This window comes from Ferrimonas marina, from assembly GCF_900129905.1.
Taxonomy (GTDB): domain Bacteria; phylum Pseudomonadota; class Gammaproteobacteria; order Enterobacterales; family Shewanellaceae; genus Ferrimonas; species Ferrimonas marina.
In genome coordinates this window covers 1-53,026 of the sequence record NZ_FQXG01000014.1, presented here as the reverse complement: position 1 = coordinate 53,026, position 53,026 = coordinate 1, and the positions used below count along the sequence as shown (strand labels likewise).

General features: G+C 62.1%; 53 protein-coding genes and 1 rRNA gene. 35 read left to right on the top strand and 19 right to left on the bottom strand.

All coding sequences use genetic code 11. The annotated features are described in order from the left end of the window. The 3 genes from rrf to BUC04_RS22795 form a co-directional block, all read left to right on the top strand. Positions 1-104, top strand: a 5S ribosomal RNA gene (gene rrf, locus BUC04_RS22805); the annotation flags it as partial. Between the two features lie 458 nt (positions 105-562). Continuing rightward, a complete protein-coding gene (locus tag BUC04_RS22800; RefSeq protein WP_067665558.1) occupies positions 563-1,522 on the top strand; it encodes a phosphotransferase in 960 nt (319 codons plus the stop codon). Positions 1,523-1,665: 143 nt separating this feature from the next. Beyond that, a complete protein-coding gene (locus tag BUC04_RS22795) occupies positions 1,666-3,015 on the top strand; it encodes a DUF3943 domain-containing protein (RefSeq protein ID WP_067665555.1) in 1,350 nt (449 codons plus the stop codon). Between the two features lie 13 nt (positions 3,016-3,028). Here BUC04_RS22795 and BUC04_RS22790 read toward each other — a convergent pair whose 3' ends face one another. Next, positions 3,029-4,006 carry a lipid A deacylase LpxR family protein gene (locus BUC04_RS22790; protein WP_073326177.1) on the bottom strand — a complete coding sequence of 326 codons (978 nt, stop codon included), beginning with the start codon at positions 4,004-4,006 and terminating at the stop codon, positions 3,029-3,031. A 175-nt stretch (positions 4,007-4,181) separates the two neighbouring features. On the opposite strand from BUC04_RS22790, the gene BUC04_RS22785 reads away from it, so the two are divergent. The 3 genes from BUC04_RS22785 to BUC04_RS22775 all read left to right on the top strand — a co-directional run bounded on the left by BUC04_RS22785 (position 4,182) and on the right by BUC04_RS22775 (position 7,136). After that, the gene (locus BUC04_RS22785; RefSeq protein WP_067665549.1) at positions 4,182-5,201 is read left to right on the top strand and encodes an AraC family transcriptional regulator; all 1,020 of its coding nucleotides are present in this window, start codon (positions 4,182-4,184) and stop codon (positions 5,199-5,201) included. A gap of 193 nt (positions 5,202-5,394) precedes the next feature. Beyond that, entirely contained in the window at positions 5,395-6,144 is a 750-nt protein-coding gene (locus BUC04_RS22780) for an electron transfer flavoprotein subunit beta/FixA family protein (protein ID WP_067665567.1), read from the top strand. Between the two features lie 62 nt (positions 6,145-6,206). Continuing rightward, on the top strand, positions 6,207-7,136 hold the full coding sequence (locus tag BUC04_RS22775; RefSeq protein ID WP_067665546.1) for an electron transfer flavoprotein subunit alpha/FixB family protein: 930 nt from the start codon (positions 6,207-6,209) through the stop codon (positions 7,134-7,136). 59 nt (positions 7,137-7,195) lie between these two features. On the opposite strand, the gene BUC04_RS22770 is transcribed toward BUC04_RS22775, so the two are convergent. Then, the gene (locus BUC04_RS22770; protein WP_067665543.1) at positions 7,196-8,002 is read right to left on the bottom strand and encodes an oxalate:formate antiporter; all 807 of its coding nucleotides are present in this window, start codon (positions 8,000-8,002) and stop codon (positions 7,196-7,198) included. Positions 8,003-8,303: 301 nt separating this feature from the next. Here BUC04_RS22770 and BUC04_RS22765 point away from each other — a divergent pair, with 301 nt between their 5' ends. From BUC04_RS22765 to BUC04_RS22750, 4 genes are all read left to right on the top strand, one after another. Further along, positions 8,304-8,894, top strand: coding sequence for a hypothetical protein (locus tag BUC04_RS22765; protein ID WP_067665540.1), 591 nt, complete (start codon positions 8,304-8,306; stop codon positions 8,892-8,894). Positions 8,895-9,157: 263 nt separating this feature from the next. After that, positions 9,158-9,772 carry an HD domain-containing protein gene (locus BUC04_RS22760; RefSeq protein ID WP_067665564.1) on the top strand — a complete coding sequence of 205 codons (615 nt, stop codon included), beginning with the start codon at positions 9,158-9,160 and terminating at the stop codon, positions 9,770-9,772. Then, the gene (locus BUC04_RS22755; RefSeq protein WP_067665537.1) at positions 9,765-10,481 is read left to right on the top strand and encodes a class I SAM-dependent methyltransferase; all 717 of its coding nucleotides are present in this window, start codon (positions 9,765-9,767) and stop codon (positions 10,479-10,481) included. Before BUC04_RS22760 ends, BUC04_RS22755 begins: the two co-directional genes overlap by 8 nt. A 102-nt stretch (positions 10,482-10,583) precedes the next feature. Next, positions 10,584-11,186 carry a TatD family nuclease-associated radical SAM protein gene (locus tag BUC04_RS22750; protein WP_067665534.1) on the top strand — a complete coding sequence of 201 codons (603 nt, stop codon included), beginning with the start codon at positions 10,584-10,586 and terminating at the stop codon, positions 11,184-11,186. A gap of 79 nt (positions 11,187-11,265) precedes the next feature. Here BUC04_RS22750 and BUC04_RS22745 read toward each other — a convergent pair whose 3' ends face one another. From BUC04_RS22745 to BUC04_RS22735, 4 genes are all read right to left on the bottom strand, one after another. After that, the gene (locus tag BUC04_RS22745; protein WP_067665531.1) at positions 11,266-12,645 is read right to left on the bottom strand and encodes a YjiH family protein; all 1,380 of its coding nucleotides are present in this window, start codon (positions 12,643-12,645) and stop codon (positions 11,266-11,268) included. A 166-nt stretch (positions 12,646-12,811) separates the two neighbouring features. Next, positions 12,812-13,720, bottom strand: a complete 909-nt coding sequence (locus BUC04_RS22740; protein ID WP_067665528.1) for a M14 family metallopeptidase — start codon at positions 13,718-13,720, stop codon at positions 12,812-12,814. Positions 13,721-14,351: 631 nt separating this feature from the next. Continuing rightward, positions 14,352-14,540 carry a hypothetical protein gene (locus BUC04_RS23810; RefSeq protein WP_143165849.1) on the bottom strand — a complete coding sequence of 63 codons (189 nt, stop codon included), beginning with the start codon at positions 14,538-14,540 and terminating at the stop codon, positions 14,352-14,354. Between the two features lie 133 nt (positions 14,541-14,673). Beyond that, positions 14,674-15,417 carry an O-methyltransferase gene (locus tag BUC04_RS22735; protein WP_067665525.1) on the bottom strand — a complete coding sequence of 248 codons (744 nt, stop codon included), beginning with the start codon at positions 15,415-15,417 and terminating at the stop codon, positions 14,674-14,676. Between the two features lie 176 nt (positions 15,418-15,593). On the opposite strand from BUC04_RS22735, the gene BUC04_RS22730 reads away from it, so the two are divergent. The 10 genes from BUC04_RS22730 to BUC04_RS22685 all read left to right on the top strand — a co-directional run bounded on the left by BUC04_RS22730 (position 15,594) and on the right by BUC04_RS22685 (position 27,028). Further along, positions 15,594-16,625 (top strand): TRM11 family SAM-dependent methyltransferase, encoded by a 1,032-nt coding sequence (locus BUC04_RS22730; RefSeq protein WP_067665524.1) that lies wholly within the window; start codon positions 15,594-15,596, stop codon positions 16,623-16,625. 46 nt (positions 16,626-16,671) lie between these two features. Then, positions 16,672-17,043: a hypothetical protein gene (locus BUC04_RS22725; protein ID WP_067665521.1), complete on the top strand. Its 372-nt coding sequence runs from the start codon at positions 16,672-16,674 to the stop codon at positions 17,041-17,043. Positions 17,044-17,171: 128 nt separating this feature from the next. Further along, positions 17,172-17,747 (top strand): VC2662 family protein, encoded by a 576-nt coding sequence (locus BUC04_RS22720; protein ID WP_200804716.1) that lies wholly within the window; start codon positions 17,172-17,174, stop codon positions 17,745-17,747. Between the two features lie 103 nt (positions 17,748-17,850). Beyond that, positions 17,851-18,429 carry an anthranilate synthase component II gene (locus BUC04_RS22715; RefSeq protein ID WP_067665516.1) on the top strand — a complete coding sequence of 193 codons (579 nt, stop codon included), beginning with the start codon at positions 17,851-17,853 and terminating at the stop codon, positions 18,427-18,429. A gap of 135 nt (positions 18,430-18,564) precedes the next feature. After that, complete coding sequence (locus BUC04_RS22710; protein ID WP_067665513.1) at positions 18,565-21,003, top strand: S9 family peptidase; 2,439 nt, start codon at positions 18,565-18,567, stop codon at positions 21,001-21,003. Positions 21,004-21,083: 80 nt separating this feature from the next. Next, a complete protein-coding gene (locus BUC04_RS22705) occupies positions 21,084-22,151 on the top strand; it encodes a hypothetical protein (protein WP_073326175.1) in 1,068 nt (355 codons plus the stop codon). Positions 22,152-22,483: 332 nt separating this feature from the next. Then, entirely contained in the window at positions 22,484-23,695 is a 1,212-nt protein-coding gene (locus tag BUC04_RS22700) for an aspartate aminotransferase family protein (RefSeq protein ID WP_067665507.1), read from the top strand. Positions 23,696-23,704: 9 nt separating this feature from the next. Further along, positions 23,705-24,718, top strand: coding sequence for an arginine N-succinyltransferase (gene astA / locus BUC04_RS22695; RefSeq protein WP_067665504.1), 1,014 nt, complete (start codon positions 23,705-23,707; stop codon positions 24,716-24,718). Positions 24,719-24,767: 49 nt separating this feature from the next. Further along, complete coding sequence (astD, locus tag BUC04_RS22690; protein ID WP_067665501.1) at positions 24,768-26,228, top strand: succinylglutamate-semialdehyde dehydrogenase; 1,461 nt, start codon at positions 24,768-24,770, stop codon at positions 26,226-26,228. 2 nt (positions 26,229-26,230) lie between these two features. After that, complete coding sequence (locus BUC04_RS22685; RefSeq protein WP_067665498.1) at positions 26,231-27,028, top strand: DUF1338 domain-containing protein; 798 nt, start codon at positions 26,231-26,233, stop codon at positions 27,026-27,028. Positions 27,029-27,470: 442 nt separating this feature from the next. Here the strand turns inward: BUC04_RS22685 and crp are convergent, their stop codons facing one another. From crp to BUC04_RS22660, 5 genes are all read right to left on the bottom strand, one after another. Beyond that, on the bottom strand, positions 27,471-28,106 hold the full coding sequence (gene crp / locus BUC04_RS22680; protein ID WP_067665495.1) for a cAMP-activated global transcriptional regulator CRP: 636 nt from the start codon (positions 28,104-28,106) through the stop codon (positions 27,471-27,473). 175 nt (positions 28,107-28,281) lie between these two features. Next, positions 28,282-29,190 carry a phosphoribulokinase gene (locus BUC04_RS22675; protein ID WP_067665492.1) on the bottom strand — a complete coding sequence of 303 codons (909 nt, stop codon included), beginning with the start codon at positions 29,188-29,190 and terminating at the stop codon, positions 28,282-28,284. A 59-nt stretch (positions 29,191-29,249) separates the two neighbouring features. Beyond that, on the bottom strand, positions 29,250-29,501 hold the full coding sequence (locus tag BUC04_RS22670; RefSeq protein ID WP_067665489.1) for a YheU family protein: 252 nt from the start codon (positions 29,499-29,501) through the stop codon (positions 29,250-29,252). A gap of 47 nt (positions 29,502-29,548) precedes the next feature. Then, positions 29,549-30,502 (bottom strand): DUF3187 family protein, encoded by a 954-nt coding sequence (locus BUC04_RS22665; RefSeq protein WP_082766811.1) that lies wholly within the window; start codon positions 30,500-30,502, stop codon positions 29,549-29,551. Between the two features lie 45 nt (positions 30,503-30,547). Further along, entirely contained in the window at positions 30,548-31,510 is a 963-nt protein-coding gene (locus BUC04_RS22660) for a hydrolase (protein WP_067665483.1), read from the bottom strand. Between the two features lie 70 nt (positions 31,511-31,580). Here BUC04_RS22660 and BUC04_RS22655 point away from each other — a divergent pair, with 70 nt between their 5' ends. Both BUC04_RS22655 and BUC04_RS22650 read left to right on the top strand, forming a co-directional pair. Next, positions 31,581-32,093 (top strand): twin-arginine translocation signal domain-containing protein, encoded by a 513-nt coding sequence (locus tag BUC04_RS22655; RefSeq protein ID WP_067665480.1) that lies wholly within the window; start codon positions 31,581-31,583, stop codon positions 32,091-32,093. 11 nt (positions 32,094-32,104) lie between these two features. Then, on the top strand, positions 32,105-33,691 hold the full coding sequence (locus BUC04_RS22650; protein ID WP_234977484.1) for a GMC family oxidoreductase: 1,587 nt from the start codon (positions 32,105-32,107) through the stop codon (positions 33,689-33,691). A gap of 17 nt (positions 33,692-33,708) precedes the next feature. Here the strand turns inward: BUC04_RS22650 and BUC04_RS22645 are convergent, their stop codons facing one another. Both BUC04_RS22645 and BUC04_RS22640 read right to left on the bottom strand, forming a co-directional pair. Then, positions 33,709-34,185, bottom strand: a complete 477-nt coding sequence (locus BUC04_RS22645) for a TIGR02444 family protein (protein WP_067665473.1) — start codon at positions 34,183-34,185, stop codon at positions 33,709-33,711. Then, positions 34,185-36,083, bottom strand: a complete 1,899-nt coding sequence (locus tag BUC04_RS22640) for an ATP-binding cassette domain-containing protein (protein ID WP_067665470.1) — start codon at positions 36,081-36,083, stop codon at positions 34,185-34,187. The genes BUC04_RS22645 and BUC04_RS22640 overlap by 1 nt, the downstream gene beginning before the upstream one ends. Positions 36,084-36,167: 84 nt before the next feature. Here BUC04_RS22640 and BUC04_RS22635 point away from each other — a divergent pair, with 84 nt between their 5' ends. Beyond that, the gene (locus tag BUC04_RS22635) at positions 36,168-36,365 is read left to right on the top strand and encodes a YheV family putative zinc ribbon protein (protein WP_067665467.1); all 198 of its coding nucleotides are present in this window, start codon (positions 36,168-36,170) and stop codon (positions 36,363-36,365) included. 219 nt (positions 36,366-36,584) lie between these two features. On the opposite strand, the gene lpoB is transcribed toward BUC04_RS22635, so the two are convergent. From lpoB to BUC04_RS22615, 4 genes are read right to left on the bottom strand one after another with little or no spacing between them, the layout of a single operon-like run. Further along, positions 36,585-37,178, bottom strand: coding sequence for a penicillin-binding protein activator LpoB (gene lpoB, locus BUC04_RS22630; protein ID WP_067665464.1), 594 nt, complete (start codon positions 37,176-37,178; stop codon positions 36,585-36,587). 22 nt (positions 37,179-37,200) lie between these two features. Beyond that, complete coding sequence (locus BUC04_RS22625; RefSeq protein ID WP_067665461.1) at positions 37,201-38,544, bottom strand: COG3014 family protein; 1,344 nt, start codon at positions 38,542-38,544, stop codon at positions 37,201-37,203. Continuing rightward, positions 38,529-39,050: a peptide deformylase gene (gene def, locus BUC04_RS22620; protein ID WP_143165848.1), complete on the bottom strand. Its 522-nt coding sequence runs from the start codon at positions 39,048-39,050 to the stop codon at positions 38,529-38,531. Before def ends, BUC04_RS22625 begins: the two co-directional genes overlap by 16 nt. Positions 39,051-39,064: 14 nt before the next feature. Then, a complete protein-coding gene (locus BUC04_RS22615; RefSeq protein ID WP_067665458.1) occupies positions 39,065-39,277 on the bottom strand; it encodes a SlyX family protein in 213 nt (70 codons plus the stop codon). Between the two features lie 159 nt (positions 39,278-39,436). Between BUC04_RS22615 and BUC04_RS22610 the strand changes: the two genes are divergently transcribed. From BUC04_RS22610 to BUC04_RS22575, 8 genes are all read left to right on the top strand, one after another. Then, complete coding sequence (locus BUC04_RS22610) at positions 39,437-39,802, top strand: YacL family protein (protein WP_067665456.1); 366 nt, start codon at positions 39,437-39,439, stop codon at positions 39,800-39,802. Positions 39,803-39,949: 147 nt separating this feature from the next. Further along, positions 39,950-41,338 (top strand): ammonia-forming cytochrome c nitrite reductase, encoded by a 1,389-nt coding sequence (nrfA, locus tag BUC04_RS22605; RefSeq protein ID WP_067665454.1) that lies wholly within the window; start codon positions 39,950-39,952, stop codon positions 41,336-41,338. A gap of 320 nt (positions 41,339-41,658) precedes the next feature. Continuing rightward, a complete protein-coding gene (locus BUC04_RS22600) occupies positions 41,659-41,997 on the top strand; it encodes a P-II family nitrogen regulator (protein WP_067665451.1) in 339 nt (112 codons plus the stop codon). 10 nt (positions 41,998-42,007) lie between these two features. Continuing rightward, a complete protein-coding gene (locus BUC04_RS22595; protein WP_067665448.1) occupies positions 42,008-43,261 on the top strand; it encodes an ammonium transporter in 1,254 nt (417 codons plus the stop codon). Between the two features lie 139 nt (positions 43,262-43,400). Then, positions 43,401-44,399 (top strand): Fe(3+) ABC transporter substrate-binding protein, encoded by a 999-nt coding sequence (locus tag BUC04_RS22590; RefSeq protein WP_067665445.1) that lies wholly within the window; start codon positions 43,401-43,403, stop codon positions 44,397-44,399. Further along, positions 44,396-46,027 carry an ABC transporter permease gene (locus BUC04_RS22585; RefSeq protein WP_067665442.1) on the top strand — a complete coding sequence of 544 codons (1,632 nt, stop codon included), beginning with the start codon at positions 44,396-44,398 and terminating at the stop codon, positions 46,025-46,027. The genes BUC04_RS22590 and BUC04_RS22585 overlap by 4 nt, the downstream gene beginning before the upstream one ends. Then, on the top strand, positions 46,024-47,064 hold the full coding sequence (locus BUC04_RS22580) for an ABC transporter ATP-binding protein (protein ID WP_067665439.1): 1,041 nt from the start codon (positions 46,024-46,026) through the stop codon (positions 47,062-47,064). The genes BUC04_RS22585 and BUC04_RS22580 overlap by 4 nt, the downstream gene beginning before the upstream one ends. Before the next feature lie 125 nt (positions 47,065-47,189). Beyond that, the gene (locus BUC04_RS22575; RefSeq protein ID WP_067665436.1) at positions 47,190-48,110 is read left to right on the top strand and encodes a Dyp-type peroxidase; all 921 of its coding nucleotides are present in this window, start codon (positions 47,190-47,192) and stop codon (positions 48,108-48,110) included. 55 nt (positions 48,111-48,165) lie between these two features. On the opposite strand, the gene argR is transcribed toward BUC04_RS22575, so the two are convergent. After that, on the bottom strand, positions 48,166-48,636 hold the full coding sequence (gene argR, locus BUC04_RS22570) for a transcriptional regulator ArgR (protein WP_067665433.1): 471 nt from the start codon (positions 48,634-48,636) through the stop codon (positions 48,166-48,168). 249 nt (positions 48,637-48,885) lie between these two features. Here argR and mdh point away from each other — a divergent pair, with 249 nt between their 5' ends. Continuing rightward, positions 48,886-49,824, top strand: a complete 939-nt coding sequence (mdh, locus tag BUC04_RS22565) for a malate dehydrogenase (RefSeq protein ID WP_067665430.1) — start codon at positions 48,886-48,888, stop codon at positions 49,822-49,824. Between the two features lie 60 nt (positions 49,825-49,884). Here the strand turns inward: mdh and ispB are convergent, their stop codons facing one another. Continuing rightward, positions 49,885-50,853 (bottom strand): octaprenyl diphosphate synthase, encoded by a 969-nt coding sequence (ispB, locus tag BUC04_RS22560; RefSeq protein WP_067665427.1) that lies wholly within the window; start codon positions 50,851-50,853, stop codon positions 49,885-49,887. Positions 50,854-51,122: 269 nt separating this feature from the next. On the opposite strand from ispB, the gene rplU reads away from it, so the two are divergent. The 3 genes from rplU (at position 51,123) to cgtA (ending at position 52,967) form a co-directional block, all read left to right on the top strand. Next, entirely contained in the window at positions 51,123-51,434 is a 312-nt protein-coding gene (gene rplU, locus BUC04_RS22555) for a 50S ribosomal protein L21 (RefSeq protein WP_067665424.1), read from the top strand. A gap of 17 nt (positions 51,435-51,451) precedes the next feature. Next, positions 51,452-51,709, top strand: a complete 258-nt coding sequence (gene rpmA / locus BUC04_RS22550) for a 50S ribosomal protein L27 (protein ID WP_067665421.1) — start codon at positions 51,452-51,454, stop codon at positions 51,707-51,709. A gap of 91 nt (positions 51,710-51,800) precedes the next feature. Next, a complete protein-coding gene (gene cgtA / locus BUC04_RS22545) occupies positions 51,801-52,967 on the top strand; it encodes an Obg family GTPase CgtA (RefSeq protein WP_073326171.1) in 1,167 nt (388 codons plus the stop codon). The last annotated feature ends 59 nt before the right edge of the window (positions 52,968-53,026 follow it).

Sequence of the window (53,026 nt, the reverse complement as noted above, 5' to 3'; positions counted from 1 at the left end):
TAGCGTTGCGGTCCCACCTGATCCCATGCCGAACTCAGAAGTGAAACGCAACCGCGCCGATGGTAGTGTGGGAGTTCCCATGTGAGAGTAGGTCATTGCCAGACACTTATTTAGATTAAGGCCCTGTCTTCGGACAGGGCCTTTTTCGTATCCAGCATTCGGCGGCAGAGCACATCCATGTGGGATCCCTCCTGTCGCCTTTTCATTCGGCCATCCATGGCCTCCTTCAAAGTCCGGCTGCGACTCCTGTCTCTGCGTTCGAGCGCTGCGTCGCTACGCAACGATCACTCTCACCCTGCCTCCATCTCACCGAACTGCGTTGCTGCGCAACGGTCCACTTCGCCCGCGTGAGCATCTCTTTGAAAGAACGGTCGTTGCCCGCCGTTCCTTGCCATCCATGGCAGCACGGCATTCAGGCATAGATTCAGATTAAGCCCCTGTCTTCGGACAGGGGCTTTTTCGTATGCTCTTTGCCAAGCCTCTTGGCACTATTGTTCTCTAAGCCCCTTGGCGGTTCGCAGTCATTCGCTACAATGCGGGCAGTTTTGTTGGAGGGTTTTCTGTGTCTTTGTCCCCTACGATCGCCCGCCTTTGTGGCGCCTCTGATGCCGAATTTGTTGCTCAATTGCAGTCCCTTTGGAGTGGCTATGGTGCTATCGAGCGCTGGGCCTTGGACGGCGGCACCCGCTCCGTGATCGTCAAACGCATTGCTCCGCCAGACGCAGTGGCGCACCCCAGGGGCTGGCATAGCTCTTTGTCCCATCGGCGCAAGCTTAAGAGTTACCAGGTTGAGTCTCATTGGTATCAGCACCAGGCCCGGAACCTGGCTGACGACACCAAGGTGCCTCGTTGCCTGGGCATCGATCATGCCGAGGGGCAAACCCTGCTGCTGCTGGAGGACCTGGATGCGTTGGGTTTTGATCTGCGGGTGAGTGAGCCTAGTTCGGCGCAAATGGCGTTGTGCATTCAATGGTTGGCCCGGTTTCACGCCCGCTTCCTTGGCCAGGCCAGTGAGGCGTTATGGGATAAGGGCACCTATTGGCACTTGGACACCCGACCCGAAGAGTGGGCGGTGATGACGGACAGCAGGCTGCAGGCTGCGGCAGCAAGCATCGATAACGCACTGCACGGAGCACAATATCGGACCCTGGTGCACGGCGATGCCAAGCTGGCCAACTTTTGCTTTGGTAAGCAGGCCGTGGCGGCGGTGGATTTCCAATACGTGGGGGGTGGAGTCGGGGTGCAGGATCTGGCCTACTTTCTGGGGAGCGTGCTGGATGAGGCGGCGCTGCTCGAACAGGGTAGCAACTGGTTGACGCACTATTTCCAGGCCCTTGGTCAGGCCCTGCTTGAACACGGCTTTAGCGAGGCTCAATGCCAGAGCGTTGAGGCCGAGTGGCGCCGACTGTATCCAGTGGCTGTGGCTGACTTTGCCCGCTTCCTCAATGGCTGGGCACCGGATCACTGGAAGGTGAATCGCTACACTGAGGGAATGACCTCGAAAGCCCTGTCCCTGCTTTAGCCCTTGTCCGAGATCACGCCGGTTGCGAGTTAAAGGCGACTTATTCCATAAAATTAAAGAATTTTCAGAACTTTGTGCGTATGATTGCTCACCTTATGACAGGGACACAATGCCAACGAGCCGAGTCAATTGAGAACACCGCGATGACACGACGTACTTTTCAGGGGCTGAGCCTCGTCATTTTGTTGATGCTGGGGCCCTGGGTCCAGGCGGAAGAGGAATCCATCTACCGCCCCGCCATCACCAATACCAGCTGGGAGCAGATAGACCGGGAAGCCTCTATCTACGACAGCCCCTACAAGGTGTCGCTGTTTTCCGCTGAACATGGTGAAGATAAGGAACGGATGTGGTCGCAGACCAAATCCATAGCCGGCTACGGCCTGGGCGTGGCCGGTTTCCTGGCGTTGCTGCCCAGCGACTTCACTAATTGGGACAAGGAAGACGCTCAGCTGGCCAGCAAATGGTGGAACAACGTCACCGGCGGTCCGGTATGGGATCGGGATGTTTGGTACATCAACTACATCGGTCACCCCTATTTCGGCGGGGTGTACTACCAGGTTGCACGTAAGTCGGGCTACCGCCAGTGGGATGCCTTCATGTACTCCTTCCTGATGTCCACCTTCTACTGGGAATACGGTATCGAGGCCTTTGCCGAGGTGCCGTCTATCCAGGACCTGGTGGTAACGCCGGTACTGGGTTGGGTCTACGGTGAATGGGCCTTCCATAAGGAGCGGGAGATCCTGGAGCGCGGTGGTACCGTGATGGGCTCTGAGATGCTGGGCAGCACCAGCCTGTTCTTCCTCGACCCGGTCGATTCTCTCGGCCGTGGGGTGAATCGCCTGTTCGGTAAGGATGTGATCAAGGCAGGTACCGGCTACGTCGGCATGAGCGCGGTGGAGATGCACGATGGTCGGGTGGATGAGCAGGTGCAACTGACCTTTCAGTACTCTATTGGTGCCGGTGAGGCCAGCCCGGGGATCAGCCGTCATCGCCCGGACTACCGCAGCTACAGCAGCAGTGGCGATCCGGTGGACTTCGGCATGGTGGGGATGACCATCGGCATGGACTACCTCAGCACCGATGATTACTGGGGCGTGGACAACGGTTGGGCCCCCTCCATCAGTCTGGGCATCTACTTTACCCGCAGTTTCTCTGCTCGCCTGAGCTACAACCGGGCCCGCTTCAACGACGTTGAGACCGGCAAAGAGGTCACCCTGGAGACCTATACCCTGGATGGTCAGTACTACTTCAACGCCCAGGAGAAACTGCGCCCTTACCTGACCGCGGGCTTTGGCGAGACCATGCGTGAGCAAAGCCTGGACGATAAAGCGTTCCAGGTGCATGGTGGCCTGGGCTTACATTACCGTCTAAACGCCAACTGGGCGCTGCAGGCGGATTGGCGTCACTACCACAGCACCCGATTGAACAGTCATGATGACCAACTGGGCGCCCGCCTGGTGTACCGCTTCGGCAAAGGGGAGCGGGCGTTGTAAAGCCTGCTCCGGCTTAACGGAATCGCCAGAACAGGTTGACCGAGGCGTAGCCATCAAACTGGTGGCGCGCCTCCTCATAGGCGTGGGTATGCCCCTCGAAGCTGAGGCTGGCGCCCCAGCGTGAACGGTAATAGACGTAGCCCAACACCAGGCTGGCCTGCCAGGGGGTGATCTCGGTGTCCGGCACCTCCTCCGGGCGATCGCCCTCGATGGTGATGTCGTTAAAGCGGTAACGCCCTTCCAGGCCAATAAAGCCGAACTGCCCCGCGCCGTTGTTCAACAGGCGTGTATCCACCAGGTTGCCCTGTACAAAGCCGGCACTGCCCAGGCTGGAGGCCAGGCCCTCACCCCAGCGAACCACCCCGCCTAAGGCCAGCTCAGACTGGAAATTACCGGCACGAACCCGGTAGCTCAGCGCACTGTCCTGCTCGCCCCCCAAGCCGACGTCGCGGCGCTGGATCAGTCGATCCCCCAGGTAGTCGAGGTTGGCGATCCACTGGTCCTCAATCTGCGAATCCCAGCCCATGGGCTCGTCCGAGCCAATCAGCAGATGAACAAACTTCTGACCCTCTTCCGCCATCGCCCGGGGGCCGACGGTCCCCAGCATCAGATCGAAGCGGTCGGCCCGATCCGGGGCGCTGCGCTGCAACCCCCACTGGGTAAACAGCAGCCCCGCATAGGGGCGCTCGCCCTCCGGCGGCAGCGGTGCTTCGATATCCTCCGGGGTCCAAATCTGCTGGCCCAGCGCCACCGACCACCCCAGCTGTTGCCGGTCATGGCCCGGCAGCCAGTGACTCAGCCGCTGCAATGCATCCGGAGCTTGAGCCACGGCTTGATTGCCGGCGTGGTATTGCAGGAACAGGCCACTGGAGTAGTCACGATCGCTGCCGATGGCACCGTCGTTATCGATGGTCAAAGTGAGGCTACCAGCGATTGCAGGAAGGGGGCAAAGCAGTGCCAGGGAGAGAAATGCAGTCGAAGAAGGTTTCATAACAAGCCATTTTTTGCAGCCAATTTAGCACTTTGTTGTGGGCTGGGCGAGTCTGGGTTACGACATTCGAACCTGATGGTGGGCATCGCTGCCCCTCCCGATCGGATCGCTTCTATGGCAGCATGGGGGAGCTAGGGCGATCAGGGAGTTTGGCGTGAGGCAGGAAACGGTTTCCATGGATTACATCGAGTTGTTGCTAAGCCATGCCCGGCAGCAGGGCTACGATGTGCCGGCCCTATTAAGCTCATGTAGCATCACACCGGCACAGCTGACGGAGCAATCGGCGCTGCCGGTGAAGCAGTTTGCCGCCCTATATCAGCGTCTGATAGGGCTGGCCCAGGACGACTCCTTTGGCATGCTCTACGGTGGCAAGATGCCCAACGGCTCCTTCCGGATGATGTGCTACTGCATCGAGCACTGCAGCACCTTGGGTCAGGCATTGCAGCGCTGTAGCGAGTTTTACGAGGTCTGCAAGGGCCCCAATATCAAACCCACCGTGAGCCTTCATCAGGGCCGGGCGCTGTTTCATTTTGCCTCGCTGGACTCCCAGCCGCAGGAGGTCGCAGACCAGCTGGTCAGCAACCACTCCCCAACCCTGATCCGCACTACCTTCTCCATCTGGCATCGCTTTATCAGCTGGATGATTGGCACCCGGCTGCCGTTGCTGGGGGCCGAGTTCAGCTTTGCCGAGCAGCCCCATGGCCAGGACTTTGAGCTGCTGTTCCAGTGCCCCATTGACTATCGGCGCCCTCAGAATCGGTTGATGTTTGACGCCAGCTGGCTGGATAAGCCGCTGGTGCAAACCGGCGATGATTGGCGGGGTTTTCTCAAAACCGCCCCTTACCAGCTGATGGTGATGGTCAATGGCGACAGCTCCCTCAGTGCCCGGATCCGGGCGTTGCTGGGGCGGGATTTCAGCCGCCCCCTGCCCAGTGCCGAGCGGGTGGCTCAGCAACTGGGGTTGTCAGTGCGTACCCTGCGTCGACAGCTGGCGCTGGAAGGCACCAGCTACACCCAGCTGAAGAATCAGTGTCGCAAGGAAGCGGCGCTGGACTACCTAAGCTGTCCGGAACTGTCTATTCAGGATGTCGCCCACCTGGTGGGGTTTGATGATCCCAGCCCCTTTATTCGTGCCTTTCGTCAGTGGAGTGGCCAAACCCCTGGAGACTACCGGGCCAGCCTGCTCAATGCTTAGCCCGAAAGTGGGTGTTTACATTTCGCGCTGACAGACCTCGTTTCCCACTCCCAATCACTGCGGGTGTAAAGCTTTCTGGCCGATCTTGTCTATTGTTTTGGCCCATCTGGTCATTGGCAAGGGTGTGCGCCGGATCACAGAATGGGGCTTCGTTCCTGCGCCATGGATGCGCGTCGACATTTGGGTGGAAGAGATGAAAGTACTGGTCGCGGTGAAACGCGTAATCGACTACAACGTTCGGGTTCGGGTCAAGGCCGACAACTCCGACGTGGATCTGGCTAATACCAAGATGGCCATCAACCCCTTCTGTGAGATCGCGGTGGAAGAGGCGGTCCGACTCAAGGAGAAAGGGGTAGCGGAGGAGATCGTGGTGGTCTCCATCGGTGACAAGGCCTGCCAGGAACAACTGCGCACCGCCCTGGCCCTGGGTGCCGATCGTGCCATCCAGGTTGATGTGGCTGACGCCATGGACCCCCTCAGCATCGCCAAGCTGCTCAGTGCCGTGGTGGCGAAGGAGCAACCGGACCTGGTGCTGCTGGGCAAGCAGGCGATCGACTCCGACAACAACCAGACCGGCCAGATGGTGGCGGCCCTGAGCAAGCTGCCCCAGGCCACCTTTGCCTCTGAGCTGATCATCGCTGATGGCAAGGCCACCGTTACCCGTGAAGTGGATGGCGGTTTGCAGACCCTGGAGCTGAGTCTGCCGGCGGTGGTGACCACGGATCTGCGCCTCAATGAGCCGCGCTACGCCTCCCTGCCCAACATCATGAAGGCCAAGCGCAAGCCGCTGGAGGTGCTCAGCGCCGATGATCTGGGTGTGAGCATCAGCCAGAAGCTTAAGACCGTGCGGGTGGACAACCCGCCGAGCCGCACCGCGGGCGTCAAGGTCAGCACCGTGGCGGAGCTGGTGGACAAGCTGAAGAACGAAGCCAAGGTCCTGTAACGGACAAAGACAGGACCACCATCGCGATCAAGCCGAGCGATGGTGCCAATAAGGATAGGTTTATGAGTATCTTAGTAATTGCAGAACACGATAATCACGAGTTGAAGCCGGTCACCCTGAATACCCTGGCAGCGGCCGAGGCGCTGGGGGACGAGGTCACCTTGCTGGTGGCGGGCCAGGGCTGTCAGGCGGTGGCCGAGGCCGCCAGTCATATCCCCGCGGTCACCAAGGTACTGCTGGCCGACAGTGCCGATTACCAGCATCAACTGGCCGAGAGCCTGGCGGATCTGGTGGTGCAGATCGGCGCCCAGTTTGGTCATATCCTGTTTGCTGCCACCACCACCGGCAAGAACGTCGCCCCCCGGGTGGCTGCCCTGCTGGATGTGAACCAGATCTCTGACATCGTGGCGGTGGAGGGGAGTGATACCTTCCGTCGTCCCATCTACGCCGGCAACGCCATTGCCACGGTACAGTCGGAGGATGCCATCAAGGTGATCACCGTCCGGGGTACCGGCTTTGATGCCGTGGCTGCCCAGGGCGGCAGCGCGCCGGTGGAGGCCCTGTCGGCTGGACCGGGCTTTGAGCTCAGCCGTCATGTGGAAGACAAGCTGGCCGAGTCGGATCGACCGGATCTGACCGCCGCATCCGTGGTGATCTCCGGTGGCCGTGGCATGGGCAATGGCGATAACTTCCAGCTGCTCGATGCCATCGCCGACAAGCTGGGGGCCGCGGTGGGCGCCTCCCGCGCCGCGGTGGACGCGGGCTTTGTTCCCAACGACATGCAGGTGGGTCAGACCGGCAAGATCGTGGCACCGCAGCTCTATATCGCGGTGGGGATCTCCGGTGCCATCCAGCACCTGGCGGGGATGAAGGACTCCAAGGTGATCGTGGCGATCAACAAGGATGAGGACGCGCCGATCTTCCAGGTGGCGGACTACGGCCTGGTGGGAGACCTGTTCGAGGCCCTGCCGCAGCTGGAAGCCGAGCTGTAACAGAACAGCGAAACAAAAAACGGCCTCCTCGGAGGCCGTTTTTGTTGGTAAGCGCCGAGCTAGTGCTGATGTGCCGCCAGGTAGGCCATGGCGGCGCTTTGGGCCTGCTCGCGCACCTGTACCGACGCCGGGCGCAACTGCAGATACAAACCGGCGGTGGCTGCGGTTGCCTGCCACAGGCTGTCGGCGTCGTACTGGGCAACGGTGGCCTGCAGCTGCTGGGCAAAGGCGGGCAGCAGGCGCTCCAGCTTACGCACCCCGGCAGGGGGATGGCCGGCCTGGGCCAGGGCCAGCGGGCCCAACACCTGCAAACGCAGGAAGCTGAGGAAATCCAGCGCCTCGAACAGCTCGCCCCGGGCGATCTTGCCGGCACCGTAGTGCAGCCAGATCCAGAAGCGATCCTCGATCCATTGGGGATCCGGTTGAGGGTAGCGGCCCTCGCCCTGGCTTAACGCCTGGGCCAGGCGCTCATCCCGGGCCCACAGGATGGTGGGGTCATCCACCCGAACCTGGGCATCGGCCACCCGAACGAACTTGAAATCCACGTGCAGCAAGCTGCCGCTGCCATCGTCGTACAGCGCGATCAGCAAGCGGGGCTCGCCCACGTGCTCTCCGGTAAAGCTGGAGAGCAGCTGCTGCTGGGGCAGCCACTGTTGGATCCGCTGCTGGCGCTGGGGCATCAGTCGATCGAACGCCTCGGGCTCAACCGCGACCACCAGATCCAGATCGCTGTAGGCGTCCATGCTGTTGTCACTGAAGGAGCCCGCCGCGGCCAGGCCGACGATGTCGTTGTCCAGGGTCAGCTGGGTAAGCAGTTGCTGCAGAAAGGTGCGGTGCGGGGCTGGCAGGGTCGTGGGGAAATGCATGATTGTAACCTTTGGTTAGTTTCACCCGAAGGTGTCTGCAGTGCCATCACTCAGCATTGCAGCGTATCCTGCCAAACCAGCGAAAACCACTCGTTAGTGCCTCATTTGGCGTGATGTCGCACTGATCAAACGCCAAGATCTGCTGGTGAATCCGGCTCTGGCCGTGGCCTGTGGATTGACCTGCGCCGGTCATCGAACAAACCCCTGCCACTGCGCGAGTCGGCAGCAGGATCTCGGCTTTGCCCAGTTTGCGCGGCTTGGGCCCGGCTGCCTATAGTGGCTGGCTCAAAAGGAGAGATTGATGAAAAAGCAGTACGTTCTCGCCGCATTAGCGGCTTCCTGGCTGGCCCCGGCCAGTGCCGCCTTCACCACCACCGTGCCGGAGCAGGTGGCGTTCTTTGACAATATCCGCTCCCACTGCGGCAAGGCCTTCGAAGGCCAGGTGGTGTCCGGTGCCCGCGAAGGGGATGGCTTCAGCGATCAGCGCCTGGTGATGCACGTCAGGGTGTGCGAAGAGCACCGTTTGGAGATCCCGTTCCACGTGGGTGACAACGCCTCACGTACCTGGATCCTGACCCAGACCGGGGCGGGGATCCTGCTCAAGCATGATCACCGCATGAAAGACGGCTCCGACGATGAGTCCACCATGTACGGTGGCCACACCGAGGAGCGCGGCTACGCCAACTACCAGGCGTTCCCGGCGGACGATTACTCCAAGGATCTGTTCACCCGGCTGGGCTTCCCCCAGTCCAACGGCAACACCTGGCACATGCAGATCTACCCGGAGAAGTTCGTCTATCACCTGACCCGCGACGGCCGCGACTTCAAGGTGGACTTCGACCTGACCAAGCCGGTGGCCTTGCCGGTCACCCCTTGGGGCTACGAGGACTGATTCTGCCCGTTTTTCGAGCGGATCTCTTACGCCCAGGGCGGCCCTCGTCGCCTTGTTGAGCCCAGTCCCCCCCGATACCTTAGATAGCGGGTACAACGGCCCCATGGACGACCTAGCAACACGGAGGTTGCCTCCACTTCCGATGTGGCCAGCCCGCCTGCCCCTATGGACTTGATCCCTGCCCGGCTTACGCCGGGCTTCTTTTTGCCTGGCGTACAGCGATTGCGAGTACACTAAGCGGCATTGAGCTGTCTGAGGTGATCATGTCCCAACCCCTTCACGCCATCCAGCAGGTGCTGGACTTCATCGTTGAGATTGAAAAGCTCAAGGATGTTCACCGCAAAACCCGCCCAGTCGGGCTGGAGCGCTTCGAAAACTCCGCCGAGCACAGCTGGCACGTCTGCCTGTCGGCGCTGATGCTGCACCCCTACGCCGATAAGCCGGTCAACATCGACCGGGTGATCAAGATGCTGCTGATCCACGACCTGGGCGAGATCGACGCCGGCGACACCATCATCTACGCCAGCGAAACGCCGGAGAACAAACAGGCCGAGGAGCAGGGGGTGAAGCGATTGCTGGCGCTGCTGCCCAGCTCAGTGGCTGAAGGCTACCTGGCGTTGTGGCAGGAGTTTGAGGCCGGCGACAGCGACGATGCCCGCTTTGCCCGGGCGATTGACCGGGTCCCCCCGCTGCTGCACAACCTCAATGGCGACGGCCACAGCTGGCGCAAGCACGATGTCTCCAAGGAGATGGTGCTCAGGGTCAACAGCCGCATCGGCGAGGGGGTGCCGGCGTTGTGGCAGCTGCTGCAACGCCAGCTGGATCAGGCGGAGCAGGATGGCCTGCTGCGCAGCGAGCAAAGCAGATCCCATGAGTGAGCTGTACGGTAAGCACGCCCGGGCCTACGCCGAGGCGATCAAGGACAACGACTATAACGCCGAGTTCGAGCGCCCCACCACCCTGGCGATGCTCGATCAGGCCTTGCCGGATCTGCGCGGCAAGCGGGTGCTGGACCTGGGCTGTGGCCCAGGGGAGTACGTGGCTGAGCTGCTTAAGCGAGGCGCCCATGTCACCGCGGTAGATCGCTCTGCTGAGATGGTGGCGCTGGTGGGTAAGCGCTTTGGTCCGTGCCCGGATCTGCACTGCTATGCCCAGGATCTGAGCCAGGGGCTGCCCGGTGAAGCCGATGAGCAGTATGATCTGGTGCTCTGTCCCCTGATGGTGCATTATCTGGCGGATCAGCACCCCTTCTTCGCCGAGTGTGCCCGGGTGCTCAAATCCCAGGGCCAGCTGCTGTTCTCCACCCACAACCCGGTGGCGGATGCCGCGCTGTCCCCTACTGGCAACTACTACGCCCGTGAAGCGTTGACCGACACCTGGCACACCGTCGGGGCGCCGGTGGAGGTGGTTTTCTACCGACGCTCACTGTCGGAGCAGATCAGCGCAGTGACCGACAACGGCCTGGTGATCACCCAACTGCAGGAGGGCACGGCCAGTGAACGGCTGCGCCAGCGTAATCCCGAGGTGTACCAGCGCCTCACCACCCAGCCCAATTTCCTGTTTGTGCTGGCTCAGCGCCTGGGCTGACGGGACCGGGGCGTGAGCCAGCGCAGGTTTTGCTGGCCACACGCTGCCCCGAGCGCTCGCCAGCCGTTAGGCTGGGGCTCTTCCGGTTAACAGGTTCCTGCCATGAGCAACGCCACCCTGGTCTACGACATCCGCAACAGCCGCTACCTCAACATCACCGGGCGCTGTACCCTGCGCTGCCGCTTCTGCCCTAAGCAAAACGGCTCGACCCAGGTGCACCAGTATCAACTGGGGCTGGACAGTCAGCCGAGCGCCGAGGCGCTGTTGCCGCTGCTCGGTGAGGTAAGCCAGTTCGACGAGTACGTGTTTTGTGGCTATGGTGAGCCGACCCTGAACCTGGAGACCCTGCTGAGTGTGGCCAAGGCGATCAAAGCCCGGGGCGGTCGGGTGCGGGTCAATACCGATGGGCTGGGCAGCCTGTTTCACCGCCGCAATATCCTGCCGCAGCTGGCCAGCTGCGTGGACGCCCTCTCCATCTCCCTCAACACCCAGGATGAGGTTACCTATCAGCGCCATTGCGCCCCCAAGCTGAAGGGGTCGTACGATGCCGTGCGCGAATTTATCCGCCAGGCACCCAACTACATCGACTCGGTGGAGGTCTCCGCCATCGACGGGTTGGAGGGGGTGGACATGGCCGCCTGTCAGGCCATTGTTGAGGCAGCGGGGGCCCGCTTTAAGCCGCGCCAGCTCGATATCGTCGGCTAAGCCCGATCCAAAGCACCCTCCATACGAAAACGCCGCCCCGTCCTGATAGGACGGGGCGGCGTTGTTTATCCGCTGGGGATCAGAAGATCCAGTGGGCCACCAGGACGATGATCGGCAGGGTCACCAGGGTCCGCAGCAGGAACAGCGCCGCCAGTTCCAGGAAGTTCAGTGGCAGCTTGCTGCTGAGGATCACGGAGCCGGTCTCGGACATGAAGATCAGCTGGGTCACAGACAGCGCCGCGATGATAAAGCGGGTCATGTCGCTCTCCAGGCCAGTCACCAGGATGGAGGGGACGTACATGTCGGTGAAGCCGACCATCACCGCTTGAGCAGCTTCAGCGGCCTGAGGTACGGCCAGCCACTCCAGCAGCGGCACAAAGGGGGCACCCAGCCAGGCAAACAGCGGGGTGGCTTCGGCGATTACCAGGCCAACGGTACCGATGGCCATGACCACCGGCAGTACGCCGATCACCATGTCCAGGGCATTGCCCACACCCTGCTTGGCCACGCTGCCCAGGCTCTGCACTTTGCTGGCCCGCTGCAGGGCCAGCTGGTAGCCGTACTTGGCGGTGGACATGCCGGCCGGCACCAGCTCGTCATCCCGGTTCGGGGTGCTGCCGTCGATGTAGACGTCCTTCTTGTAGGACAGCGGCGGCAGGTACTGGATCACCATGGCGGCGACCACACCGGCCAGACAGATGGTGCCGTAGAAGGGCACGAAGTAGTTCTCCAGGCCCACCTGGGTCAGTACCACCAGGGAGAAGGAGATCCCCACGGTGGAGAACATGGTGGCCACCACGGCCGCCTCCCGTTGGGTGTACTTCTTCTCTTCATACTGCTTGCTGGTGAGGATCACGCCCACGGTACCGTCGCCGAGCCAGGAGGAGAGGCAGTCGATGGCGGAGCGACCCGGCAGCCGGAACAGCGGCCGCATCACCTTGCTCAGCAGGGTACCGAGCAGCTCCAGCAGGCCGAAGCTGAGCAGCAGCGGCAGCAGCAGGCCGGCAAAGAAGAAGGTAACGAACAGCGAGGGCAGCAGATCGTTCAGCACCAGGCCGCCGGTATCGGCACTCCACAGGATCTCCGGACCCCACTGGTTCAGGGTCATCAGGGTGAACACCGCGCCGAGCAGCCGCACTGCCAGCCAGGCGGGGCTGACACAGAACAGCCGGGTCAGCAGCGGACTGTTAGTGACCAAGCCGGGCTTGGCCAGGCTGGCCACCAGGGAGGCCAGGGCGGTAAAGCTGATCACGCCGGTTACCAGGGGCAGGATGGCGTCGCCCAGCAGCCCTTTCAGGCCCTTGGCCATCAGAGCCAGCGGGAAGGTGACGCTGCCGTCCACGCTCAGCGGGGCCAGGAAGAACAGCAGGCCCAGCAGGGAGGGGATCAGGAACATCATCAGGTTCCGGGTGTTATTGAGCTTTTCGCTCTCGCCTGTGTTTAGGACATGCTCAGTCATCGTACTACTCTCTCGATGAATAATTATTGAATTAATACAGCATAACTATGCTTTGGGGGCATAGTAACAGGCATCAATGAATAAGCAAGCTTTAAAAGTGAATAAAAAACCATTCGGTGGAGAGTAGGGGGAGGTGGCGCCCGCCCCACTGGGGCGGGCGAGGGGATCAGCCCTGATTGAGCAGGTGATCCAGCGCCCCACAGATGGCGGCAACCTGGGCGGCATTGCACTGCTCAGGGGTGGCCTTGGGGCTGTCCGGATAGACCTCGGTGGTGGTGACGAAGCGGGCTTGGGTCATGCCGCCACACAGGCCAAGGCTGCGTTTGGGGTAATGGATCACCCCAGGTTGCTGGACCGGCGCACCGATGATCTCGCCATTGGCGTCGGCCGGCGCGATGTGGGTGACCTTGGCCACGGCTTCAATGATGGCCTGCTGGAATGCCGGCTGCGGGTTGTCGCTGTCGGCCACGGTATAGAAGCCATCGGGGATGTGCTCCTGGCCAAAGCGCTTACCGTCCCGGGCGGCCAGGGCCGGACGAAACTCGTCCCGGTCGGAGTCGGTGGTCTCATGCAGGTCCAGGTGGGCGTCAAACTCAAGCCCCAGGCTATGGACAAAAGCCATGGCTGCCGCCGCCTCCTCCGATGGGCTGTCGTTGACGAAGGAGCGGTTGGGATCGACGCAGTGCGGATTCCATCGGTTGATGGTCTCGTAGCCCCAGGGGCTGATGCAGGGCAGCAGCACAAAGTCGAACTGCTCGGCGTAACGGCCGGCATGATCGGCGGCGAAGGCCAGCGCTCCCTGTACCCCGCTGGTCTCGTAGCCGTGGACGCCACCGGTGATCAGGATCTTGGGACGACCGGGGTGCCAGGTGGGGCTGGTGAGGGCGATCAGTGGATAACGGTTGGGGTCGACCGACAGCGCGCCGTATTGGTGGCGCTGAAACTGATCGCTGAGCGAGGCCAGTCGGTCCAGCACCTGTTCCTGGTAGCTGCGCTGAATGCGGGCCTGGGCGCGCCATTGGGTCCGCTCTCGCTCGCCCCAAGGCTGGCCTGGGGTTCCGATGGGGTAACTCATGCAGGATCCTTTTGATGGGTAAAACACGCAGGTTAGGGCCAATGGTGTGGCCTTGGCAACCTTGCCGCCGAGGGCGCTGGGATCGAAAAGCGAAGAAATTGGGATCTTTTTTCGATCCGGCCGGAACTTTTCGATCGCCACACACTCTATTACTACGAACTCATCATTCTCATCATCTCCCTGGGCGCAATCCTCACGGTGCGTGCCATTTAACACCCACGACTGCCATCGTGGGTGTTTTGTTTTGGCCAGGATCTTTTTTTGATCTTTTTTGCCATCGGTTGGAACTTTCTCAAATAGCGCCGGTCCTAACTTACAGATTCATCATCTTCCCTGTACATTCGGTGTTTGCTAGCGCACCTTGCATCCCGAATCTTGTCGCCCAAGGTCTCATCAACCTTGGGCGTTTTTTTATCCTTCGCGGTGTGATCTCGATCATCTCAATCGACCTTTTGTGGATAAAGTTTTGTCAGAATGGGTGCATTGAAGTGGGCTTTATGTCACACTCAATCCCGAATCATCATCCCTGCAAGACCGCCGAGTCGCTGGCTTCATCACCCAGCAGTCGGCAATGAAAAAAGCGCCCCATGGGGCGCTTTTTTTGATCCGGCTTTGGCCAGTAACGGCCGGCTTATCGCCGGCAGCTCAGGCAAGCGAGCCAGCCCAGCCAAGCCAGTACGGCCACCAACAGGCCGATGGCCAGGGTCAGTCCCAACTGCAGACGGGGCTGGTCCAGCACGCCCCAGCTGTGCATCTGGTGCATCAGGGGCAGACTCAATAGTGTTAGGCAGCCTAGCCATAACGGTCGCGTGATGGGCATCGCCTCTCCTTGCTTGGGGCCTATGGGTTGAAGGCGGCCAAGCCGGTGAGATCTTGAACAGTGCTTAGGGTCTGTCGGCGTTTAGCCGAACCCTGCGGACAGCGCAAAAGCCACCAGCAAAGGTCAACAGACCCTAGGTCTGCGGCTTGTCCCAGGCTTCCGAGTGCAACTGTTTCGCCCCCATGCCGAAGCTGGGCTGCCGTGCCTCGCGGGTGGGGAAGTCAAAATCCCGCTTGAGAAACAGCGAGGTGGTCGAGGTGTGATGCTCGGTGGGCTTGAAACCGGTCATGTCCACCTGCAGCAAGCCGCTTTGCTTTAACAGGGCCGCGGTATTGGGGTGCCAGTCGGCGTTATCCAGGATGATCATGCCACCGTCGGCGAGAAAGGGCAGGGCGGCCTGGGCGCAATCGTAGCGATGGCCGGCACCATCGATGACGATCACATCGAAAGGCTCCGCCAGCTGGGTGATCATCTGCGGATAGCGGGCGCCCTCGGCGAACAGCAAGGTGACGTTGTCCGCCTTATCCGCCATCACCTTCTGGTACCAGGCCTGGTTGTTCTCAATGCTGGTCACCGCCTTGGCCCGGGCCTGCCAGAACAGGGTGGAGCCGCCGCTGCCAAACTCAAAGACCCGCTTCTGGCGATAATCAAACTGGGTCAGGTACTCGATGGCAGGGTAGGTGTATTTGGGGATGGGGTTACCCTGTTTGTCCCTGGGCATATCGCTGTTGGTGCCCTCAACAAAGCCATAATCCTCGCGCAGGATGTGGCTGCAGGCAGCCAGGTACAGCTCGCCTTTGGACAGCGACAGCACGGCCGGATGTCGGGCCAACTCTTCGTCGTTGCCATCCCTTGGTTTCAACTCTCCCCAGAACATCCTGTTCTCCTCCATTGGGCGTTTTTGTCAGCGGCACGTTACCATGGTTTGGGGAGCCCTGAGAAGCAAGCCACGCTGTCGCTGCGCTGGATTGAACCCAGCCAAGTGAGTTGCTAAGGTTGGCGCCCTTTTCCCGGCCCCGCCGGCCCCAAACCCTTAAATAGAGTGCTGCGACCATGCCGAACTACGCCATTCTTGCCAACCCCGGCCATAACCGGATCTACCTTGATGCGGCGTTGCCCATCGCCCAGCAGGAGCTGCAAGCGATGTGCGCCGCCGTGGGGTCGCCGATCCTGGGTTTCGAGCCGCCTCTGGCCGGGTTGCCCGCCAGTCTCTGTTTTCGTACCGAGACCCCGCTGTCCGAGCCGGCGCTGGCGGCCATGGCGGCAGCGTCCATCTACTATGCCCTGTTCGAGGTACTGGACGGGGGCCTGCTCAAGCCGGTGGTGGTGCCGGACATCTATACCTTCCCGCCGGGGATGAGCCAGATCCTCAAGTACGTGGGCAAGACCAACGAGCAGTTTACCCGGCTGATGATCAACCTGGGGCTGGCGGCCTGTGGCACCGGCTCTGAGCGGATCCGCCTGGTGGATCCCATGTGCGGTAAAGGCACCACCCTGTACGAGGGGATGGTGCGGGGCTTTGATGTGGAAGGGATCGAGATCAACGGCAAGTGGGTGCAGGAGATCCAGGCCTACATGGTGCGCTACCTGAAGATGGGTAAGTACAAGCACAAGGTCACCAAGAGCCGACGCAATGGCCCGGATGGCAAAAAGGTAGCGGACAGCTTCGTCCTGGATACCGCGGCCAACAAGGCGGATTACGCCGCCGGCAATACCCAGAGCTTCAAGCTCTATAGCGGCGATACCCGCCAGGCTAACCTGCTGCTCAAGCGCAACAGCTGTGACCTGCTGGTGTCGGATCTGCCCTACGGGGTCCAGCACGGCAACAAGAACGCCAAGGACAGCAAGCTGGAGCGCAGCGCCCTGGGTTTGCTTGAGCAGGCCCTGCCCGCTTGGCATCATGGACTGAAGCCCAAAGGGGCGTTGGTGATCTCCTTCAATGAGTTCACCATGAAGTGGCAGGAGGTGGCCCCGCTGCTGGACCAGGCCGGCTTCGAGGTCGGGGCGGAGGCCCCCTTTACTGGCTACCTGCACCGGGTTGATCAGTCGATCAACCGTAACCTGATCGTCGCCACCAAGCGCTGACGCGGCCCCCGGGGCCCGGCTGGCGTCTGAGAGGAGAGGCATCACGATGGATAGCGTTCGTTTCATCGCCCTGTGCTTGACCCTGCTGTGCGCCTTGCCTGCCCAGGCGGATCCCAATCAGCCACTGGATCAGGCATTGCAGCGACTGCAATTGACCCCCTCCCAGCGCGAGGAGGTGGTGCCCCTGCTGCGTGCCGGGATCCAGCAGCGCCATGCCATCCTGCACCAGTACGGCTTTCGCTTTGATGCCCCGCCGCCGGAGCTTTCCGACCAGCAACAGCGTCAGTTGCGCCAAGCCCTGCGTGAGGCGGATGCCGAGCTGATCGACCACCTCGAGTCGGTGCTGTCGTCGGCTCAGCTGGCGGAGTTTGAGCGGATCCGATCCGAATACCGGCAACAACGCCGGACAGAACACTGATCTGCGCCAAGCTATGTGGGATAGGCCACTGTAAACGCTTGCGGTTTCATCACGGCTTTCGTAACGTGGGGCCATTCTCGAGCCAGATTCTCTGGCATTGAAGCCCAAGGTAGTTGAAGGAGCATATGATGAAACTGCGTGGATTTATGGGATTGGCACTGGCCTCGGCGTTGGTCAGCGCGACGGCTGCGGCGGAGCAGGCGGTACCGGTACAGCTGGCGACCCTCAATGGCGTTAACGCCATGGCCGGTGACCAGGTTGAGGGGGTTCGTTTCCCCACACTGTATGGCAAAACCGAGTCGGTGAAGGGGGTGGATCTGCACCTGCTGGGGATTGGTGAGACCGACGAGTTTGTCGGGGTGCAGTTCCCGCTGCTGATCGCCGGCGCCAACCACGTCAACAAGAGCATGACCGGGGTCTCTTTTGGCCTGTGGAACTGGAACAAGGGGATGACCAAGGGCGCCAACCTGGGCATGGTCAATGTTGCCAACGACGTGCACGGCGCCAACGTGGGCCTGGTTAACGTCAGCCAGGGCTACACCGCCTTTGACTGGAGCGCGGTCAACGTGTCGGAATCCTCCCACGCTCAGTTGGGGATCTTTAACAAGACCACCGAGCTCAAGGGGATCCAGCTGGGCCTGATCAACTGTGCCGACAACGGCTTCCTGCCCTGCTTCCCGCTGTTCAACTTCGCCCCGCAATAATCCATTGACCGGATCGGGCCTGCCCGATCCGGTTGCCCTTGCCCCGGGCAGAATCTGTTACACTCCGCCGCAACCTGACCCTGTTAACCCCGGATCCGACCCGATGCTGTTCATGCTCGATAACTACGACTCCTTTACCTACAACCTGGTGCAGTATTTCCAGCAGTTAGGCCAGGAGGTGGTGGTGCGTCGCAATGATGAGACCAGCCTGGCGGAGATCGCGGAGCTGCGTCCGGATCGCCTGGTGATCTCCCCGGGCCCCAAATCACCGGACCAGGCCGGCCTGAGCCTGGCGGTGATCGCCCAGTTTGCCGGCCGGATCCCGATGCTGGGGGTGTGCCTGGGCCATCAGGCCATTGCCCAGCACTACGGCGCCAGGGTGGTCCGTGCACGCCAGGTGATGCACGGCAAAACCAGCCCCATCCTGCACCAGGGCCAAGGGGTGTTTCACGACCTGCCGTCGCCGCTGACCGTGACCCGCTATCACTCGCTGCTGGTGGAACCGGACAGCCTGCCGGCGGCGCTGGAGGTCACGGCCTGGGCAGAGCGTGAGGATGGCGAACGGGAGATCATGGGATTGCGTCATCGCAACCTGGCGGTGGAGGGGGTGCAGTTTCACCCCGAGTCGATCCTGACCCAGCAGGGGCTGCAACTACTGGAGAATTTCCTCAAGCAACACTGAAGGTTGGCCTGTGGTTGCCAATGTGTAAGAAAAGGTTGTCGTAACTTTTGCGAGATTGCTGGTCGTGGTATAACCGCTGCCAGCGGATGGGGTGGCGCCAGGCCCCCTCGAAGTCGTCAAAAGGGAACAACAACAATGAAACCATGGATCGTGGCGTGCGGGGTGGCTCTTGCCCTGCAAGGATGCGCCAGCTCGACCGAGCCCACCCCTACGGCCAGCGTCGCCGAACCCGTCTCACTCAGTGCACCGGTTACCCCGGACAGCCCTCTTACCCTCAAGCAGATCATGGCGGATCCGGATTGGATGGGCCGCAGTCCTACTGCCTTCTATTGGGGCAGCGACAGTCGCACCGTCTATTACCAGCAGAAGCAGCAGGGCGGCCCGCTGGTGGAGCGTTTCGCCCAGACGCTGGACGGCGCCCCGCAGAAGCTGGGGCTGGCACAATGGAGCCAGGTGGTGGGAGACAACGGCCAGTGGAGCGCCGATCGTCGCCACTATGCCTGGCTGTATGAGGGCCAGCTGTTTGTTCAAACCGGCTCTGCCATCGTCCAACTGACCCAGGATGTGGCACCGCTGAGCGGCTTCCGTTTTCTCAATGATGGCGGCCTGGCGTTGTGGCGCGATGGGGTGCTGGAGCGGATCGACCTGGATGGCCGTAACCGTCGGGTGCTGGCACAGGTCACCATGGAAGCGGCGCCCAAGCCCACTGAGCCGGAAAGCTACCTGGCGCGGGAACAGCGCAAGCTGAGCCAGTACGTCGATATGAACTACCGCCATGACGCCGCCCGCTTCGAGCAGAAGCAGGCCCGTCATGATCAGGACGCGGCGCTGGCACCCACCCCGTTCTACCTGGGGGCCAGTGAGCGGCTGGTCAGCCTGACCCCCTCCCCCAGCGGTCGCTACCTGCTGGTGGCACTGACCGACAAGGACGGCAGCTGGCGCAGTGAGCACGACATCATGCCGGACTACCTGGATCGTCGCGGCTACGTCAACGCGGTCAAGGTGCGTGCCCGGGTGGCTGAGGCCGATCCCAAGGGCCAGCGCCTGGTGGTGCTCGACCGTGAACTGGGTAAGACCATTCCGGTGACCTGGGAGGGGCTGGAAGGCTACGACGAGGATGTGCTGGCGGCGGTCAAGCGTGAGAACGCCGAGGCCCAGGGCGAAAGCTACCAGAGCGAACCCGCGGTGCGGGCGATCCGGCTGATGCAGGATTGGGGCTGGCGTCAGTCCGCCGTGGTGTGGCACCAGCAGGAGGATCGCCTGGCGCTGATGCTGGAAGCGATCGACAACAAGGATCGCTGGCTGGCCACGGTCGACCTGGCCAAGGGCAAGCTGCAAACCCAGGATCGTCTGCACGACGAGGCCTGGGTCAATTACACCCACAACGAGTTTGGCTGGCTGGATGCCCAGACCCTCTACTTCCTGTCCGAGGCCAGCGGCTACTCTCAGCTCTACCTCAAGCCCCTGGCCGGTAAGGTCCGCGCCCTGACCCAGGGCAAACAGGTGGTCAGCAACCTGACCCTGAGTGCCGATAAGCGTCACTTCTACTACCAGGCCAACCCCTACCACCCCGGTCAGTACGAGGTGTTCCGGGTGGCGGTGGCCGATGGCCAGGTGGAGGCGCTGACCGATCTCAAGGGGATGCTCAACTACCGGCTCAGCCCGGACGAGAGCCAGCTGCTGCTGGCCTACTCCAGCCGCATCCGTCCCACCGAGCTTTACCTGCAGCCGCTGGGCGGCGAGCCGCGCCAGTTGACCCAGACCACCTCCCAGGCCTTCCTGGATTACGACTGGCAGGCACCCCAGGTGATCGCTGTGCCCTCCAGCCACCAGGCGGATCCGGTTTACGCCCGGCTCTACCTGCCCCAGGACTACGATCCGGCCAAGCGCTACCCGGCGGTGATCTTCAACCACGGCGCCGGTTACCTGCAGAACGCCCACTACGGCTTCTCCGGCTACTTTCGTGAGTTCATGTTCCATAACCTGCTGGCCCAGCAGGGCTACGTGGTGATGGACATGGATTACCGTGGTTCCAAGGGCTACGGTCGTGACTGGCGCACCGCCATCTACCGCAACATGGGCCATCCCGAGGTGGAGGATCTGCGCGATGGGGTGGAGTGGATGGTGGCCAACGCCTCGGTGGATCGCCAGCGCATCGGCACCTACGGTGGCAGCTACGGTGGCTTCCTCACCTTTATGGCGCTGTTCACCCAGCCGGATCTGTTCCAAAGCGGGGCGGCGCTGCGTCCGGTGACCGACTGGGCCCACTACAACCACCCCTACACCTCCAATATCCTCAACACCCCGGAGGTGGACCACATCGCCTACGAGCGCAGCTCGCCGATCTACCACGCCGAGGGGTTGGAGAAGCCGCTGTTGATCATGTCCGGGGTGCTGGATGACAACGTCTTCTTCCAGGACAGCGTGCGCCTGGTGCAGCGACTGATTGAGCTTGAGAAGCCGATGTTTGAAACCGCCATCTACCCGGTTGAGCCGCACGGATTCCGTCAGCCTTACAGCTGGTTAGACGAGTACCGTCGAATCCATCGGTTGTTTGAACAGACGCTGAAATAGGGTTTAATAGAGAGCACTAACACCCGATTCACACTCGCTTTGCAATGCGTGTGCGCTGACACAGGGAGTGCAGGCTCACCATGACAACCCCAGGGGCGGGGCCGGGCAGCAACCCATTGTGCTGCTACGGCCCCCTTCAGCATCAGTTTTGGCGCTACTGGCTGCAACCGCCGCCGGTGGCCCAACCCTCCTCTCCGGATCCCATCGAGGCGCAGTACTGGCGCAATAAGCTGGCCTGTGAGCGACTGGCTCAGGCCAGGAAGCGCCGTGCTCATCGGGCTGAGCAGCAGCTGCAGGATCAGATCCAGCAAGCCTTCGAGGCGCGCTTCAGCCAACAGCTGCAACAGCATCTGTTTGATCTCAAGCGGCTGGTGCGGTTCAGCCCGATCCTGCCGGTTCACCTGGATCTGCTCAGTTTGGTATTGCAGCCCCAGTGCAGCCGTGAGCGATTGTGGACCCTGGTGCAGCAGCAAAGCTGGCTTTGCGATGGCCTGGTCCGTCAGGTTAATCGGGAGCAAACCCGCCGCGGCGGGGTCAGCATGCACAGCGCTAAGCTGGCGTTCCATAGCCTGGGGCTGGAGCGTTTGCAGCAGCTGATCCCCTGGCTGACCTTCCGCTACTGGTGCCAGTCCCAACCGGATCGGCGCAACCGACGACTCTGGGCGCTGATCAGCGAGCAGATCCGCCGGGTGATTGCTCAGGCACCGGAGCTGGGGCTGTCGGCGCCGCGCATGGCGGTGCTGGCGGCCCTGCACGGCACCGAGTGGCTACTGCTGCTGACGGTGGCACAAGGCCTGTTTGAGCAGCAACAACAGCAGTGGTTGAGCGAGGCACGGCTGAGTAAAACCAAGGCGGTCCACGAATCCCTGCGCGGCTTGTTGCTGCCACCGGCACCGCTGTTGCAGGCGCTGAACCACAGCGGTGGTTGGTCCGGCTCGCTGCTGCAGGCGATCGGTGGCGCTGGGTTGCCGCTGACCGATCTGCGCTGTCGAGCGCTGGCACAACTGAGTCCGGAGGGGCGCCTGCTGGCCCAAGTGCACCTTCAGACCCTGCACGACCAACTGCTGGAGCGGCAGTGGGCCAGCGAGGGTCAACTGCTGAGCTGGTATCAGCAATCCCCCCTGGCTCAAACCCCCGAGCGGGTTTGAGCCCAGTCACTCAGATTCATTTGGCTGCATAGAACCTCATGGCATTAGCATATTTGCCTTTTTGCGCCTTGGTGGGTCTTTTTCCCTCTCCTTTCCCGGCTTAATCGCACGCTGGATTAAGGGTATGTTTTAAAACAACTTAAATCCTGTCTTCGTCTGTTTTCACCCGCTTTTTGACTTTGTTAAGGCACTGAATGGATAGTCAAAATGTGCAAAAATAACCGCTACGCTCAGTTTTTGACTGATGATGTTTATTTTTATAAGGTTTGTTGTTAACGGATAGGCTACAGGCCATTCGCCACCGCTTGGCGAAGGCAAGAAGGAGAGTTGCAATGAGTGAACAGATCAGCCGATCTCAGTTTGAGCAGGTGATGGTACCCAACTACAACCCGGCGGCGATGGTGCCGGTTCGGGGTGAGGGCAGCCGTGTATGGGATCAGCAGGGCCGTGAGTTCATCGACTTCGCCGGCGGCATCGCGGTGAACAGCCTGGGCCATTGCCACCCGGCCATGGTCAAAACCCTGAACGAGCAGGGCGCCAAGCTATGGCACCTGTCCAACGTCTTTACCAATGAGCCGGCGCTGAAGTTGGCCCAGACCCTGGTGAACACCACCTTTGCTGAGCGGGTCTACTTCGCCAACTCCGGGGCGGAAGCCAACGAGGCGGCACTGAAGCTGGCCCGGCGCTACGCGCTGGATCATTTCGGTCCGGACAAGGACCAGATCCTGGCGTTTAACCAGGCCTTCCACGGCCGTACCTTCTTTACCGTCACCGTGGGTGGCCAGGCGGCTTACTCCGACGGCTTCGGCCCCAAGCCCGGGGCGGTGGATCACATCCCCTTCAATGACCTGGCAGCCTTCGAGGCGGCCATCAGCGATCGCACCTGTGCGGTGATGATGGAGCCAATGCAAGGCGAGGGCGGGATCATCCCGGCGGATCCGGAATTTATCCGTCAGGTACGCGCCCTGTGTGACAAGCACAACGCTCTGCTGATCTTCGATGAGGTGCAGACCGGGGTTGGCCGTACCGGCACCCTCTACGCCTACGAGCAGTTTGACGTGGTACCGGACATCCTCACCTCCGCCAAGGGGCTGGGGGGCGGCTTCCCGGTGGCGGCCATGCTGACCAGCGCCAAGATCGCCACCAGCCTCAAGGTGGGCACCCACGGCTCCACCTACGGTGGTAACCCGCTGGCGTGCGCCGTGGCGCAGACCGTGATCGATGTGGTCAACACCCCGGAGGTGCTGGAGGGGGTGGCCCATCGTCACCGCCTGTTCCGCGAAGGCCTGGAGGCGATCAACGCCAAGTACAAGGTGTTTGCCGAGGTCCGCGGCATGGGGCTGTTGATTGGGGCGGCGCTGAACAGCGACTACCAGGGCCGTGCCCGCGACTTCCTGGTGGCCTCGGCCGAACAGGGCCTGATGTGTTTGGTGGCCGGCGCCAACGTGGTGCGCTTTGCCCCCAGCCTGGTGATCAGCGAAGAGGAGATCCAGGATGGATTGGCCCGCTTCGAGGCCGCAGTGGCCCAGGTGGTTCAGGGCTAGGAGGCCACTATGCTGATCATCCGACCGATCCGGGCCGAGGATTACCCGGCCCTGCTGGCCATTGCTGAGGCCTCGGGCCACGGCTTCACCTCGCTGCCGGTGGACGAGGCCCTGCTCAAGCGCAAGATTGCCCGCTCCGAGGCGAGCTTCGCCACCGAGGTCACGACCCCGGGCAGCGAAAGCTACCTGATGGTGTTGGAAGACAACGGCCAGGTGGTGGGCACCTGCGGCATCGAGGCTGCCGTGGGCAGTGAGGATGCCTTTTACCACTACCGGCTGGGCAAGGACGTTCACGTGTCCGATAAGCTGGGGATCCGCCGTGAGGTACAGACCCTGACCCTGTGCAATGACTACACCGGGGCCACGGAGCTGTGCACCCTGTTCCTGCTGCCCCAATGGCGGCGGGACCAGATCGGTCGGATGCTGTCTCGCAGCCGTTTCCTGATGCTGGCGGCCTTTGCCGATCGCTTCAGCGACACGGTGATCGCCGAGATGCGCGGCGTCTCCGATGACCAAGGAAGCTCCCCCTTCTGGCAATGGCTGGAGACCCACTTCTTTGGCATCGATTTCCCCACCGCGGATTACCTCACCGGCATCGGTGACAAGGTGTTTGTGGCGGAGCTGATGCCGCGCCACCCCATCTACGTCAACCTGCTCAGCCCCGAGGCCCAGGCGGTGATCGGCCGGGTGCATGAGAGCACGGAGCCGGCCCTGGCCTTGCTGCAGGCCGAGGGCTTTCGCTGCAAGAACTACGTCGACATCTTCGATGCGGGCCCGACGGTGGAGTGCCAGCGGGACGGGATCCGCGCGGTCCAGGCCTGCCAGCAGCGGCCAAGCCAGCAGGTGGATAGCGACGCGGTGAGCGGCGACTACCTGATCTGCAATGGCCGCCTACCGGATTACCGGGTGGTGCGTGCCGGGGTGTTGGAGGGGGACGAGGGCCAGCCGTTAGGGCTGAGCGACGAGACCCTGCAGCAGCTGAAGCTGCAGCCCGGCGATACGGTGTGGTACCTGCCGCTGTAACCGCCCACGATCAATGCAACGCCGGCAACGGCGCTAAGGAAAGCGAAGTATGACTCATCTGATCAACGGGGAATGGCAATCTGGCCAGGGCCCCAACCTGACCTCTTACAATCCGGCCACCGGCGAGGCGCTGTGGCATGGCCGTGGCGCTGATGCCAGCCAGGTGGACGCTGCTATCGCCGCCGCCCGGGACGCGCAGTTGGAGTGGTTCCTGTCCGGCCTGCCGGCACGGCAGGCGCTGGTGCGGGCCTTTAAGCAGCAACTGGAGGCGGACAAAGGGCCGCTGGCCCAGCTGATCTCCGAGGAGACCGGCAAGCCGTTGTGGGAAACCCGCACCGAGGTGGGGGCGATGATCGGCAAGGTGGAGCTCTCCATCACCGCCCATCAGGACCGCACCGGCGACAGCGAGAAAGCGCTGCCGCTGGGCCGTGCCATGCTGCGTCACAAGCCCCATGGGGTAGTGGCGGTGTTTGGTCCTTACAACTTCCCCGGTCACCTGCCCAATGGCCACATGGTGCCAGCACTGCTGGCGGGCAACACCGTGGTCCTCAAGCCGTCAGAGTTGACCCCCAAGGTGTCCGAACACGTGCTCAAGCTGTGGCAGGCGGCGGGCCTGCCCAAGGGGGTGATCAACCTGGTGCAGGGCGAGCTGGAGACCGGCAAGGCGCTGGCCTCACATCCGGGCATTGATGGCCTGTTCTTCACCGGCAGCTCCCGTACCGGCCACCTGCTGCATCAGCAGTACGCCGGTCAGCCGGGCAAGATCCTGGCACTGGAGATGGGCGGCAACAACCCGCTGATCGTCCGTGAGGTGGCCGACGAGCGCGCCGCGGTGCACGACATCATCCAGTCTGCCTTTATCTCCAGCGGTCAGCGCTGCACCTGTGCACGGCGGCTGTTGCTGCCCAATACCTCCCAGGGCGATGCTTTGCTGGCCCGGCTGCTGGAGGCCACTAAGCTTATCCGGGTCGACCAGCCCAACGCTGAGCCGGCGCCCTTTATCGGTAGCATGATCTCCTCCGAGGCCGCCTTGGGCATGGTGGCGGCCCAGCGCCAGCTGGAATCCCTCGGTGGTAAGGTGTTGGAGCCGCTGACCGTGGTGACTCCGGGCACCGGTCTGGTGCGCCCCGGTATCATCGACGTGACGGCGATCGAATCCTTGCCGGACGAGGAGTACTTCGGCCCGCTGTTGCAGGTGATCCGCTACGACGATTTTGACCAGGCGATCCGCATCGCCAACGACACCGGCTATGGTCTCTCCGCCGGGTTGCTGTCCGACAGCCGGGCTGAGTGGGACTACTTCCTGCCCCGCAGCCGCGCCGGCATCGTCAACTGGAACCGTCAGATCACCGGGGCAGCCGGTTCGGCGCCCTTTGGTGGCATCGGCGCCAGTGGTAACCACCGGGCCAGCGCCTACTACGCGGCGGACTATTGTGCCTATCCGGTAGCCTCGATGGAGGCGGACCAGGTGGTGATGCCCGAAACCCTGGCCCCCGGACTGGAGCTGTAGCCATGACCAATACCCTCGAATCCCTGTTCGACGCCCTGTGGCAGGACTACCAGGTGCAATGCCCCAGTGCGGTACCGATCCATCGGCTGCTCGGTGGTGGCGCGGCGCTGATCAACGACCACGTGGCGTTTCGTACCTTTAATCTGCCGGAGGTGGGGCTAGACAAGCTGGCGGCCCACTTCCTGGCACTGGGCTATGAGGCCAAGGGCGACTACCGCTTTGAGCAGAAGAAGCTGGTGGCCAAGCACTTTGAGCACCCCAACCCGGAGGCACCCAAGGTGTTCATCTCCGAGCTGTGCCTGGAGCAATGCTCCGAGGCGCTGCAGTCGGTGGCCCGGGATCTGGTGGCCCAGCTGCCCGAGGGGGCGGCGCAGCAGCCGGACTTCCTCTACAGCGGCGCACGCTGGCAGGTGGATACCGCCACCTACCGTGCGCTACTGGCGGAGAGCGAGTACGCCGCCTGGCTGGCGGCCTTTGGCTACCGGGCCAACCACTTCACCGTTAAGGTCAATACCCTGGCCGATTACACCACCCTGGAGTCGGTCAACGCGGCGTTGAAATCCGCCGGTTTCGCCCTCAACACCAGCGGTGGTGAGATCAAGGGCTCGCCGCAGGTGCTGCTGGAGCAATCCTCCACCCTGGCGGACAAGGTGGCGGTGCGCTTTGCCGATGGTGAGCTGACCATCCCGGCCAGCTTCTACGAGTTTGCCCGGCGCTACCCCGATGCCAATGGGCTGGAGTACAGCGGCTTTGTCGCCGCCTCGGCGGATAAGATCTTCGAGTCCACCGACGCCCGCTAACGCCAGGCGCAAGCCAATAAAAAAGGCATGTAGCGGATCTCCGGGAAAACAACTCTTTGAAGCTCTAACATCCAGCTATATCCGAACAGATTAGTGTGTCTAACCTGTTCGGGTTTGGCGAAGCACCGGCTCTTACACCGACTTTGAGGTGCCCGAGTGGAGTCGTCATCGGCAAGGCCGAGGGCCAGGATGGCCCGAGTGACCAGCGGAGGCAGGGATGTCGACTCTGGTCAGTGCCGCTAGCCGATGCCGTCGGAGCGAGGAACCAGCACCGATGGGAGGTAACGGGGGTTCCAAGGGGGCGAGTAGCCCCTTTGGTTGCTGTCGCCAACGCGACAAAGCAAAGAGTGGCAATTCTCACGAGTGAGAGTTAACCCCGCAAATCTGCGAAGCCAATAAAAAAGGCACCCCTCGGGGTGCCTTTTTTGATGCTTCGGTACGCTTAGCGCGTGCCGTAGACCACGATGGTTTTGCCATGGGCCTGGATCAGGTTCTGCTCTTCCAGCATCTTCAGGATGCGGCCCACGGTCTCGCGGGAGCAGCCAACGATCTGGCCGATCTCCTGACGGGTGATCTTGATCTGCATGCCGTCCGGGTGAGTCATGGCGTCCGGTTGACGGGCCAGGCTCAGCAGGGTTTGGGCGATGCGACCGGCCACGTCCAGGAACGCCAGGTCACCCACCTTCTGAGAGGTGGTTTGCAGACGGTTGGCCATCTGTGCGGACAGCTTCATCAGGATGTCGGGGTTAACCTGGATCAGCTGACGGAACTTCTTGTAGGAGATCTCGGCGATCTCACACGGTGACTTGGCACGAACCCAGGCGGTGCGCTCCGGCTGCTCTTCGAACAGGCCCAGTTCACCGATAAAGTCGCCCTGATTCAGGTAGGACAGGATCATCTCCTTGCCCTCTTCATCCTTGATCAGTACCGCTACGGAGCCCTTTACGATGTAGTACAGGGTATCGGACTCTTCGCCAGCGTGGATCAGAGTGCTCTTGGCAGGATACTTGTGGATGTGGCAGTGGGACAGAAACCACTCCAGGGTCGGATCGGGTTTTGGCTTACCAATGAGCGCCATAGTCTTTTTCCTTTCAGTAGGATAAAACGCTTAAAACTTAATTCAGAATTTTAGGGTTAAATGTTAATAGCGTAAAGTCGCGGACACTTTGAACTAGATCGAGTTTTGCGGCAAAAAGACCGAGGGTAACGCTCGGTGTTACCGAATCCGGTTTCTGCTTTCCCCGATCTTAACGTTATTCCGACGACTGCAGCTTATTGGCCTGCTCGGCCAGCAGACATTGTTGCCGTGTCTGCTTCAACTTCCGGATCAACGGGGTCAGGATCAGTTCCATGGCCAGGGCCATCTTGCCCCCGGGGACCACCAAGGTGTTGATTCTTGACATAAAGCTACCCTGAATCATCTGCAGATACAAAGGGAAGTCGACGTCAGACATGCCACGGAAGCGGATCACCACAAAGCTTTCATCCAGGCTGGGGATGTCCTTGGCGGAGAAAGGGTTGGAGGTGTCCACCGTGGGCACCCGCTGGAAGTTGATGTGGGTGCGGGAGAATTGCGGCGTCATGTGGGCGACGTAGTCCTCCATGGAGTGAACGATGGAGTGCATCACCTTGTCGCGGCTGTGGCCACGCTGATTGGTATCGCGCACGATCTTCTGGATCCACTCCAGGTTGACGATGGGCACCATGCCGATCAGCAGGTCAGCGTGCTGAGCCACGTTGACCTCGTCGGTCACCACCGCCCCATGCAGCCCTTCGTAGTAGAGCAGCTCGCTGTTGTCCGGCAGTGCCTGGTAGGGGGTAAAGGTGCCGGGCATCTGGTTGAAAGGTACCGCCTCGTCAAAGGTGTGCAGGTAGCGGCGGATCTGTCCAGATCCCTCTTCGCCGTACTGCTGAAAGAACTCCTCCAGTGCCTGGAAGTCATTGGCCTCGGGGCCGAAATAGCTGATGGCACGGCCCTCTTCCCGGGCCTTGCGGATCGCCACCTCCATCTCCGCACGGGTATAGCGGTGGAAGCTGTCGCCCTCCACCAGGGCCGCGTTAATGTCCAGCTGACGAAAGATGTGCCGGAACGCGGTGGTGGTGGTGGTGGTGCCGGCACCGGAGGAACCGGTCACCGCGATAATGGGATGTTTCGCCGACATAGTCCCTCAAGTCCGTCACGAATGGATGCATTTGTTATAAAGCTGTTAGCCCGGCCGGGTCAAGGCGCTTGGGTCTGGGCGATCGCTTCCCGCGGGCGGATGGCGATGCTTTCACTCTCCTCGGCAAACTCTACCACCCAGTCACCTCGACGCAGGGCGGCGTGGCCTTGTTGGATCGCCTGGGTCAGCGCCTGGGCGTCCACCGTATCGAACTGTTCATCGCCGACGTTGGCCAGCAGGTGCTCGCGGATCAGGTTATCCAGGGTCTCGCGGGGCAGCTGGGCCAGCAGGGTGGGGTAGTCGATCAGCATGGGGCTCTCCAAGTCAGGGCCGGGGCATTGTCACCGGCCATGCCAGGCTAGTCAAACTGGAAGCGTAACCGGGCCTGCAGGCCAAAGTCGGCGGAGTTGTCGGCATTGAGCAGGTTCTGCAGTAGCACGGTTTCCCAGGCCCACTGGCCGCCGTTGTAGCGGTAGCCCAGCGCGGCCTCGTGCACCGGTTTGGCCAGCTCGCCCAGGTCATGCACCACGCCCTGGGAGACAAGGTAGTGCAGCGCCAGGCTGTGGCGTGGGTTGAAGTGGTAGCGATAGCCGATGTCGCCATGCCAAACCAGCGAGCGGGCCTCGGCCCCAAGGATGCGATCGGCACCCTGGCCGCTGGCGGCCACCATCAGGCTCAGGCCGTAACTGCGGTGCTGGTAGCGATAATCCAGCTGCAGCGCGCCGTCCCAGCGACCGCCCTGGCGCAGCCAGTCCGGGCTGTCGTGGTACTGGGCCTGCACCGTGCTGCTGAGCTGGTGGCGGTCCAGGTCAAGCCACTGGTAGCCCAGCGAGAGGCTGGCCTGGTCGCTGAGCAGTTCGCCCTTGAAGTCGCTGAAGGTGCCCTGGGGCAGGTCCGCCAGGAAGCGGTGCTTGTCCACCTCAAGCCGACCGTTCTGATCCAGGCCGAACCATTTATGGAAGGTCAGGGTGGTCTGGTCGAGGCGCAGGTCCTCGGCCCGGCCGTGATGGTATTGCAGGCCGATGCGCCAGCGTCGATGGGGGCGAAACAGCAGCTCCGCACCCAGGTCGAGGCGATAGTAATCCAGCTCGTACTGATCGCTCTGGGCGAAGATGCTGGCGGCCTGGGCACTGGCGGACAGCTGCCAGCGGTGCTGAAAGGCACTGCTCATCGGGGTGGGGCTGAGCACCAGCGCCTTGGCCGGCGCGGCCGAGCGGATCCGGATAGGCTCGGCGTCAAAGGCCAGGGCCAGGGTCGGGGCCAGGCCGAGCAACAAGGTGCACGGCCACGGGATTGGAACGGTTGCTGCCATAACGCTCCTGGCAGGAGGACAGGCGCTAAGTTTAGACCGATAACGTCAGCGTTGATCTTGCGACAGAAAATCCAGGATGCGTCGCTCCAGGTAGTAGCGGGGCGACCAGGGCCAGCCACCCTCGATAAAGCCGACATGACCGCCGTTGAGGCACAGCTCCAACTCCACCCGGGGACTGAGCTGGTGCGGTGCCGGGATCACCGCCTCGGTCATAAAGGGGTCGTCGCTGGCGTGCAGCAGCAGGGTGGGGGTGTCGATCGCCTTGAGAAAGGGCAGCCCACTGGCCTGGCGGTAGTAATCGTCGGCGCCATCAAAGCCGTTGATGGGGGCGGTGACCGCATCGTCGAAGGCGAAGAAGGTGTTGAGCTGATTGAGCTGGGACTCGGACATCGGCAGTTGCGCCAGCTTGGGGCGGGTCTTGGCCTGCAGCCGGCTGATCAGGTGGCGCTGGTAGACCCGGGAGAAGCCCTGCTCCATGCGCCGGGCACAGGCGGCCAGATCCAGCGGTGCCGATACCACCACCGCCCGGTCGATCTTCGATTGGCTCTGCTTTTCGCCCAGGTACTTGGTCAGCTGGTTGCCCCCTAAGGAGTAGCCTACCACCCACAACGGGCTGCGGGGGTGGTGCTGGCGCAGATGGGCGACCACCTGGCCCAGGTCCTCACTGGCGCCGCTGTGATAGCTGCGCAGCAGGCGGTTGGGCTCGCCGGAGCAGGAGCGCTGATGCATCGCCACCGAGGCCAGGTTGCTCTGCTCGGCGGCCAGCAGCAGGCGGCGCATGTAGTGGGAGTCGGCGCTGCCCTCCAGGCCATGGACCAGCAGCAGCAGGGGCTGATGGGGGCGGGGACGCAGCTGCCAGTCCAGATCGAGAAAGTCGCCGTCGTCCAGTTCCAGCCGTTCCCGCTCCAGCACCGGGCAGCGACGGGGCCGGGTCAACACCGGCCAGATGGTTTGCAGATGGGGGTTGCGCCACCAGCGCGAGGGGCGAAACGACGAGCTTGTTACCATATTAAAACGTGTGTTTAAATATTGAGCATGACAGCCTACACAATTTGGCTGGATCCGCCAAGGAGGCACCATGGATCGACGGCAGTTCCTGCAAGCCGGGTTGGCCACCGGGGTCGCGCTGACCCTGGGGGTGGCACTGTGGCCGACCCCGGAGTTTGCCCCCCAGCCTACGCCCGGCCTGAGTGAGCCGGTCTCCGCGCTGTTTCCGCTGTTGATCCCGGTGGTACTGGACGGGGTGGCACCGGAGTCGGTGCTGCAGGAGCGCAGCGCAACGCTGCAACCGGAGATCCTGGGGCTGCTCTCGACCCTGCCCCCCGGGGTTCGGGCCCAGCTCGACCAGATTGGTACCCTGCTGGATAACCGCCTGACTCGATTGGCCCTGACCGGCCATGCCCTGCCGATGGTGCAGTGGCAGGCCGGTCAGCAGCAAGCCTGGCTGGAAGATTGGCGCCACCACTTTCTCGATACCCTGAAGCTGGCCTACCAGGCGTTGCGGGACCCGATCCTGGCCGCCTGGTACGGCATGCCCCAGCACTGGGGTGAGCTGGCCTATCAGCCGCCACAACTGGGCCGGGAGGGATGATGAGGGATCCGATGACACAAGGACTGGCCGCTGGCTGGGACCATATCGATGGCAGCACGCTGCAAAGCCCGAGGGCACTGGAGTGCGACGTGGTGATCGTGGGCAGCGGCGCCGGTGGTGGCACCGCGGCCGAGATCCTCAGCCAGCGTGGCCTCAAGGTGGTGCTGGTAGAAGCCGGGCCACTGAAAACCGCCGCCGATTTTGTTATGCAGGAGCGGGTGGCTTATCCCGACTTGTACCAGCAATCCGCCGCCATGCGCACCGCCGATGGCGCCGTCGCCATGCTGCAGGGGCGCTGTGTCGGCGGCTCCACCACGGTCAACTGGACCACCTCCATCCGCACCCCGGAGCCCACCCTGGCCCATTGGCGCAGCGAGTTTGGCCTCGACGACCTGACCCCGGAGGTGCTGATGCCCTGGTTTGAGCAGGCGGAGCAGGCGCTCAATATCCATCCCTGGCCGGTGCCCCCCAACGCCAATAACCAGGCCCTGGTGGACGGCTGTCAGCAGCTGGGCTGGTCCTATCAGGTTATCCGCCGCAACGTGCGGGGCTGTGCCAACCTGGGGTACTGCGGCATGGGTTGCCCCATCAACGCCAAGCAATCGATGCTGGTGACCACCATTCCAGCGGCGTTGGCGGCCGGCACCACCCTGCTCAGTCACACCGAGGCGTGGCAGCTGGAGCACGACGGCGAACAGGTGGCACGACTGCACTGTCTGACCCGGGACAGCCAGCATCAGCGCCGGTCGGTCGGGGTCACCGTGAGTGCCCGTCATGTGGTGCTGTGCGGCGGTGCCCTGCACAGCCCCGCTTTGCTGATGCGCTCCAAGGCGCCGGACCCTCATCAGCGGCTGGGCCAACGCACCTTCCTGCATCCGACCCTGCTGAGTCTGGCCCGCTTTGCCGAGCCGGTGGCGGCCCATGCCGGGGCGCCGCAAAGCATCTATTCCGATCAGTTCCTCTGGCCAGACGGCGACGGCCCGTTCGGCTACAAACTGGAGGCTGCGCCGCTGCATCCGGTGTTGCTGGCCAGTAAGCTGCCGGGGCTGGGCCAGGAGCACCATCGATTGATGCGCCACTTCGATCACCTGGGGATCGCCCTGGCGTTGGTGCGGGATGGCTTTGCTGAGGACAGCCCGGGCGGCCGGGTGAGCTTGGACAAGTTTGGCGATCCGGTGCTGGACTACCCCTTGTCGGAGCGATTCTGGGATACCGCCCGCCACGCCTTCGAGCGGATGACGGCGATGCAGTTTGCCGCCGGGGCGGAGGCAGTGATGGTGGCGCAGGATCCGGCCCAGTGGTGGCACTCGGCCGAAGAGGCAGCGCTGGGGATCGCGCAGCTGCAACTGGCGCCGCTGCAAACCACGGTGGCCTCGGCCCACATCATGGGCGGCTGTACCATGGCGGCAACGCCGCAACAGGGGGTGGTGGATGCCAGTGGGCGTCACCATCAGCTGCGCAACCTGTCGGTGCTGGATGGCTCGGTACTGCCCACCAGTTTAGGGGCGAACCCTCAGCTGACCCTGTATGCCCTGGCGCGGCGCAATGCCCACGCCCTGGCGGATCGGCTGCTGGCGCCGTCGGACGCGGCGGCCTAAGCGGAGGGAAAAAGGGATTAGAGTGGCGGCTCGGCCCATTGGAACAGCTGGCTTAACTGGGCCAGCAGATCGCCAGGCAGGGCGTTGGGCTCGATATCCTGGGCCCGCAGGCAGCTGTCCAGGTTGTCGCCCTCGGCGGCCGGTTGCAGTGTCGCCAGGGCCTTGAGGAGCAGCTGCTGGCCACGCCGCTCCATCACCAGCTCAACCTCCAGCATCTGCTGGTAGCTGTCATCCGGCAGGCTGTTCTTGGCCAGTCGGCGCAGCCGACGGTAGGGCTCCAGCATCTTCTGCTGCCAGTTGGCCTGGGCCTGATTGAGCGCCTCAAACTGGGCCTGGTTAAGAAACTGGCCCTGCTGCTCCAGCATCAATGCCAGCAACAAAAGGTTGGGCTCGAGGCGGTAGCGATCCTGCATCGCCAGCGCGGTTTGACGGGCCTCGGCGTGTTGCCACAGCGATTCGCTGAACTGCCAAAAGGCCTCGGGGGTGATCTGCATTATGACTCCTGGTGTTGCGCCTGAAGCTGCTCAATCTGCTCCTGCAGATCCAGCCACTCCAGCTCCAGCGACTCCTGTTGTTGCTGAATATCTCCTTGCTGTCGCAACAGATCGGTCAGCTCCGCCTTGCGGTTATCCTGGTACAACTCGGTGTCCGCCAGGCGCTGCTCGATCTGTTCGCCGAGATTGTCCGCTTCCGCCATCTTCTTGTCCAGTTTCTCCTGGGCCTTTTTCAATGGGGATAACAACTTACGCAGCTCTGCCTCGGCCCGTTTGCGAGCCTTGCGATCCTCGCTGGGTTTGCCCTCGGCACGGGGTTCGGCGCTGGCCGTGGGCTTGAGCAACCACTGGTGGTAGTCCTCCAGATCGCCGGTGAAGGGGGCAACCTGGCCCTGATCCACCAGGTAAAACTCACTGCAGGTTGCCCGCAGCAGGTGACGGTCGTGCGATACCACCACCATGGCGCCATCGAAGCCCTGCAGCGCCAGGGTCAGGGCGTGGCGCATCTCCAGGTCCAGGTGGTTGGTGGGCTCATCCAGCAGCAGCAGGTTGGGCCGTTGCCACACCAGCAGGGCCAGCACCAGGCGGGCCTTCTCGCCGCCGGAGAAGGGGCGCACCGGGCTCAGTGCCTTGTCACCGGCAAAGCCAAAGCCACCGAGGAAGTTGCGCAGCTCCTGCTCCTTGGCATCCGGGGCCAGGCGTTGCAGGTGGGCCAGCGGGGTGTCGTCCAGCCGCAGCGCCTCCAGCTGGTGCTGGGCGAAGTAGCCGATGCTGACGCCCTGGGCCAGCAGCAGCTCCCCCGCCTGCGGTGCCAGCTCGCGACTGAGCAATTTGATCAGGGTGGATTTACCGGCACCATTGCGGCCCAGCAGGCCGATACGGCTGCCCGGTACCAGGTTGAGGGAGATCTGGGCCAGCACGGTGTGGTCACCGTAGCCCGCCTGCACCTGGTCCAGCTGGATCAGCGGCGAGGGCAGGCTGGCGGGGGGACGAAACGCCATCTGGAACTGGGAGTCGGCGTGGGCCGGGGCGGACAGGGTCAGCTTCTCCAGAGCCTTGAGGCGAGACTGGGCCTGACGGGCCTTGGAGGCCTTGGCGCGGAAGCGGTCAACGTAGGACTGCATGTGCGCCCGCTCTCGCTCCTGCTTCTCGTACTGGGACTGCTGCTGGGCCTGGCGCTCCGCCCGGACCCGCTCGAACTGGCTGTAGTTGCCGTTGTAGTGGTGCAGTTGCTGCTGGTCCAGGTGAACCACCTCGTTGACCACCGCATCGAGAAAGTCGCGGTCGTGGCTGATCAGCAGCAGGGTGCCCTCGTAGCGCTTGAGCCAGCCCTCCAGCCAGATCAGGGTATCCAGATCCAGGTGGTTGGTGGGTTCGTCCAGCAGCAGCAGATCCGAGGGGATCAGCAGGGCCCGGGCCAGGTTGAGGCGCATCCGCCAGCCACCGGAGAACTCCGCCACAGAGCGTTGCTGAGCCGGCTGATCGAAGCCCAGACCATCCAGCAATTCCGCCGCCTTGGCCGGCACCTGGTAGCCATGATAGGCCTCGAAGGCATCGTGGGCGTGGCCGATGCGGCGGCCGTCGCCATCGGCCTGGGCCTGGTGCAGCTCCTGCTCCAGGTCACGGTATTGCTGGTCGCCATCGAGCACATAGTCCAGTGCGCTGCGACTGAGCGCCGGGGTCTCCTGGGCGACGCTGGCCTGGCGCCAGCGGGCGGGCAGGCGACACTCACCGGCATCGACGCCAAACTCGCCCTTGAGCAGCGACAGCAGGCTGGATTTGCCGACGCCATTGGCGCCCACCAGGGCCACCTTGTGGCCGGGGAAGAGAGTCACGCTGGCGTTGTCCAGCAGGCGTTTGCCGCCGCGGATGAGTTGTACCTGATCCAGGGTTATCATGGGGACTTGTCTACGAGAAAAAGTGGCCGGATGATAGCCCATTTCAGGCAGCGGCCCAACCACAGGTAAAGGGAGTATCACGGCGTGGTCAGTAAGAAACGCTTTATTGCCGGGGCATCCTGCCCCCAGTGTCAGGAGCAGGACAGCATCATGCTGTATAACGAAGCCGGAGTGGAGGTGATGGAGTGTGTCGCCTGTGGTTACCGCAAGCGGCAAACCGATGAGGCCACCCAGCAGCAGGCCGGTGAGGGCGAGGTGATCGGGGTGTTCAAGCCCGACTGAGGCCCAGCCAACTACACTGTGCTCATACCGTCACTAAGGAGAGTAGGCCAATGAGTATGGCGTGGAATGGGTTTGGCTTGCTGTTGGTGGTGGTGATCCTGGCGGCCCTGCTAGGCACCCGGGAGTGTGTTCAGCGCTGGCGCGACAGCCGCAGAAACAAGTGAATCCTGAGCAAGAGAAAAGGGGGCCCGAAGGCCCCCTTTTTTGCTGTGTGGTCGGTTAGCGACCGAGGAAGGATTTGGACTGCTGCTTACGCAGTTCCTTCTCGTCCGCCCACTCCAGCAGACCGGACTCCAGGTCCATCAGGTTCATGGTCATCTTGTAGTAGACGTCCTTAGTGGAACCGTTTTGCTTAACGATGGAGGAGAGGTTGCCGTACAGCATGTACTGGGCACCGACCTGACGGCCAAACTGGATCGCCTTGCTGGGATCCACCAGGCCGGCGTTGTTTTGGTAGTCCAGCTGCTTGCGCACCGCATCCACCTGGGTCATGTCGATGAAGCGGAACTTGCCGGAGCGGATCAGCTGGGTGCGGATGCTGTCGGTGATGGATTCGGTATCGATGTGTTCAGAGGTCTTGTTGGTGACCCGGTCGACGAACACGATGGGGCGATCGTTGGCGGTCAGCGCCGCGACGTGGGGGGTGGTCAGCATGGAGTCCACCATCTTGCCGGCCACCGCTTGCAGGTCGCTGGAGCCAAAGCTGACGTCGACGGTTTCGATCTCGGTGGCGTCGCGGTACTCCACCTTGGATTGACAGCCAGCCAGCACCAGCGCCAGCGCAATGGCAAACAGGGTATTGAGTTTTTTCATCGGTTGATCCCTCTACAGATCCTTAAATCAGTGTACTTCGAATTTGTCGACTGCTCCCCTGGCGTACGATCCACACCAGGGTGGTGCGCCCGGGGGCGGTAGCCAGGGTGTGGGCCTGACCATCCAGGGTCAGCTGGTGTTCGCCAGCGGGGACAAAGCCCGCCCAGCCCTGGGCCTGGCGCGGCAGGGTCAGCCAGCTGCGTCGGTCGGCCTGTTCAGTCAGGGCGTTGAGCACCTGCATGGAGAAGGCCCCCAGTTCGCCCCCCTGGCGCTCGGCCCAGCGGTTGGTGTTGTGTTTGGCCGTTAGTCTAATCCCCTGTCTGACCAGGATAAAGGGATATTGCTCCCGCAGTGAGCGGGCGGCCATTTGGTCCAGGTTGGCTAAAGGTTCGGTGGTCACCCGGGTGTCGGCGATGTTGAGGGTCAGCGGGGCCGGGGCCGGCCGGTTATCCCGGTAAGTGGGCAGGGCGATCTGCTGGTACAGCCCATCCCAGCTGAAGGGCACCCAGAAGCTCTGCTTGGCGGGCAGGGTGCCGGTTTCGTACAGCACCACCAGGCGGGCCTGGTCGGCGCCGGGACGCTCGACCTTGCCATAGCGCTTGGACAGGTCGTCGCAGTCGATCCCCACCTGGCAGGAGAGGCGCACCAGCTCCCGTTGCAGCAACCGGTTCTCCGGGATCAGCTGCAGCGCCTTGCGGATGTCAATCAGCGCGTCGTTGGCCTGGCCACCGGCCTCGTACAGCACGGCGTTGCTGAACAGCACATAGGGATTGATGAAGGAGTCCGGGGCGTTGCCCGCCTGGCGGTCGAGCTCAGTCAGCTGCTCATCGATGGCGGCGTTGCTGATCGCCCGCTGAGATTTGAGCGCGGCCCGGTAGGCTTCCTGCGCCTTTTGCTGGGCCTGGTCGGCCCGGCGGACCTCGACCATGGCGCCCTCGTACTGGCCCTGCCACAGGTAGTTGAGGGACTGCTGCTGGTGCAGCATCACCCGCTCAAAGGCCTGGCCATGGTAGGGGATCAGGTTGTCGGATACCGTGGCACCGCCCACCTGTGCGCTGATGTCGGTGAGCGAGACGATCGCCTTCCAGTCGTACTGGTCGTAATCGGTCATCGCCATCTGGTAGAAGCGGATGCTGGCGTCCAGATCGCCGCTGAGGGCGGCAACCCGGCCGGCCTCCTGGGCATAGAGCAGGCTGTCGGCACCGCTAAGACCACTCTCCAGCTGCTGGATCGCCTTGCCGCCGTTGCCGTTCGCCAGCTGGGTTTGTACCGAGGCGATGCGATTGGGGTAGGGCTGAAACAGGCTGCTGCCGGCACAACCGCCCAGCAGCAGCAGGGTCAGCAGCAGGCTCAGCCGTTTTGCCATTGCCGCTCCCACACGCTGGTGGCGACCAGATCCTCGGTGCTGCTGACCCGATCGAGGAAGGTTTTGCCGATCAGGTGATCGTACTCGTGCAGCAGGATGCGGGCGGGGAAGCCGGTCAGGGTGGTTCGCTGCCACTGGCCGTCGATGTCCTGATAGCGCACCTGCACCTCATCGGGACGGTGGACGAAGCCGCGCAGGCCCGGTACCGACAGGCAGCCCTCCCAGGCCCCCACCTCGTCGCCACCGGTGGCTTCGATCTGGGGATTGATCAACGCCATCGGCGCCATCAGTGGGGCGTCCGGGTAGCGGGCATTGGGCTTGGAGGCGATGATCAGTGCCTGGCGACCCACCCCCACCTGGGGGGCGGCGATGCCCACCCCACCGGCTTGCTCCATGGTGGCTTGCATCTGCTGGAGCAACTGGGCCAGGGCCGGGTCAAACTCGGTGACGGGGTCGGCATGCTGGCGAAGCACCGTTTCCCCCAGTTGCGCGATCGGCATAACCATGTCGGGCGTCCTTTTCAGTAGTGGGGCGGCGGGGACTCTTCGCTGCTGTCGGCGACCTGTGCCTGGGGCATCGCCTTGACGCGCTCCGCCAGCAGACGGATCTGCTCAGCTTGCTTGGCCACCTGGTGACCCAGTTGGGTCACCATCTCGTTGAGCTGCTCGATGGTGGCGTCCTGGTAGGCCACCTTGGTTTCCAGATCGATCAGCCGTTCCTGTTCTGCGTTCATGCACTACCTACGTTACTTCGATGGCGCGAACTGGCCATCAATCTTCGCAAGTTTATCAAATCGGGGAGAATACAGGCTATCGGTTCGCGTCAGCGTTTCGCCCCTTTGTCGCTGGGTTACACTGTGCAACAGATTGACAATCCGGAGAGTGAGCGCGTTATGGAGTTTGAGTTTCGACGGGATATCCAAGGGAGCCCCTCGGCGCAGCTTTCCATGGGCCACGAAGCGCTGGGGCGCTTCCTGACCGAAGAGTTACAGCAGCCGGCCACCATCCAGCTGGTGCTCAGTGGGCTCAGCCAGGTTCAGCAGGGCCAGCAGCCCCGTTACCAGCTGCAGGGCAGTGAGCAGACCCTGTTGCTGGAGTCCGACGAGGCGCTGGTGGAGGACCATCACCTGGAGCATGACCGGGCCGCCGCGGAGGAACTGGAGTTTGCCCTGTACGATGCCGAGGCGATGGCCAGCTGTGGGCTGGATGACTTTGAAAACCTTTTAAAACAATGGCTTTTGTTCCTTCAGGGCCATTGACACCCCTTCACCATTGTTACAAGTTGATCACGATCAATTAAAAAGTGGTTAACTTGGCGCCGCTCTACCGGGGCGCGCCCTGCCACCGTAGACTAAGTTTTAAGTCATATTCACACCCGAGTGAGCAATGCGACAGGGAGAACCTTCATGGTGAGCAAAGCACGGTGGGGCCAGGCCATGGTAGCCGGCCTTATAGCAATGGGAATGGGGGTGTCGGCACTGGCGGCCGGCGCTGTGACCGAGGCGGACAACAGCAAGTTTGAGCGCTTTAAGCGCCAGTACCACAGCTGGGATGCGACCAAGGAAAGCGAAGAGATCGTCGATGCGCTGGAAGGGGATCCGAACCTGGTGATCCTGTGGGCAGGCTATGGCTTTGCCAAGGATTACAACAAGGCGCGCGGTCACCATTACTCCATCGTTGATCTGCGCAATACCCTGCGTACCGGTGGGCCGACCGGCCCGGACGACGGCCCGATGCCGATGGCGTGCTGGTCCTGTAAGTCCCCGGACGTGCCGCGCTACATCGAGACCAATGGCGAAAAGGCCTACTTCACCGGCAAGTGGGCTCGCGGCGGTAATGAGATCACCAATGAGATCGGCTGCGGCAACTGCCACGATAACAACACCCGTCTGCGCCTGTCCGTGCCTTTTGCCCAGCGGGCAATGGACACCATCGGCTGGAAGTGGGATGAAGCCACCAAGTCGCAGAAGCAGTCCATGGTGTGTGCCCAGTGTCACGTGGAGTACTACTTCACTCCTGGTGAGACCTTCGTGAAGTTCCCCTGGGATCTGGGTACCCAGACCGAAGACATGGAGCAGTACTACGACAATATCCAGTTTGCTGACTGGACCCACGCCCTGTCCAAGGCCAAGATGCTCAAGGCCCAGCACCCGGGCTTTGAAACCACCATCACCGGCACCCACGGTCGCAACAATGTCTCCTGTACCGACTGTCATATGCCGCGGGTGGAGAAAGACGGCAAACGCTTTACCGACCACAACGTCGGTAACCCGTTCGACCAGTTCGAGTTCACCTGTGGCCGCTGCCACGAGCAGAGCAAGGATGACCTGGAAGCGGTGGTCGCCGGCTACAAAGAGATGGTGAACGAAGCCAAGCTCAAGGCTGAAAAGCAACTGGTGCACGCCCACTTCGAGGCCAAGGCCGCCTGGGATGCAGGCGCCACCGAGGGCGAGATGCAAGAAGCGCTGACCGCCATCCGTCACGCTCAGTGGCGCTGGGATATGGCCATCGCGTCCCACGGGATCCACGCCCACAACCCGTCCGAGGCCCTGCGCCTGCTGGCCTCCTCACTGGAGCGTAGCGCCGATGCCCGTAGTGCCCTGGCCCGCGTATTGGCCACCCATGGTCAAACTGCCGCGGTAGAGCTGCCGGACCTGTCCACCAAGGCCGCTGCTCAGCTGGCGCTGGGGATGGACATGGAGGGGATGGAGAAAGAGAAAGCCACCTTCCTGGAGAACCTGGCACCCAAGTGGGACGAGGAGTACAACGCCAAGTACGGTGGTGACGGTCAGTAAGCCACACCGCGCTCATCAAAACGGCACCCTTCGGGGTGCCGTTTTTTGTTGCCATCCACGGCTCTTGCACCGCCTTGGCCGCGGCGTTCGCGTCGGTGTTGATCCGCCAGGTTGCTCGTGGGTAAGGGGTTTGATGACTCTTTGTAATCTGTCGCACCACTTTGGTGCACCCCTGCCAAGGGCAGGTTCAGATTGGTGCACTTTTCCAGGGTGAACCTTGAGGGTTGTGATTAAGTGCATGTATTTAAACATCTTTATTTGTTGGCACACCCCTTGATATAGCTAAGCCAACAGCGAGCGCACGGATTAAGGAGAAGGGGATGAAACTGGTTAGCGCGATTATCAAGCCGTTCAAGCTGGACGATGTCCGCGAGGCGGTAGCGGAACTGGGGGTGGAGGGACTCACCGTCACTGAGGTGAAGGGTTTCGGCCGTCAGAAGGGTCACACCGAGCTCTATCGCGGGGCGGAGTACCAGGTGGACTTTCTGCCGAAGGTCAAGCTGGAGATTGCCACCCAGAGCGACAAGGTAGAGCGGTTGATCGAGGTGATCACCGAAGCCGCCGGTACTGGCAAGATCGGTGACGGCAAGATCTTTGTGACCGATCTGGACCGTGTAGTGCGGATCCGTACCGGTGAAATGGACGCTGAAGCGATTTAAGGGGAGAACAATGGAAGAGCTAAGCAAACTGGGCGTCACGGTCACCGAACTGCGCTTTGCCCTCGATACCTTTTATTTTCTGATCTCAGGTGCCCTGGTGATGTGGATGGCGGCGGGCTTCGCCATGCTGGAAGCGGGCCTGGTCCGCTCCAAGAACACCACTGAGATCCTGACCAAAAACATGTGCTTGTACGCCATCGCCTGTGCCATGTACCTGCTGGTCGGTTACCACATCATGTACGTGGATAACCTGGAAGGCAGCTGGCTGCCGAGCTTCGGCAGCTTCATCGGTACCCAGGCGGACGGGGCGGATCATGCCCTGGAGTCGGACTTCTTCTTCCAGGTGGTGTTTGTCGCCACCGCGATGTCCATCGTCTCCGGTGCGGTTGCTGAGCGCATGAAGCTTTGGGCATTTCTGGCGTTTGCTGTAGTGCTTACCGGCTTTATCTATCCGGTTGAGGGATATTGGACCTGGGGGGGTGGCTTTGTCTCTGAAAAACTCGGATTTGTGGACTTTGCCGGCTCTGGCATCGTTCATATGGCTGGTGCCGCTGCGGCAATCGCCGGGGTGCTCTTACTCGGTGCCCGTAAGGGCAAATACAACGCCGACGGCAGCGTGAACCCGATCCCGGGTTCCAACATGCCGCTGGCAACCCTGGGTACCTTTATCCTGTGGTTGGGCTGGTTCGGCTTCAACGGCGGCTCCCAGCTGCTGGTCTCCGATGCGGAAAACGCCTCGGCGGTCGCCAAGATCTTCGTTAACACCAACTCTGCCGCGGCCTTTGGCGCCATCGCTGCACTGCTGGTCTGCAAGCTGACCTGGGGCAAAGCGGACCTGACCATGATCCTCAACGGCGCCCTGGCGGGCCTGGTGGCGATCACTGCCGACCCGCTCTCTCCGAGCCTGGGCCTGGCTGCCCTGATCGGCGTCGCTGGCGGTACCCTGGTGGTGTTCTCCATCGTTGCCATGGACAAGGTCAAGATCGATGACCCGGTGGGAGCCATCTCGGTCCACGGTGTTTGTGGTCTGCTGGGCCTGGTGCTGGTGCCGGTCTCCAATGCCGACGCCACCCTGGTGGGTCAGCTGGCCGGTGCGGCAGTGATCTTCGCCTGGGTGTTTGGTGCCAGCCTGGCTACCTGGGCAGTACTGAAGTACACCATGGGGATCCGCGTCAGCGAGGAGGAGGAGTACCAGGGAATGGACGCGTCCGACTGTGGCGTCGACGCCTACCCGGAGTTCATCACGGTGAAAAGCGCCGGTTAACACTTCTGCATAATCGCAATGAAAAGGCCCCAGTTTTGGGGCCTTTTTTTGTGATCCCCTTCGTTGCGGGCCCGGTCGTAAGCGAGTACCCTTTAGTGCTAAACGGAATTGTTCTCATTATCGTACTCATGGAGACGTTATGTTACGCACCTTGACCGCCGCCCTGTTTGCCCTGACCAGCACCGTGGCCGCCGCCCAGACTGTCACTGTTTACTCCTATCGCCAGCCGTTCCTGGTGGAGCCGATGCTGGAGATGTTCACCGAGCAGACCGGGATCAAGACCCAGGTGGTGTTTGCCCAGACCGGCCTGGAAGAGCGACTGAACCGTGAGGGCCGCCTGTCCCCGGCGGACGTGGTGCTGACCACCGACATCTCCCGCCTGGCGACTCTGGTGGAGATGGGCCTGACCCAGCCGGTTGAGAGTGAGGTGCTGAGCCAGAACATCCCCAGCCAGTACCGGGCACCGGACAACCAGTGGTTTGCCCTGACCCTGCGCACCCGTAACGTCTATAGCGCCAAGGACCGTGTTGGCCCGGTGGACGTGAGCTACGAAGACCTGGCCACCCCCGCGTTCAAGGGCAAGATCTGCATGCGCTCCGGTAAAAACGCCTACAACGTGGCGCTGATCGCCTCGATGATCGCCCATCACGGTGAGGCGGATGCCAAGACCTGGCTGGAAGGGGTCAAAGCCAACCTGGCGCGTAAGCCGCAGGGCAACGACCGTGCCCAGATCACCGCGGTGGCGGAAGGGGTGTGTGATTACGCCATCGGCAACAGCTACTACTTCGGCAAGATGCTGGAGGATCCCAAGCAGGCGCCCTACGCCGAGAAGGTGGTGATCAACTTCCCCAACCAGGCGGATCGCGGCACCCATGTGAATGTCTCCGGTGCGGTGATGGCCAAGCACGCCAAGAACGTTGAAGGTGGCAAGGCGCTGATGGAGTTCCTCTCCGGTAAGCAGGCCCAGGGCGTTTACGCTCAGCTCAACTCGGAATACCCGGTACACCCCGAGGTAGCGCCGTCCGAGATGGTGGCCAGTTGGGGCGAGTTTAAGGCCGATACCTTGCCGGTTCAGGAGTTGGCGGTTTACCATGCCACCGCGATGAAACTCCTCGATGAAGTAAGGTTCGATCTTTGATACAAACGCTGTCGCGCCGCTGGAGTGTAGGCGGGTACCTCACGGTCGCCCTCCTACTGTTGCCTCTGGCGGCCCTGGTGGTCCAATCCATGGACCCGGATCAGGCGGTCTTTGACCATCTGAAACAAACTGTCCTCACCGACTACGTCGTTAATACCATCCTGTTGATCGCCCTGGTAGCGCTGGGCTCGCTGCTGCTGGGCCTGCCCGCCGCCTGGCTGGTGGCGATGTGCCGCTTCCCCGGCCAACGGGTATTCCAGTGGGCGATGTTGCTGCCGCTGGCGATGCCGGCCTACATCGTGGCCTACGTCTACACCGACATGTTCGATTATGCCGGCCCGGTGCAGTCAACCCTGCGCAGCCTGATGGGCTGGCAATCGCCCCAGGACTACTATTTCCCGGCGGTGCGCTCTCTCGGTGGTGCCGCCATCATGCTGGCGCTGGTGCTGTTTCCCTACGTCTTTATGCTGGCCCGGACCGCCTTTTTGGAGCAGGCCAGCAACCTGATCCAGGCCAGTCGTACCCTGGGCTGCAGCCCGCGTCAAAGCTTCTTCCGCCTCTCGCTGCCGCTGGCCCGCCCGGCCATCGCCGTGGGCCTGTCGCTGGTGGCGATGGAGACCCTGGCGGATTTCGCTACGGTGCACTATTTCGCCGTCAACACCCTGACCACCGCGGTGTACGACACCTGGCTGGGCTTTGGCAGCATGGCCAGTGCGGCCCGGCTCTCCACCCTGATGCTGCTGGTGATCGCGGTGCTGATGTTTGCCGAGCGCTTCGCCCGGTCCCGTCAGGAGCGGTTTCAAAAGGCCGAGGGTAAGAGCGAGGACTATGGCTACCAGCTGACCGGTTGGCGTGCCTGGGGCGCCTTTGGTTTCTGCGCCACCCTGCTGTTCTTCTCCTTCCTGCTGCCGGCCTGGGTGCTGATGGACTACGCCTGGCACTACTACGATCCGTCGGCGCTGCGCCAGTTTGGTCAGTACAGCCTTAACAGCCTGGGCGTCTCTGCTGCGGTGGCGCTGATCACCGTGCTGATCGCCCTGGGGCTGCAGTACCTGGCCCGGATCAGCCCTCGCCGCTGGGATCGGCTGCCGGGGCAGATCGCCGGCTTTGGCTATGCACTGCCGGGTACCGTATTGGCCATCGGCGTGATGATCCCGCTGATTGCGGCGGACTTTGCCATCAATGACCTGTTCGAGTGGCTGGGCCAGCCGCTGCCGGGACTGGTGCTGTCCGGCTCCATCCTGGCGCTGGTGTTTGGCTACACCGTACGCTTTCTGGCGGTGGCCCTGGGGGCGGTGGAGAACAGCTTTAAGCGGATCAGCCCCTCGCTGGATATGGCCGCCGCGACCATGGGCCAGGGCCCCGCCGGGATCCTGCGCCGGGTACACCTGCCGCTGGTGCGGCGGGGGATGCTGGCGGCGGGCCTGATCGTCTTTATCGAGGCGATGAAGGAGCTGCCTGCGGCCCTGTTGCTCAAGCCCATCGGCTTCGAGACCCTGGCCACCTATGTCTATCAGTTTGTTTCCGATGAGATGCTGGAACTGGGCGCCCTGCCGGCCCTGGTGATCGTTCTGGTCGGCTTGGTTCCGGTGATCTTCCTGAACCGCAGTTTGGAGCACGCCCATTGAGTACCGCGACGTCAAAACTACGCATCCAGGACCTGAGTTGTCAGTATCAGGGTAAGACCATCCTGGATGGCCTGGATCTGGCCCTGGCGGAGAACGAGATCCTGGCCCTGCTCGGCCCCAGCGGCTGTGGCAAGACCACCCTGCTGCGCGCCATTGCCGGCTTGCTGCCGATCCATCAGGGCGACATCGAGCTGGAGGGGCAGTCCCTCTCCACCCCGGACAATCTCGTCCCCACCGAGCACCGCGGTGTCGGTGTGATCTTCCAGGACTACGCCCTGTTCCCCCACCTGACAGTGGCCGAGAACATCGCCTTTGGTCTCAAAGGTCGCACCAAGGCGGAGGTGCAGGCACGGGTGGCGGAGATGATCGCCCTGGTGAAGCTGGATGACCTGGGGGATCGCTACATCCACCAGCTCTCCGGCGGCCAGCAGCAGCGGGTGGCCATCGCCCGGGCGCTGGCGTATCAGCCCCGTCTGCTGTTGCTGGATGAACCCTTCTCCAACATCGACAGTCAGGTGCGCGGCGAGCTGATGGCGGAGATCCGCCAGATCCTGCGCTCCCAGGGGGTCAGCGCGATCTTCGTGACCCACTCCAAGGAGGAGGCGTTTGCCTTCGCCGATCGCCTGGCGATCCTGCACGAGGGGCGGGTGGCGCAGTCCGGCCCGGCGGAGCAGCTTTACTACCAGCCCAGCAGCCGCTTTGTCGCCGACTTCCTCGGCGGCGGTAACTACCTGGACGCCACCGTGGCCACAGCCCACGAGGTACACACCCCGCTGGGGGCGATCCAAAGTGCCAGCCCGCTGGGCTACCCACCCCAGCACCAGGGTACCTTGCTGCTGCGGCCGCAGCAGCTGGCGCTGGAGCCCGACAACGAGGGCAGCGGCGTAGTGGTGGCGCGCACCTTTGCCGGCACCTACTGTGATTACCAGGTGGAGGTGGGCCCGGTTGCCCTGGCGGTCCGCTCCGGTCACATCGGGCTGGAGCTGGGCCAGCGGGTGGCGGTGGCCGCCATGCCCCATGCCTTGGTGCTATTCTAGCCACCGAGATCAAGAATTTTGCTTACCAGCCTTGTCACGATACAGGGCTCTGAGCACACTGCTAGCTTACCTGAACCAGATGGGCCACAATCATGGCTGAAGAAAATAAAGTTAAGGAAAATCCGATGCCTAGGGAACAGGGCGGAATTTGTGCGGAAGGGAATCTGCATGGGCTGTACCTGATGTTTAACGCCAGCGAGGGCGCCGAGGTGGGTCTGCCTCGGGTGATCGCCGGGATCGCTGCCTGGCTGCAGGCCAGCGCCGATCGCAACGCCGATTGCGCCTTCAACGGCTTTATCGCCGTCGGTGCCAACTACTGGGACAGCCTCTACAGCGAGGCACGCCCGGCGGAGCTGGCGCCCTTCCCGCAGTTTGAGGCCGAAGACCGTCTGGCGCCTAGCCAGCCGGTGGACCTGTTTGTTCACATCCGCAGTGACCGGCTGGACGTTAACCACGTGGCTGCCACCGAGGTATGCCGCCGCCTGACCGGCTTGGCGGAGCTGGTGGAAGAGGTGCGTGGTTTCCGCTACCTGGACAACCGCGACTTGACCGGCTTTGTCGACGGTACCGAGAACCCGGTAGGACCGGGACGTCGCGAGGTGGCCCTGGTGGGCAGCGAAGATCCGGCCTTTGCCGGTGGCAGCTACATCCACACCCAGCGCTACGTCCACAACATGGCGATGTGGGAGCAGCAGTCCCTCAAGACCCAGGAAGACACAATCGGTCGCTCCAAGATGGACAACGTTGAGTACCCCAGCGAAGCCAAGCCGATGTTCGCTCACATCAAGCGCACCAACCTGAAGCACCCGGATGGGCGCTCGATGGAGATCCTGCGTCAGAGCATGCCTTATGGCAACATGCAGGAGCAGGGGCTGTTCTTTATCTCCTGCTGCAAGACACCGGGCCACTTCACCGCCCAGCTCAAGTCGATGGTGGTGGGCGAGCACGGTCACTTCGATCACCTGCTCAAGTACACCCAGGCGGTAACCGGGGCGGCCTATTTTGCGCCCTCCCTCGATTTCCTCGAGCGTTCCGCCGGGCTGTAAGTCTGCGCAACAAAAAGCCCGGCCATTGGCCGGGCTTTTTTGATCGAGGGCAGGCTCAATCGATGTAGTTGAACAGCTCTTTGACCATCGCCAGGGTGTCCGGCAGACGCTCAATGTCTGACGGGGCGATGAAGATGGTGTCGTCACCGGCGATGGTGCCGAGGATCCCCTCTGCTTTGCCCATGGAGTCGAGCAGGCGGGCGATCAGCTGGGCCGCACCGGGGCTGGCGCGCACCACGATCATGGTGCCGTTATGATCCACATCCAACACCAGGTTGCGCAGTTGGGCGTTGGCGGTGGGCACCCCCAGCTCCGCCGGCAGGCAGTACACCATCTCCTGTTTGGCATTGCGGGTGCGTACCGCGCCAAACTTGCTCAGCATGCGTGAGACCTTGGACTGGTTGATGTTGGCAAAGCCCGCGGCCTGCAGGGCGGCCACGATCTCCCCCTGGGAGCCGAATCGCTCCTCCTTGAGCAGGGATTTGAAGACGCGGACCAATTCCTCTTGCTGGTTGGTTGTTCTCATACTGGTGTCTTAACGGCAAATGATGCCCCAACTCTGCATAATTGCTGACTAGGAAGCAAGCCTGAGTCAAATACCGAGCATAAAAATTCATCGCTTGTGTCAAGTTGGAGTGCCACCGGCCCCCTGATCCGCTGCCTCTCATACTTCCGTCTGAGATCATTGCGTCCCCCGTCTGCATTGGGTATGGTGGGCGCAAAATTCGGGAGTGTGACTCCGGTCGCACTGATCAGGGAAAGTTGGAGATTAAGCATGAAAGTAGCTGTTCTAGGTGCCGCAGGTGGTATTGGTCAGGCATTGGCCCTGTTGTTGAAACTGAATCTGCCGGCGGGCAGCAAGCTGGCGCTGTACGACATCGCGCCGGTCACTCCGGGCGTTGCCGCCGACATCAGCCATATCCCCACCGCGGTTGAAGCCACCGGTTTTGCCGGTGAGGATCCGACCCCGGCCCTGGAAGGTGCCGACCTGGTGCTGATCTCCGCCGGTGTGGCCCGTAAGCCGGGCATGGACCGTGCTGACCTGTTCAACGTCAACGCCGGCATCATCCGTAACCTGGTGGGCAAGGTTGCCGAAGTGGCCCCCACCGCCTGCATCGGTGTGATCACCAACCCGGTGAACACCACCGTGGCCATCGCCGCCGAGGTGTTGAAGGCCGCTGGCGTCTACGACAAGAACAAGCTGTTCGGGGTGACCACCCTGGACGTGATCCGCTCCGAGACCTTCATTGCCGAAGCCAAGGGCCTGGATCCGGCGCAGGTGAAGATCAACGTTATCGGTGGCCACAGTGGCGTTACCATCCTGCCGCTGCTGTCCCAGGTTGAGGGCGTCAGCTTCAGCGAAGATGAGATCGCCTCCCTGACCCATCGCATCCAGAACGCCGGTACCGAGGTGGTGGAAGCCAAGGCCGGTGCCGGTAGCGCCACCCTGTCCATGGCCCAGGCGGCCTGCCGCTTCGGTCTGTCCGTGGTCCGTGGCCTTCAGGGTGAGCAGGACGTGATCGAGTGCGCCTACGTCGAAGGTGCCGGTGAGCACACCCGCTTCTTTGCCCAGCCGGTAAAACTGGGTAAGCAGGGCGTTGAGCAGATCCTGCCCTACGGCAGCCTGAGCGAGTACGAGAAGGGTGCCCTGGATGGCATGCTGGAGACCCTCAGCGGCGATATCAGCAAGGGCGAAGCCTTTGTGAATGGCTAAGGCCGGATAAACGAAAAAAGCGCCCTACGGGGCGCTTTTTTTGTGTCGGTCGAGTGGCGCTTAGCTGCGACGGTCGACGGCGATGCGGGCCAGGCTGATCAGCGCGGTCTTGTGTTCGCTGTCTGGCAGTACGTCCAGTGCGGCAATCGCCTTGTTGGACTCCTCGATCGCCTTGTTCATGGTGTACTCCAGCGAGCCGGTACGCTCCAGGGTTGCCACCACCTCGTCCACCTCTTCGCAGCCGCCGTTCTCGATGGCGCTGCGGATGCGCTGGGCCTCGTCCTCGGCGGCGTTGGCCATGGCGTGGATCAGCGGCAGGGTCGGTTTGCCTTCGGCCAGGTCGTCACCCAGGTTCTTACCCAGCTCCTCGGCATCGGCGGTGTAGTCCAGCACGTCGTCTACCAGCTGGAAGGCGGTGCCCAGGAAGCGGCCGTAGTCGGACATCGCCTGGCACACCTCGGCGGGCTTGTCTGCCAACACCGCGGCCAGGTGGGTGGCGGCTTCGAACAGGCGGGCGGTCTTGCAGTAGATCACCTGCATGTAGCTCTCTTCGCTGGTGTCTGCATCGTTGCAGTTCATCAGCTGCAGCACCTCGCCTTCCGCCAGTACGTTGGTGGCGTCCGCCAGGTCTTCCAGCACGGTCAGGCTCTTCAGCTCGGTCATCATCTGGAACGAACGGGTGTAGAGGAAGTCACCCACCAGCACGCTGGCCTGGTTGCCGAACAGGGCGTTGGCGGTCTCCCGGCCTCGGCGCATGGTGGACTCGTCCACTACGTCGTCGTGCAGCAGGGTGGCGGTGTGGATAAATTCGATGATCGCCGCCAGCTTGACGTGTTTGTCGCCCTGGTACTCCACCGCCCGTGCGGCCAAAACAGCCAGCAGGGGACGCAGACGTTTGCCGCCGCCATTGATGATGTAGAATGAGAGCTGGTTGATCAGGGCTACATCGGAGTGCAGCTGATCGAAAATCATTTGATTGACCGACTGCATGTCTTGGTCGGTCAAGGCGCGGATGGCGTTCAGGTCCATTATGGGCTTCCGGAGTCTGGCTTACTGCTGCATAAGCCTACTATGATTATTGCTTTGCGGCTTGCCATTCTACCCAAAATGCGTTGTTGAACCAGACAAATCGGAATCTGGGCTTCCGGTTGGCGATCCTTTTTGCGATCTTTTTCCAACTCGCCCTTGCCTGTTTACTGTCCATGCCGTAGAATGCGCGCCCATTGTCAAACAGTTTTAGCCACACCCTGACCCCTCTAAGACGTAGGCGGTCCAGCGTGTGAAGTAGCGGAGTTATTATGTACGCGGTTTTCCAAAGTGGCGGTAAGCAACATCGTGTTGCTGAAGGCCAAACCCTGCGTCTGGAGAAGCTGGAAGTAGAAACCGGCGCCACCGTTGAATTCGACCAGGTTCTGCTGGTTGCCAACGGCGAAGACATCAAAGTTGGTGCCCCTCTGGTTGAAGGTGGCAAAGTGGTAGCGGAAGTGGTTTCCCACGGTCGCGCGGACAAGGTTAAGATCGTTAAGTTCCGTCGCCGTAAGCACAGCCGTAAGCAGATGGGCCACCGTCAGTGGTTCACTGAAGTTAAGATCACTGGCATCAACGCCTAATCGAGGAGTACTGAGACATGGCACACAAAAAAGCTGGCGGTTCTACTCGTAACGGCCGTGATTCTGAAAGCAAACGCCTGGGTGTAAAGCGCTTCGGCGGTGAGTCCGTACTGGCAGGTAACATCATCGTTCGTCAACGTGGTACCAAGTTCCACGCCGGTGACAACGTAGGTTGTGGCAAAGACCACACCCTGTTCGCCACCAAAGACGGCAAGGTTCAGTTCGAAGTGAAAGGCAAGAACAATCGCAAATACGTGAGCATTGTTGCTGAGTAATCCGAACTGACCGGATGAAAAAGCCCCGCCAACGCGGGGCTTTTTGCGTATAGCAGATATACTTACTGCGACTTGCAGCAGGGGTGCAAAGATGAAGTTTGTAGATGAAGTGACCATCCGCGCCGAGGCCGGAGACGGCGGCGGCGGCGTGGTCAGCTTCCGGCGCGAGAAGTACATCCCCAAGGGGGGGCCGGACGGCGGTGACGGTGGCGACGGCGGTGACGTTTTCCTGCTGGCCGACGAGAACCTCAACACCCTGGTGGACTACCGCTTTGAGCGCTGTCACCGGGCTCAGCGCGGTGAGAACGGTCGCAGCCGGGACTGTACCGGTAAGCGCGGCGAAGACAAGGTGCTTAAGGTACCTGTGGGCACCCGTGCGGTGGACGCCGATACCGATGAGGTGATCGGTGATCTGACCAAGCATGGCCAGAAGCTGATGGTGGCCAAAGGCGGCTTCCACGGCCTGGGCAACGCCCGCTTCAAAAGCTCGGTCAACCGTGCCCCGCGGCAGAAGACCCTGGGCACCAAGGGCGAGCACCGTGAGGTACGCCTTGAGCTGATGCTGCTGGCCGACGTCGGCCTGCTGGGTCTGCCCAACGCCGGTAAGTCCACCTTCATCCGCTCCGTCTCAGCGGCCAAGCCCAAGGTGGCGGATTACCCCTTCACCACCCTGGTGCCGAACCTGGGTGTGGTGCGGACTGGCTCCTCCAGCAGCTTCGTGATTGCCGACATCCCCGGTCTGATCGAGGGCGCGTCTGACGGTGCTGGCCTGGGGATCCGCTTCCTCAAGCACCTGGAGCGCTGTCGGGTGCTGCTGCACATTGTCGACATGGCACCGTTTGACGGTAGCGACCCCATCGAGGGCGCCCACGCCATCCTCGATGAGCTACAGGCGTACTCGCCGAAGCTGTACGACAAGCCCCGCCTGCTGGTGCTGAACAAGCTCGACCTGGTGCCGGAGGAGGAGCGTGAGGCGCTCATCGCCGCCATCAGCGAGGCGCTGCAGTACGACGGGGGTGAGGTACATACCATCGCCGCCATCACCAAGCAGGGTACCGAGGCGCTGACCCATCGCATCCAGGCGCTGCTCGACGAACTGCCGCAGGAGATCGTCGAGGAGAAGGAGGAGGACACCGTCGCCTTCAAGTGGGAGCACTACCACGCCCAGCAGATGGAGAACGCGGTGGAAGAGGACGACGACTGGGATGACGACTGGGATGACGACTCCTACGATGTTCAAGTAGAGTACAAACCGTAACGTATTTAAAAGTGTGAAAAACATTGTTAAGCTCCGTCCATGTAGGTTCATGGGCGGAG

Coding starts and splice junctions, on each gene's coding strand:
- lpoB (WP_067665464.1), bottom strand. CDS start 37,178: ATGAAAAAACTCAATACCCTGTTTGCCATTGCGCTGGCGCTGGTGCTG.
- BUC04_RS22765 (WP_067665540.1), top strand. CDS start 8,304: ATGAAAAAGCAGTACGTTCTCGCCGCATTAGCGGCTTCCTGGCTGGCC.
- rplU (WP_067665424.1), top strand. CDS start 51,123: ATGTACGCGGTTTTCCAAAGTGGCGGTAAGCAACATCGTGTTGCTGAA.
- BUC04_RS22715 (WP_067665516.1), top strand. CDS start 17,851: ATGCTGTTCATGCTCGATAACTACGACTCCTTTACCTACAACCTGGTG.
- BUC04_RS22665 (WP_082766811.1), bottom strand. CDS start 30,502: ATGGCAGCAACCGTTCCAATCCCGTGGCCGTGCACCTTGTTGCTCGGC.
- BUC04_RS22575 (WP_067665436.1), top strand. CDS start 47,190: ATGCCTAGGGAACAGGGCGGAATTTGTGCGGAAGGGAATCTGCATGGG.
- BUC04_RS22640 (WP_067665470.1), bottom strand. CDS start 36,083: ATGATAACCCTGGATCAGGTACAACTCATCCGCGGCGGCAAACGCCTG.
- BUC04_RS22625 (WP_067665461.1), bottom strand. CDS start 38,544: ATGGCAAAACGGCTGAGCCTGCTGCTGACCCTGCTGCTGCTGGGCGGT.
- astD (WP_067665501.1), top strand. CDS start 24,768: ATGACTCATCTGATCAACGGGGAATGGCAATCTGGCCAGGGCCCCAAC.
- BUC04_RS22655 (WP_067665480.1), top strand. CDS start 31,581: ATGGATCGACGGCAGTTCCTGCAAGCCGGGTTGGCCACCGGGGTCGCG.
- BUC04_RS22795 (WP_067665555.1), top strand. CDS start 1,666: ATGACACGACGTACTTTTCAGGGGCTGAGCCTCGTCATTTTGTTGATG.
- def (WP_143165848.1), bottom strand. CDS start 39,050: ATGGTTATGCCGATCGCGCAACTGGGGGAAACGGTGCTTCGCCAGCAT.
- nrfA (WP_067665454.1), top strand. CDS start 39,950: ATGGTGAGCAAAGCACGGTGGGGCCAGGCCATGGTAGCCGGCCTTATA.
- mdh (WP_067665430.1), top strand. CDS start 48,886: ATGAAAGTAGCTGTTCTAGGTGCCGCAGGTGGTATTGGTCAGGCATTG.
- BUC04_RS22785 (WP_067665549.1), top strand. CDS start 4,182: ATGGATTACATCGAGTTGTTGCTAAGCCATGCCCGGCAGCAGGGCTAC.
- BUC04_RS22705 (WP_073326175.1), top strand. CDS start 21,084: ATGACAACCCCAGGGGCGGGGCCGGGCAGCAACCCATTGTGCTGCTAC.
- argR (WP_067665433.1), bottom strand. CDS start 48,636: ATGAGAACAACCAACCAGCAAGAGGAATTGGTCCGCGTCTTCAAATCC.
- BUC04_RS23810 (WP_143165849.1), bottom strand. CDS start 14,540: ATGCCCATCACGCGACCGTTATGGCTAGGCTGCCTAACACTATTGAGT.
- BUC04_RS22675 (WP_067665492.1), bottom strand. CDS start 29,190: ATGTCGGCGAAACATCCCATTATCGCGGTGACCGGTTCCTCCGGTGCC.
- BUC04_RS22735 (WP_067665525.1), bottom strand. CDS start 15,417: ATGTTCTGGGGAGAGTTGAAACCAAGGGATGGCAACGACGAAGAGTTG.
- BUC04_RS22685 (WP_067665498.1), top strand. CDS start 26,231: ATGACCAATACCCTCGAATCCCTGTTCGACGCCCTGTGGCAGGACTAC.
- BUC04_RS22770 (WP_067665543.1), bottom strand. CDS start 8,002: ATGCATTTCCCCACGACCCTGCCAGCCCCGCACCGCACCTTTCTGCAG.
- BUC04_RS22645 (WP_067665473.1), bottom strand. CDS start 34,185: ATGCAGATCACCCCCGAGGCCTTTTGGCAGTTCAGCGAATCGCTGTGG.
- BUC04_RS22610 (WP_067665456.1), top strand. CDS start 39,437: ATGGAGTTTGAGTTTCGACGGGATATCCAAGGGAGCCCCTCGGCGCAG.
- BUC04_RS22660 (WP_067665483.1), bottom strand. CDS start 31,510: ATGGTAACAAGCTCGTCGTTTCGCCCCTCGCGCTGGTGGCGCAACCCC.
- BUC04_RS22780 (WP_067665567.1), top strand. CDS start 5,395: ATGAAAGTACTGGTCGCGGTGAAACGCGTAATCGACTACAACGTTCGG.
- crp (WP_067665495.1), bottom strand. CDS start 28,106: ATGGCGCTCATTGGTAAGCCAAAACCCGATCCGACCCTGGAGTGGTTT.
- BUC04_RS22615 (WP_067665458.1), bottom strand. CDS start 39,277: ATGAACGCAGAACAGGAACGGCTGATCGATCTGGAAACCAAGGTGGCC.
- astA (WP_067665504.1), top strand. CDS start 23,705: ATGCTGATCATCCGACCGATCCGGGCCGAGGATTACCCGGCCCTGCTG.
- BUC04_RS22700 (WP_067665507.1), top strand. CDS start 22,484: ATGAGTGAACAGATCAGCCGATCTCAGTTTGAGCAGGTGATGGTACCC.
- BUC04_RS22670 (WP_067665489.1), bottom strand. CDS start 29,501: ATGCTGATCGACTACCCCACCCTGCTGGCCCAGCTGCCCCGCGAGACC.
- cgtA (WP_073326171.1), top strand. CDS start 51,801: ATGAAGTTTGTAGATGAAGTGACCATCCGCGCCGAGGCCGGAGACGGC.
- BUC04_RS22725 (WP_067665521.1), top strand. CDS start 16,672: ATGGATAGCGTTCGTTTCATCGCCCTGTGCTTGACCCTGCTGTGCGCC.
- BUC04_RS22745 (WP_067665531.1), bottom strand. CDS start 12,645: ATGACTGAGCATGTCCTAAACACAGGCGAGAGCGAAAAGCTCAATAAC.
- BUC04_RS22590 (WP_067665445.1), top strand. CDS start 43,401: ATGTTACGCACCTTGACCGCCGCCCTGTTTGCCCTGACCAGCACCGTG.
- BUC04_RS22775 (WP_067665546.1), top strand. CDS start 6,207: ATGAGTATCTTAGTAATTGCAGAACACGATAATCACGAGTTGAAGCCG.
- BUC04_RS22790 (WP_073326177.1), bottom strand. CDS start 4,006: ATGAAACCTTCTTCGACTGCATTTCTCTCCCTGGCACTGCTTTGCCCC.
- BUC04_RS22600 (WP_067665451.1), top strand. CDS start 41,659: ATGAAACTGGTTAGCGCGATTATCAAGCCGTTCAAGCTGGACGATGTC.
- BUC04_RS22595 (WP_067665448.1), top strand. CDS start 42,008: ATGGAAGAGCTAAGCAAACTGGGCGTCACGGTCACCGAACTGCGCTTT.
- BUC04_RS22760 (WP_067665564.1), top strand. CDS start 9,158: ATGTCCCAACCCCTTCACGCCATCCAGCAGGTGCTGGACTTCATCGTT.
- BUC04_RS22730 (WP_067665524.1), top strand. CDS start 15,594: ATGCCGAACTACGCCATTCTTGCCAACCCCGGCCATAACCGGATCTAC.
- BUC04_RS22650 (WP_234977484.1), top strand. CDS start 32,105: ATGACACAAGGACTGGCCGCTGGCTGGGACCATATCGATGGCAGCACG.
- ispB (WP_067665427.1), bottom strand. CDS start 50,853: ATGGACCTGAACGCCATCCGCGCCTTGACCGACCAAGACATGCAGTCG.
- BUC04_RS22710 (WP_067665513.1), top strand. CDS start 18,565: ATGAAACCATGGATCGTGGCGTGCGGGGTGGCTCTTGCCCTGCAAGGA.
- rpmA (WP_067665421.1), top strand. CDS start 51,452: ATGGCACACAAAAAAGCTGGCGGTTCTACTCGTAACGGCCGTGATTCT.
- BUC04_RS22755 (WP_067665537.1), top strand. CDS start 9,765: ATGAGTGAGCTGTACGGTAAGCACGCCCGGGCCTACGCCGAGGCGATC.
- BUC04_RS22750 (WP_067665534.1), top strand. CDS start 10,584: ATGAGCAACGCCACCCTGGTCTACGACATCCGCAACAGCCGCTACCTC.
- BUC04_RS22720 (WP_200804716.1), top strand. CDS start 17,172: ATGAAACTGCGTGGATTTATGGGATTGGCACTGGCCTCGGCGTTGGTC.
- BUC04_RS22740 (WP_067665528.1), bottom strand. CDS start 13,720: ATGAGTTACCCCATCGGAACCCCAGGCCAGCCTTGGGGCGAGCGAGAG.